The organism is Spiroplasma gladiatoris, from assembly GCF_004379335.1.
Taxonomy (GTDB): Bacteria; Bacillota_I; Bacilli_A; order Mycoplasmatales; family Mycoplasmataceae; genus Spiroplasma_A; species Spiroplasma_A gladiatoris.
The window spans coordinates 288,356-346,026 of the sequence record NZ_CP038013.1; the positions used below are offsets into that span (position 1 = coordinate 288,356).

The following is a 57,671-nucleotide window of genomic DNA, read 5'->3' on the forward strand; positions in this document are numbered from 1 at the left end:
AGATTCAAGAAAAGAATTTATAAGTTTAATAAAAGATATGAAAAAAAATAATAAATCTATTATTATTGCTAGTCACATTTTAGAAGAATTAGAAACAATTATTGATAGAGTGATTATAATTAAAGAAGGTAATATAGTATTAGATGATATTTTTGATAAAAATAAAGACAGTTTAGAATCTTTTTATTTAAAAAGTACAACAATTAAAAAAGAAACTAAAAACTTTAACGATTTAATGAAATGAGAAGAGTAAATATGAAATTTTATATAAGTTTTAAATACTCAATTTTATCAATAATTAAATCAAAGTTAGTTTTAATTATTGGAGTTTCATTTTTATCATTAATATTTTTAACAAACTTAATATTTGGTTTGTGTATTAGATTGCAAAGTTGAGCATCTGTTAACTTATTTATTTTAAACTACATTAATGCAGTTTTTATCTTAGTTTTTTTAACTATTATAGCTATATTGATATCTAATGACTTCTTTTATAGTCAAAAAAAGAAATGGTATAAAAACTATTGAAATTAAAAATGGAATGAAAATTTGAGAAATATTTTTTTCAAAAATTATGGCTATAGTATTAATTATATTCACATTGTCTATATTTTCTTCAACTATTGTTATACTAGAAAATTTAATAATATTTAATGACAATGTTCAAGTTACTAAACTTATATTTTTAAATTTATATCTTATATTTTTAGTCCCTTTATTTGTTTTTGGAATTAATTTGTTAATTGTGTGTCTAAATCTACAAAAAATAAGTTTAATCGCTTCGAGTTTTTTTCTTGGTTTATTAAGTTTATTTTACTTAATAAATGCAGTTCTATATGATTTTGAAAGTTATAATCCAGATTCAAATGGAAGTAATATAGTTTCTGAAAATAACTACAATTATTATTTAAAGTCGTTTATAAAAAATTACAAACAAAACAATAAAGAAGAAAATAAAGTTATAAATGGTCTTATTGAATATAGTGATGATTCTGAAAATATTAATAGATTAGTAAAATTTGATAATTTAGAAGATTTAAAAGACAATGATGATTCTTTAAAAAGTTATTATAATTTTTTTGCAGAATATAACAGGTTTTCAAAAAGTGGTGGGTTATTTTATAACATTGATTTATTTAATAAATTTAATAAACAGTTTTTGATAGATCAAAGTTATTATAAGGAAGCAAAATATGATAATAACTTAATAGAAAAAAATATTTTATTTAAAGAACTTTATAATTTTAAGGATGAAAAAACAAAAAATGATATATTTGAATATAAAAATTGAGATAATAAAAATTTTGTAGAAGTTTCTACTTATTTAAAGGAACTTAATAATTACATTAAAAAATTGAACAACTATTTTAAAAATAATGAAAATTTAAAGACTTATTATAATGATCTTGTATCTATTAACAAACTAATAATAGATATTTATAAAAAAGGTTTTTATTTAAATAATGAAAATTATTTTTTAATAGCAAATGTTGGAACATTATCCATTAATAAAGAAGCAATGCAATATTTTAAATTTCCTTTTTCTGAATATAAAAATTATTCAGAAAAAAGAGAACTTGTGTTTAATATTCAAGAAGTATCAAGTGCTAAATTGCTATATCAAGGAATTTTATTTTATTTAGTAAATAATTGGGATTATAAAAAACAGTTTTATGATGATCTAAATAATCCTGATGATTTTGTGTTAAGTGATTTACAAATGACAAATTATTACACAAGTCCATTTTTATGAATGGAGTTTCTTTATAAATTTGGTTTAGTTAATAAAACTTTTGATAATATTATGATCATTGAAAGTGCAGGTTTCTATCTTGGTAACAACTTATTTAAAATAGATTATTCTAAAAATAATAATTATTATAGTGTAAATGATTACTTATATAAAGGTCCAAACACATACCTTCTAGTCTTTTTAATAATATTCTATAGTTCATTACTGATATTTATTTCATTTTTACTATATAAACGTAATTTTTATAAATAAATTGAAAGAGATCATTAATATTTAATTATATTTGGTCTTTTTTTAGTTTTACATACTTTATAGTATTAATTAACCTAAAGTACAATTATTAATTTATTATTTTCACATATTTACTTGTATATATATCAAATATATAATTAAAATTTCAAAAATACTTGCTAAATTCAAAATAGATAGTATATAATCATTATGTTTAAAAAAGAAGCACATGCTCACCATTACTAATAGGAAATGGTAAAACTTATTTGTATCTATATTTTAGATAAATTAAATAATTTTTGAGTGTGTCGTTAATCTTTTTTAAGGCACACTTTTATTTTGGAGGGACAATGGCAGAAAATAACAAAAGCGCAAAAACAGAATTTGTAAATAAAGAGATTAGAGCAAGACAAGTTCTAATTATTAATGAAGATGGTTCAAAAATAGGGCCAATTAATAAATTTGAAGCAATTAAATTAGCAGAAGAACAAGGATTAGACTTATTTCAAGTTGGTATGCAAGACAACCAAACTGCAATAGCAAAAATATTGGATTTTGGTAAGCATAAATATGAACAAAAAAGAAAAATCAGAGAAAATAAAAAAAATCAAGTAAAAGTTGAAAACAAGGAAATAAGATTAACAGTTGGTATTGGTGACCATGATATGGACACTAAAGCTAGAAAAGCTAGAGAATTTTTACAAGAAGGCGACAGAGTTAAAATATCATTGAAATTCAAAGGAAGAGAAATTGCTTATCAAGAATTTGGTTTAGAAACTTTAAAGAAATTTTATGCAAAAATAGAAGATATTGCAAAAATTGAAAAAGAAGCTAAATTAAACACTAGATTTTTAGATATGTATGTTGTGCCTAAAAAAGCTTAATTAAAGATAGAGGGAGAATGGTTATGCCAAAAATGAAAACAAAAAGCGCTCTTGCAAAGAGAGTGAAAAAAACTGGTACTGGTAAACTAAAAAGAGGTCAAGCTTATAGATCTCACTTAGCACAAAACAAAACAACAAAACAAAAAAGACATCTTAAAAAAGCAACATTTGTATCTGCTGGAGATATGAAACGTTTAAAAGGATTATTACAAAACTAAAAGGTAGGTAGATAAATATGGCAAGAATTAAATTCGGGAAAGTAACTAGAGCAAGAAGAAAACGTTGAATTAAAAGAGCAAAAGGATATTACGGAACTAAAAAAACTAACTTTAAAAAAGCACATGAACAAGTTGTTAGATCAATGCATTATGCATTTGTAGGAAGAAAACTTAAAAAACGTGATTTTAGAAAATTATGAATAGTACGTATTAACGCTGCTGTTAGACCTTTAGGATTGAGTTATTCTAAATTTATGAATGGTGTTAAATTAGCTGGTATTGAAATTAATAGAAAAATGTTATCAGAATTAGCAATTCATGAACCAAAACAATTTGAAAATATTGTAGAAGCATCAAAAAAAGCTTTAAGTGCTAAAAAATAAAATAATAAACAGGTTTTAAGCGCTGAATAAAACCTGTTTTTTTGTATTTAGAAAAGGGATAAGAAAATGGCAAAGTTTGAAAATGGAATAATAGATTTTGATAAAAACGATATTGAAAATGCATGATTAAACTCCCCCGGTTTAGTTAATAGGGATGAAAAAGATTATAAGATGTGTTATATATGTAAATTTCATATGATAAAGACAAACTTTAATAATGCAGAATTAGGATCTTTTGGATGAATTGTAGACTTAATCAATTTGAAAAAATTAGATTTAAACTCAAACAACTTTATAGCTATTCATCCATGATGTATTGAGTATAAAAAGAAAACAGATAACCGCTCAATATTAAAAAAAGTTAAATCTCAGTTGTGAGTATTTAATGAAAATTAATAAAAAAACAAACAAATTCAATTATAATTTGTTTGAGAGGTAAATAAATGGCAAAAAATTTAAATGATTTAGTTGAAATAAAAAATTTAAAAGAACTAGATATTGCACAAATTGTTAATGCTTTGGATGAAGGAAAAACTGTTTTATGATCTGTTCATAAAGGAGAAATGGTAGATAAAGCAATTGCTGAAGGTAGAATAGAATTATTTGACGCAAATTGCGAACTAAAATCAACTATTGAAGATGGAAGTTATTGTGGTTGTGGAAAACCTTCTAATGCTCAATTAATTATTTGAAGAGATTAAAAATAGCCTACAAATTATTTGTAGGCTATTTTCTTTTATAATTTAGTCCAACTAAATTTTTTACTTTATTAATTTTTTTGCTTGCAACAATTTTTGCTTTTTTTGCACCTTTCTCTAAATACTCATCAATCATATTTGAGTTTATAATTTCTTCATATTTTTTTTGTATTGTCATTAATAGATTAACAACTTCATTGCTAACTTCTTCTTTTAAAATACCATAATCTTTACCTAAAAAATGTTGTTCTGTTTGTTCGATACTAATATTTTTTAAGCATGAATAAATAGTTATTAAATTACTAACACCAGGTTTATTTTCTAAATCATATTTTATTAAATTTTCACTATCAGTAACAGCAGATTTAATTTTCTTTTTCACTTCATCAATATTATCAAGTAAAGCAATATAAGATTTAGGATTAGAAGAAGATTTTGACATTTTTTTAGTAGGGTCTTGTAAATCTAATATTTTTGAACCTAATTTAGGAGTGTATTCTTCAGGAATAACAAACATATTTCCGTATTTAGAGTTCATTCGCTCTCCAATACTTCTTGCTAATTCAATATGTTGTTTTTGATCTTTCCCAACAGGTACAAGTTCGGGATCATACAATAAAATATCTGCAGCCATTAAAACAGGATACATTAAAAGACCAGAAGGAATATACTCTGTACCATTATTTGCTTTTACTTTAGATGATTTATCTTTAAATTGTGTCATCCTATTTAACTCTCCAATATTTGTATTACAAGTTAAAATTCAAGCTAATTCACTATGTTCGCTAATATCACTTTGAATAAAAATTGTAGCTTTATTTGGATCTAAACCACAAGCAAAATATAAAGCAATTGATTGTTTTATATTATTTTTCAATACTTCTTTTTCAATTGGTGTTGTAATTCCGTGTAAATTAGCAACAAAAATAAACATTTCATATTCATCTTGAAGTTTTACAAAATTTTTTAAAGCTCCAATATAATTTCCTAAAGTTAATTTTCCAGTTGAAGTTATACCAGAAACCATTCGTTTTTTTTCCATAAATTATTGTCCTTTGCTAAGTTATTTCTTTATTAATTATAATTAAAAAAGGTTTAATTACCAATTATATTAATATATTTATAAAAAATTAAAAATGACTATCTTATTGTTTAAAAACTAATTAAAATATTGTTAAACATAAAGGAGTTAATATGCAAAAATTTACAATAGTGAGTAATGATTATGAAATTACAAAAAAATCTGTAGAAAAACTTAAATCAACTTTAATTGATAAAAAGTATATTCAAGATGACATTAATCCTGAAATTGTTTTTGTAATTGGAGGGGATGGAACTTTTTTAAAGGCGGTACACTTATATCAAAACATTTTAGAAAAAGTTAAGTTAATTCCTTTTAAATTTGGTGGAATAGGCTATTATACAAACAAAAATGAGTTAAAAAATATTGAAAAAATTCTAGAAGCGCTTGAAAAAAACTTATTGTTTGAGAATTCTTATCAACTTTTAGAAGTTATAAATGGATCAAAAACTCATTATATTATTAATGAAATTAGAATATTAAACGAAAGAAAACCTTTATATACAAAGATTTATATAAATGATGAGTATCTTGAAACTTTTCATGGAACAGGTTTAGTGATTTCTACTTCAACTGGAAGTACAGGTTATATAAAATCAGCTGGAGGAAGTGTAATTTTGCCTAAAAACGCTGGATTATTTCAAATTCAAGAATTGGTTCCTGTTAGTACAAATCGTTTTAGAACATTAAATTCTCCCATTATATTAAATGATAAGTATGTAGTTAAGTTAGAGTTTGAAACTAATCAAGATATATTGATTTGTGACACTCAAGAAAGAGAAATGAAAAGTAATTTTTTATCTATTAAAGTTAGTCATAAAAAAGTTAATATTTTAAGTCATAATAATCCAGATTTAATTAGTGAAATAAACATTTTAAGAGAAATATTTATAATCGATAAGAAAGAAGTAAAGTAAATGAACAATAATATCTTATACATTTTATTAGGAATAATTGCAGCAACTTGTATCCTTGCTTTATACATATATTTATCTTTTACAAAAAGAATAAATATAAAGTTTAAAAGACATAAACTTCAAAATGATCCAAAAGCTTTTACTTTTTGAAATATTTTAAAAGGATTAGGTGGAATCGAAAACATTACTTCTGTAGAAGAAAATAAAATATATTTGTTATCATATAGTATTATAAATACAAAATATTTAAAATCACTTGGAGTAAAAGTTATTAATAATAATGATTATGTAATCTTAGAAGTAAAAAACTTTAATATGATTAATTTTTATAAAAAATTAGAAATAGAAATTGAAAAAGATGAAATAAAATAAGTTGGTTATTTAAAAACCAACTTATTTTTTTCTATTATAAGCATAAGCTCCACCAATCAATACTTTTGCATTATAACCTTTTTGTCTCAAAAATTCAGCAGACTCACCACTACGATTACCAGCATTACATACTGTAACAATTAATCTAGATTTATCTTGACCTACAATTTTTTCATAATTTGATATTAATAAACTTATTTCATAGTTAATAGAATTTGGTACTTTTGGTAATGATTTATATTCATAATCTGTTCTAACATCAATTATTAAAATATTAGGATCATTTTCTATTAATCTAAACTCTTCAACACTTATTCCTTGCATATTATCACCAAATTTATTATACACTTGACATTATAGATAAAGATAGTATTAGATACTTCTATAAAATATTAATTTGAGTTTAAAAATAATTTAGTTATTGTGTTATTTTTCCATTTTTTATCTTATAATCAAATAGACTAAATTTGATATAAATCAAATTGAATACTTTACAAAACATTTTTAATTTAAATAATATAGTTGAATAGGAGAACAATTTTATATGGCAGATATTAAGTTTATGGCCCTTGGAGGTCAAGATGAAAGAGGAAAAAACGCCTTTATAGTAAGTGTAGACAATGATTTATTTGTATTTGATGCGGGAATAAAATTTCCTGAACGTAGTATTTTAGGAATTGATGTAATTATTCCAAGTTTTGAGTACTTAATTGCAAATGCAAAAAGAATTAAAGGAATATTTTTATCAAATCCAAGTAGTAATAATGCTGGAGCAATTAGTTATATTTTAAGAGGAATTGATGTTCCGGTTTATTGTAATGAACTTACATCAACATTATTAAAATATCGTAATTTAAAATATCGAATAAAAAATCGTGAAAACAATTTTAAAATTGTTAATGATAAAGATATTATTGAGTTTGGAAAAAACAGTGTAGAAATTTTTAGAACTACATCTAGTTTTCCTGAAACTTTTGGATTCGCCTTACATACTGAAGATGGAACAATTGTTTATGCTGGAGATTATATAATTGATGGAAATGAACAATCATGATTTTCAACTGATATGAACCATCTTTCAACAATTGCTGAAAAAAATGTTTTAGCACTACTTAGTGATTCAGAATATGCTTCAAGAATTGGATATACTGTTCCAAATCACAGAATAGACAAATATATATCTGCTCCAATGAAAGATTTTAAAAGAAGACTTGTATTAGGTTTATTTGAAGAAGATGTTTTTAAATTGTTTGAAATTATTAAACAAGCTAAAGAACAAGGAAGAAAAATGGCTATTTATGGTAAAACAATTTCAAAAATTGTAGAATCAAAAATAATTCAAGACTCATTAAAAATATCAAAACAAGACATTATTTCTTTAGAAGAATATATGAAATCAACAGATGGTATTTTAGTTTTAACTGGAGCAGGTGATTTATTATACTCACGTCTTGCAAAAATAGCTGCAGGAAACGATGAAGTAGTAGAATTTTCTGAACAAGATACAATAATTCTAGCAACACCTCCAGCTGCTGGAGTTGAAAAAAGACATGCCGAAATTTTAGATGAACTTGCTAGAACAAATGCAAATTTAATTGCTTTAAGTGATAAAAATATATGAGCAATGAGAGCAAGTTATGAAGACATTAAATTGATGACAAGAATTATGAAACCAAAAAGTTTTATACCAATTAAAGGGTTGTATAAAGAATTTTTAAGTGCAGAAAGAGCAGCTTTAGAAGCTGGAGTTAAAAAAGAAAATATTCAATTAATTAATAATGGTCAAGTTTTAAAAATTGCAAAAGATGGTAAATTAACAATTGCTTCTGAAATGATTAAAACAAGTGATGTTTATGTTGATGGAATTGGAGTTGGAGATATTGGTGCTGTTGTTTTAAACGAAAGAAAACAACTAGCAACAGATGGTGTTGTAAGTATTGGTGCAAATATTGATGAAAAAACCAAAGAATTAGCTTCATTAATTGATATTCAAATGAGAGGTGTTATTTACATTCAAGAAGATAACCCAATCTTTAAACTTATGCAAAAGCAAATTATTAATATATTAGAAAAACATAAAACTGAATTAAAAACTAATAATATTGCTTTTGATCTAAATAACATTAAAAAAGAAATAGTTTCAAAAATTAGAAGTTCAATTAAACAAGAAACCGGAAAACAACCAATTGTTTTAGTTGTAATTAATGAAATTAATATAAATAGTTTTTATGAACCAAGAAGAAACAATAATAAAAACAATTAAAAATACAAGATATAAAATATTATCTTGTATTTTTTATTATGAAGTACAGGTAAAAATATATCTTAGATATTAATATTTGTTAATTGTAAGCGATTATGTCACAATAAACAAATATTTTAATATATGCTTCTTGTATCTCTTCATTTCTTATTAAAGAAGTATCAATTACTATATTTTTATGGACTTTCCATTTTTGATGGTTTAATAGACTCTAGTTCTTCTTTTTTAATTGTATATTTATTACCGTGAAGTCTATGGTCATCTATTTCTATTAAGTTATATACATCATTACCAATTGAATAATAATATTTATTATCTTGAGTTTTCATAACCATAATTTTTGTTTTAGGTTTTAAATACAGCGGTTCATATCCTGAACAAACAAACCATTTTTTATTCTCATAATTAATACTTGAACCTTTATTGACGTTTCTTGTGGTTCTATATAAAAAAAACAATATTTGGATTTTCTGAAAATTTTCTTACAACTGATTTACAATTATCAATGGAAGTTGAATATTTTTATTATATTCTTTGATCAATGTAGGTAAATAAGCATTCAACTTTTCAATTGTTTTAATATTTTTAATTCGAATTCTTTGAGGTCATATTCTTTGAAGGGTACCAAAAGTTCTCTCAACCAAAACTTTTTCTTGTGGTATAGAGGTAGTTTTTGTTGATACTTTTAAAGAATGAAAAATAAATTGCAATTAAGAACGAGACTCTGAATACCCTTCAGAGTCTCTATTTATTTTAGAGCTAAATACATTTCGATTGTCAGTTACATTCTTAATAGGAATGCCATAATTTACAAATGTTTCTTTATAAACACGATAATAACTCTCTGTTGTTTCTTGCTCGCTAAAATGTCCTGCTAAAATTCTTTTTGTTGACTTATCAATTACAATGTGTAAATGACTTTTTACTCCCTTAATCCACTCGTGATTTGAAGCATCTGCTTCAAAAATTGCCCCAAAGTTTGTTTCTCTTTTTTGGGTTGGGTGAGGGTGTTTTAATAATGGAATTTTATTTTTAATTATAACTAATGGGTCTAAATCATTGTTTAATCGCTTTGTTCTTAATCTAATTTCTTTTTTGGTTTTTCTATGCACACTAAAAACTAACTCATTATTTTCTTTCATTATATTTCTTAATGAAGAATAGCTTATTTTATCTTTTCAACAATTTTCTCAATAATCTAACATACTAAAATCATAATATTTTAATTTATAAAGACTAATTATTTTTTCTTTAATATCATGATCTATTTTATTTCTTGGGATTTTCCCAGTGTTTTTATGAATAAAAGCTTTTGGTCCAATTTTTTTATACTCTTTTAACTTTCTATATGTGTGTCTTTTTGATCAACCAAGAGTTTCTGCGCTTGTGTTTATGTCGTGTATTTTATTAGATAAACCTTTTAAACTCTAATTTAATTTGTTTCATTATGTCTAATTCAATTCCTCTCATAATTTTGCCTCCAAGTATATTGTACTTGTGACATAATCGCTTGTTAATTTTTTGTGACATAATCGCTTGTTATCCATATATAAAAATATATCTTAAATATTAATATTATTTTTTGTTTAATAATTTATGTTAAAATCAAATAAATTATAATAAAATTAATTTATAAGGGCAAAATTAGGGTGAAATTATGGATGATTATGGGCGTAATCATAGCACTTTTGATGGCGGAAACGACAGAACACGTGCTTTAGATATTCAAAGAAAACAAAGAAGACCAGATTCAATATCATGAATTATATCTGCTTTACTATTATTTTTTCTAAATGTTATTGCTTTAGGAAGAATAACTGTAGTAGGTCAATTACTAGATGATATAGTTTTTACTTTTTTGTTTGGTTGATTTAAATATTTCTTGTATTTGTTATTTTTTATTATTGATTTTGCAATTTATTTTGGAATTAAATTTAAACCTAAAAAAAGATTTTTAGCAATGATATTTGTTACTTGAATAATGTTTTGTTGACTAATTTCTACAATTTTATTTATCGTTGCATACAATATTGATTCAACTGATTTTGTTGTACATGATATTTGAAGTAAATCAATATTTACTGATTCAATTAAATCTTATATAGAACAATGAACTGCACACTCATTTTTTGGTTCAACAAAAAACTTGCTTGTATCAAGTAAAGATAGTTATTTTACAACGTTTGCAGGTGGAGGAATGATAGGAGCATTTCTTGCAGGAATATCAAGTTATTTATCAATATATGGTGGATTAGCTTTAACTTTATTTTTATTTTTTATTAATATGATATGAATTTTTACTGGTGATCCTTTTTATTTGTTCAAATCAAAAAGTAAAAGAAAAGGTAAAAGATTAAGAATTTTATCTTTAAAAAGTAAAGAAGCCAAAAAAAATATAAATAAAATAAATAAAAAAAGTAAAATAAATAGTATTTTTAATGTAATTAATTTAGATAATGATAGAACACTTGACGAAAGAGAAATACTTGCTTCTGTTAAAGAATCTGATATGACAATCGAATTACCAAGTTATGTTAAAAATAGTGATAATTATATTTATCGAAATGTCGATAAAAACTTTTACAATGATGAATACATTCCACATTCAGAACCAGTGTATGATCCAATTTATGATATTGAGTTTGAAAATGATTATATAAATAATCAATCAAAAGGATATTTGCCAGTTCAAGAACAACAATTTTATTATAATCAACCTAATACAATGCAAAATCAAAACATGTTAAACCTAAGAAATGAATTTGATAATAATATGTACAATAACAATTACATAAATAATAATCAACCTTTTGACATTAATAGTGAAAATGTAATATTACCAAAAAGAAAAAATTCTTTTTTAAATGAGGTTAAAGTTGATAATCCAATTCAAGAAGCGAGAGAAGATAATCGAAAAGAATTAGAAAAACAAACTAGTATAACTCCTCACGGTTTTAACGGAAGAACTCAAGAATTTTTAAGCTTAAAAAATAACTTAGATCAAAACAGTGATGAAAAACATGTTCAAAGTACACTTGATCAATTTTTAATTAACAAAAATGAGGCATTAAATAAAAATATTATCAAAAAAGATAATGATAATTATATTTCTCCAATGGAAAGTATTGCAAGAGCCACTTTTTTAGAAGATGCTACTTATTCAAGACATAATGATTTTTCAAACACAATTGAATTAAATAGCAATAAGGCAATTGAAAAAAATCAATATGTAAATACAAACTATCAGTTACCATCAATCGATCTTCTAAATGAAGATTTAAGTGGACCCCAACAATACGAAAAATTAAACAGACAAGCAGAATTAAAAGAACAAGCTATTAATAATACCTTTAAACAATTTGGAGTAGATGCAAAAGTCGTAAACAAAAACGTTGGACCTAGTGTTACTAAGTTTGAAGTTCAATCTGGTTTAAAAACAAAAGTAAATAGTATAACTAGTTTAGAAAATGACTTAAAATTATGTCTTGCAAGTCAAAATATAAGAATGGAAGCACCAATTCACGGAAAAGCATTAGTTGGAATCGAAGCTCCTAATGACAGTTTAGTTTCTGTTCCATTAAGAAGTGTTATAGAAAATGTACCTTTAACTAAAATGAATTCAAAATTATTATTCGCAATTGGAAAAACTGTTTCTGGTGAATTACTTTTTGGAGAGTTAGATAAAGCGCCACACTTACTGGTTGCTGGTTCAACTGGTTCAGGTAAATCTGTTATGATAAATGGAATTATTACATCAATTTTATTAAGAGCAAAACCTCATGAAGTAAAATTTTTAATGATAGATCCAAAAAAAGTAGAATTATCAATTTATTCATCAATTCCTCACTTACTAGCACCCGTTATAAGTGATATGAGCCTTGCAAATAATGCTTTAAAAAAAGTTATTAACGAAATGGAAAGAAGATATGCATTAATGCAGTCAACTTCAACTAAAAATATTGAAGGATATAATGCATTGATTAAAGATCCAACTAAAAAACTGCCATTTTATGTAGTTATAATTGATGAATTAGCAGATTTAATGATGACAGCTAATAGAAAAGAAGTAGAAGATTCAATAAAAAGAATTACTCAAATGGCAAGAGCTGCAGGAATTCATTTAATAGTAGCAACTCAAAGACCTTCAACCGATGTATTAACAGGTGTTATTAAATCAAATATTGTAACAAGAATAAGTTTTGCTGTTGCTAGTTCAATAGATTCAAGAACTATTTTAGATTCAACTGGTGCTGAAAAATTAATTGGAAAAGGAGATTTATTATATCATCCTCCAAACGCTAATGTTTTAACAAGAGCACAGGGTTCGTTTATAAGTGACGAAGAAATTATGAAATTAGTTGATTTTTGTTCGAGTCAACAAAAACAAATCTTTGAAGAAGAATTTATTAGAGTTGAAAATGATACTATAGATGGAAATTATAGTTCTGGTCAAAAAGATTCTTTATTTGAAGAAATTAAAAACTATGTAATTCAAGAAAAAAAAGCATCTACGAGTTTAATTCAAAGAAAATTTTCAATCGGTTATAACCGAGCTGCTAAAATTATTGATGAACTTGAAGAAAGTGGAATAATAGGACCTGCTAATGGTTCAAAACCAAGAGAAGTTTTTGTAAAAAACGAAGAGTTTTTTAGTTATTAGTTATTCTAAATCATAAATAAAAATCACTTACTTTATAAAGTAAGTGATTTTTATTTCAAAATATTTATTTTTATAGATTCGTTACAATAAAAAGGATTATTGAAACCTTTGTTTAGATTAACTCAAAAACACATATTTTTTTTATCAACTTTTTCAATTTTTAAAGCTTCTATATGATCGGTAATTGCATTTAATTCTGCAATTGAATTTAACAAACTACTTTCTGTGGGACCAAATAATGTAAATTTTATATTTTCTAATTCTTTTTTTGTTAAAATTTCATTTAAATCTTTTCTTAAAAAAGTTTTAACAATAGCACTTCCAGTTAGAGTAACTTTTTTTAAACTATTTTCTTTTCCGTGTATAACATTTATTTTAATTGCTTTAATTTCATTTTCTAAATTGATATGTTTAATTTCTAAACTTTCATCACTAAAGTATTCAAACTCAAACATCTCAATCAAATCATTTATATCAACAGATACAAAAGCAATTTTTTTAACTCTTCTTATAATATGTTCTGTATAACTTTTTAACACCTCAAATACTAAATTTTGATCTTTGATTTCATTTGGTAATACTGCTAAATAACCTTTTAAAATTGTTTTATTAAATAACTTATAAGCACCTTTTTTATTTATAAATTCTTCTAAACTTTTTAAATCCATTCTTACACCTTCTCTGATTAATATATTATATAATTGATAAAGATAAATATTGTTTTAAATTAAGAATATTATTTTAAGGAGAATATATGAGTGTTGAAAACCAATTAAAGACATTACCTGAAAAACCTGGTTGTTATATGTATTTTAATAAAAATAATAAAGTTATATATGTTGGTAAAGCTAAAAATTTAAAAAAAAGAGTTAGCTCATATTTTAATAAAGCTCATGATGTAAAAACAACAAAATTAGTTAGAGACATTGTTAAACTTGAAACAATAATTACGTTGAATGAAAAAGAATCACTTTTATTAGAACAAAACTTAATAAAAAAATATAAACCAAGATATAATATTGTTTTAAATGATGATAAAAATTATCCTTACATCGCTATAACAAATGAAAAAGATCCAGAATATATTTATATAAGAAACTATAATTCTAAAAATAAAGAATCTTTTGGTCCTTTTCCTGATGGTAGTAGTGCTAGAAAAATATTAAGAACACTTGAAAGGATTTATCCTTTAAGAAGGTGTAAAGGAAACATTGGACATCCTTGTACATATTTTCATATAGAACAATGTAGTGGCGCTTGTTTTCAAGAAGTTGAAAAAAGTTTTTATGATAAACAAATAAAAAAAATTAAGGATTTTTTTGATGGCAAATCTAATGATGTTCAAGAAATTTTAGAAAATAAAATGTATCAAGCAGCTGAAAATTTACAATTTGAAGAAGCGCAGAGAATTAAAGAGATAATAGAACACTTAAAATTTACAACAGAAAAACAAGATGTTGATTTAAGCGATAATATCAACAGAGATGTATTTAATTATTTTGAATTTGAAAATTATATTTGTTTTACAGTTTTATTTTATAGAAGTGGGAAATTATCTTTAAAAAATAATGAAGTTATAAAAAATGAAGGCCAAGATATAAATGATTTGTTTAAAAGTTATATATTACAAATCTATTCAAAAAATTTAGTACCTAATTTTTTAGGTGTGCCAAAAACAATTAATGTTGATGATTTAAAATTATTTTTTCAAAAAACAATTTTAAATGAAGAAGATTTTACAACAAATCGTCTTTTAGATTTAGCAAAAGAAAATGCTAGGGAATATTTATTTCAAAAACTTCATTATTCAGATCAAAATTCAATTACCAAAGAAGAAGTACTTCAAAAATTACAAAGTTTAATTAAACTTGATAAGTTTCCTTATCATATTGAAATGTATGATGTTGCAAATATGTTAAATGAATATGTAACAGGAGCTATGATTGTATTTAAAAATGGAGTAGTTAGTAAAAATGACTTTAGAAAATATAATATTGAAATTGAAGAAAAAGGTGATTTTAATAGAATGGAAGAAATGTTGTATAGAAGATATAAAAAAGATTTAGAATTTCCAGAAAAATGAGCTGATTTAATTATTATGGATGGAGGGATTATTCAAGTTCATGCTGCAAAAAAAGCTTTAGCAAAATTAAGTATTGATATTCCAATTATAGGTTTAGTTAAAAATGATAAACACAAAACAGAATATATTTTAGATACAAATGAAAATAAATTAGATATTGAAAAAAATTTTGAGGTTTTTAAACTATTAGAAAACTTTCAGTTAAGAGTTCATAATTATGCAATTAGTGGTTTTAGAAAAAGACAGTCTAAAGGAATTTTAAAAGAAGAAATCTTGTCTTCTGTAAAAGGGATGGGAGAAATTAAAGTTAAAAATATGTATGAAAAGTTTAAATCAATTGAAAATATGAAAAAATTAAGTATTAAAGAAATTGATGAAGTTGTTAAAAATAAAACAACTTCTCAAGAATTATTTGAGTTTTTAAAAAGTGTAAAATAATTTTTTGAAAAGAGTATAATAATTTTTATTAAAAGAAAGAAAAATTATGAAAGAGAAAAATATAGCGAAAAAAAATCAAAAGTTTGTTATTGAACCTTTTGATAAATTAAAAACACCAGTTTACAAAATAGCTAATCCTAAAGAAATTTTTGGTATGGCTATACCAATATTTATTCAACTTTTATTTACAATTTTAATATCACAAATTAATTTAATAGCAATTAATAATTATATGGGAGGAGCTTATGCAGAAGGAACTTCAAAAGCTATTTTAGCCTATAACACTTTACAATTTGTTCCAAGTTTAATTGCTACTGGTACAATTATTGTTTCAGGAAACTTAATTGGTCAAGGAAGAAAACAAGAAGTTTCAAGAGTAATTGTTACAGGACTTTTTGTTAATTTAGCAATAATGATACCAATTTTTATATTTGTAACAATACTTAGCGATACAATTGTTGGGTGGGTTGGTGCATCAAGTTCAGAACCAATTTTAAGTCTTGATGATAAAAGTGTTTTAGAATCAACAGAATTAAAGTATGTTTCAGATTATTATCGTTATTCAAATATAAATTTATTAATGATGTCTGTTTATCAAGTTTTTGTTTCTGGTTTGCAAGCGTTTAAAAAAAGTAAAGTTGTAACAATAGGGACTATGCTTGCAAACATTATTGATCTTTGTTTAATCTCAATAATGTTATACGCAACAAAAGTTGATCCTGTTTATAGTGCATTTGTTCTTCCTATAACAGGTCTATTTCAAATTATATTTATGATGATAATGTGTTTAAAATTTATCGATTTTAAAGTTAACAAGAAAAAACAATTTAGTTTATCTTATGCAAAAGAAACTTTAAAAACTGGACTACCAATTACTATTGAAATGGGTGTTTGAAACATTTGTAATTTTGGAACCTCAGTAGTAATTGGTCAACTTCACGAAGGAACGGGAAATCATTGAATTATTTTACATAGAAATGCAAATAGTATTGGTCAATACTCTTCTGCATTTATTCAAGCAATTGGAACTGTTACAGCAGTATTTGTTTCAAGAAAAATTGGAGAAAAAGACAAACAAGGTGCTTATGAAATTGCTTTAGAATGTTGAAAAGCAGCAATTTTTGTAACAATTATTTCTAATTTAATAATGATAGCAATAAGCTATCCGTTATTATTAATTTTAAACTCCAAAGATACTGCCATTCCATGAGGAGTTTCGTTACTAACTATTTTTGCCATAAAAATTCTTTTTGATACTGTAAATATGACTTTATTAAGGGCTTTATGAAGTGTTGGAGACTTATGATATCCAATATTAGTATCGTTTATAACTATGGGTTTAGGAATGGTTGCTCTACCCTTCATATTTGTAAAAGGTTTTAAAATAACAGAAGGTCTTGGAATTTTATGTGTTTATGGTGGAGTTATTGTCGACCCATTGCTTAGATCTATTATTTATGTTCATAGATGATTAAAAGGAAAGTGACAAAAATATATTCATATAGTAGAATAAAAATGTATAATTAATTGGAAATATAAAGGGGAACAAACTATGGATAAAGAAATAATGTTAACTGAAGAAGGTCTTGAAGAAGTAAAACAAGAACTTGATCATTTAATAAATAATGTAAGACCTGAGGTTATTGCTGAATTAGTTGAAGCTCGTGCTCAAGGTGACTTGTCAGAAAATGCTGATTATGATGCAGCAAGAAACAGACAAGCAGAAGTAGAAGCAAGAATTAAAGAACTTGAAACAATGATTTCAAGAGCAAAAATTATTACAAGTGATAAAAAAACATCAGAAGTAAAAATTGGAAATACTGTTGTGTTTAAAAATGTTAAAACTAATAAAGAAATGGAAATTAAAATAGTTGGTGCTATAGAAGCAGATCCGTTTGAAGGGAAAGTTTCAAACGAATCACCTTTAGCTAAAGCAATATTAGGAAGAAAAGTAAAAGATATTATGGAAGTTAGGGAATTGAAAGAACCTTATAAAATAGAAATTTTATCTATTAAATAATTTAGAGGTATGAATATGAATGTGGATGGTAAGGAATTTTTAGTAAATAAAACCAATGATATTGTTGATAATAATCCTAAACTTATTTCGATAATTAAAGAAATAAGTAAATATAAAAAATACGCTTTGATTTCTCTTGTTATAGGATTATTTTTTGTCATTTTAGGACCGGTTGCAGCTGTCTATTTTTATTCGACATGACAAGTGTCTAAAAGTTTTCTTTGATTATTGCTTATTGTATTTGCGATTATTATTGTTGTTTTAGGAGTCTGTGCTTTAGCTATATATATGAGTTTTAATAGAAAAGCAAAAAATCAAAAATTAGATCAAGCTGTAACTGATATTTTGTATGAGAATAAATCAATACAAAGTGTTTATGGAGAGTTTTATTACAAATTTATTGATGATGAAAAAACCGATAATTTTGAAATAAAAATTGTTAGAAGAATTCCTAAAGTTGAAGTTTATGAGAGTAGTTATAAAAATTGATTATCTAAAAGAGTTTTAGCTATCAATAACAATACACAAAATTCTTTTCATTTTACTTACAAAGATAAGAAAGTAAGTTTTTTTATTAAAAATCCTAAAAAATTTATTGAATATTATTATTCAACAGATTCAAAAGGAAATACAACTCGTCACGAAAAAATAAATTTTATTTCAAATGCAGCTGTTTTTATGGAAAATACAAAATTTGATGAAAGTTACAATGGATTAAGAGTTGTTCAAGAAAAAGATCCAAAAAAAGGTTTATTTCAAACCGACTCAATTGAATTTAATAAAAGATTTTACATTAATGCAAACGATAACGATTTAAGAGCGGCTAAATTTTTATCTCCAAGGTTGATAGAAAAACTTTCTTCTATTGAAGTACAAAATATTTATTCGGTTGGTATTGAAAATGAAATTTATGCTGATTGATTTCAAGTTAAAAAAAATAGTTATGTTCATGACGTTTGTGCTTTTGACACACACTCAGTTTATAGTATTGCATCATTTAAAAAAATGTTAATTGATAAAATTACACAAGATTTTTACTTATTTGAACATTTATTTAATTGTGTTAGAGCAGTTTACTAAACTTTTTTGTTATAAAACAAAAAAGTTTTTTATTTAAACTAATTTATAATAATAGCAGTGAGGTTAACTATGAACAGTCAAAACCTAATATCAAAAATCAAAAAAATTACAAATAATAATGATGGAACAATAAGATTTATAATCGCTAAATATTTAATAGAAAATCTTGAAATGGTTAACTCTATAAATATTACACAACTTTCAAAAGAATGTAATTGTAGTAAATCAAGTATTGTAAAATTTTGTAAAGAATTAAACCTAACAGGACTTAAAGAACTTATAAGAGTAATTACTTGGGAGTATGAAATATATAAAACTTTTGAAATTAATAAGCAAGAGGTTTTAAAAAATGATTATTCTTACTTTGAACTTATTATAAATAATTTAGAATTTTTAAAAAGTAAAATAAACACCTTTAAAGATGTTGCTAATAAAATAAAAAATACAAAAGGAAAAATATTTTTGTTTGGTAAAGGACCAAATATTCATATTGCTGAAATTTTTAATAATTATTTATTAAAAATTGGCTATAGCTCAATGTCATCAACAGATTTTGATGTACAAGTTTGATTAGCCAAAACCGTTAAAGAAAATGATCTTTGTTTTATTTTTACATATTCTGGTCTAACTCAAGAAATATCAGATATTTTTGACATAATAAAAGCTAATAAAGCAATAACTATTGTTTTAACAGCAAATTCAAATAGTCAAATTTATAATCAAAGTGACTATAAATTTTTAATTAGAAACAATGAAGAAATTTTTAAAAGTCAAAGGAGTTCTTTAATAACTTTTAATTTTATTATTATGCAAATTTTAAATTTATTAAATTTAAACTAGTAAATTAGTTTACTAATCAATAAACCTTTTCAAGCTTTAAGATAAAAATATGGGCATAAACTTTATTCTTTATAATTTATTTAAAGGAGAAAGTTGAATGTCAAAAGAAGCAAATTTTGTTACTAAAAAAGATGTAAGTACTGATAATGATAAAAATGCAAAACAATTTAGAGTTAAATTAAAAAAAGTAATTCAAAAAGCAGGAAGTTTTATGGCTGGAATGGTTATGCCAACAGTAAGTTTACTAATAGCATGAGGCATACTTGCAGCTGCTTTTTTAGGAAAAATGGAAAATGGTGTTTGAGTAAAAACGGGTTGATTTAATTCTCAAGCGGTTGGAGAATTTATTGGTCCTACAATGAAATATTTAATTCCTGTATTAATTGGTTATACAGCAGGAAACATGATTTATAAAGTAAGAGGCGCAATGTTAAGTGCTTTTGTCACATTTGCTTTAATAATTGGAAGTGATTGATTATACAATGGGATTATGAGCGAATGACCTGTTGGAGATGAAATTGCAAGTAAAGTTGGAGCACCAAATCAAATAATAGGAGCTATGATAGTGGCGCCATTGTCTGCTTATTTATATAAAAAATTAGAAATTTTATATATTGATAGAGTAAAACCTGGATATGAAATGCTTGTAAGAAACTTTAGTTTAGCTTTATGAGCGATAGTATTTTCAATGGGGGCATACTTTAGCTGAGGATTTGGAATTTATGGACTTAGTTATGTAATGACAAAGATAATATCATTATTTACAAAACTACCTTGATTATTTCCTTTTATGTCAATTGTAACAGAACCTTTAAGAGCGGTATTTCTAAATAATGCTTTAAACTATGGAGTTATGATTCCGTTAGGTTTAGAGCAAGTTAAAACAAGTACATTTTCAGGATTTTTTATGGTTGGAGGAAATCCAGGTCCAGGGTTTGGATTATTAATTGCATTTACTACTTGAAGAAAAAAACAAAGAGCAGCTGCTGGAGGAAGTAGTATTATTCAATTGATTGGAGGTATACATGAAGTTCATTATGTCTACATTCTTGCAGAACCAATAATGATTTTATCAACAATTTCTGGTGCATTCGCTTCATTAGCAATTGTTGCGTTATTTAATGGAGGAGCAATAGCGCCAATTTCACCAGGTAGTTTAATTTCTGTTATATCAATGTCTGGATCGGGTATGCGTATATTAATTAATATTTGTGCGGTTTTTGCTGGAGCATTAGTTTCATTTGGGGTTGCAAGCTTTATAATGATTTTTAAAAGAAAAAAACATTCAGAAGTACAAGAAATTGTTGTAACTGATGAAGGTATTGATTTTAATGAACAAGTAAAAAAAGATACAAAAGAATTTAACTTTAAAAATGCAAAATTATTGATGGTAGCTTGTGATGCTGGAGTTGGGTCTAGTGCTATGGCAGCAGGAATTTTAAAAAAATGAGTAACTAAAAATAATGTTAATATTGAAGTAAAAAATTGTGCTGTAAAAGATTTAACAACTGATGTAGATATTGTTGTTACTATGATAAATTTTAAAGAAGTTGCTATGGAAAGATCGCCAAATGCCTACATATATACTGTTAAACAATATTTAGGTAAAAATATATTTGATGATTTACAAACTAAATTATTAGAAGCTAAAGAAAAAAAGGATGAGTAAAATGAAATTAAAAGAAGAAAATATATTTTTAAACATTGATTTAAAAAACAAAGAAGAAGTTTTTGAGTTTTTAGAAGAAAAATTAATAAGCTTAAATCTAGGAAATAAAGAATTTATTGAATCGATGAAATCAAGAGATAAAAAAGCAAGTGTTGCTTTGGGAAATTATCTAGCTTTGCCACATTGCGAGTATGAATTTTCTAAAAAGATTAAAAAAAGTAATTTAATTATTATTAAACTAAAAGAAAAACTAATATGAGATGGTAGTGAAATACTATTTGTAATCTGTTTAATATCAAGTAATGATGAACAGATGGATATATTAGCAAATATTGGAATTAGTTTTTCAGATGATGATGAAGTATTGAATTTATTTAATACCGTTAAAGATGCTAAACAAATAATTGAATTTATCGAAGAGGAGGATTAAAAAATGAGTAGTATTGGAGTAATAGGTTTAGGAAAAATGGGTTTAGGATTATTACAAAATTTAAATAGAAATAATCATAAAGCTATCGGATTTGACAATAACAAAAAAACTTTAGAACAAGTTAGTAATATGAATTTAGAAGTTGTAGATTCTTTAAAAGAACTAGTTCAAAAATTACAAAAACCAAGAGTGGTAATTTCAATTATTACTGCAGGTAAGCCTACGAGTGATGTTTTTAACGAAGTAGTTGATTTACTAGAACCAGGAGATTTCTTTGTTGATGCTGCAAACTCTTTTTATAAAGATTCAATAGCAAAATACCAAGTAGCAAAAACAAAAAACATTAATTTTATTGATGCTGGAGTAAGTGGTGGCCCAAAAGGGGCTTTAAACGGTGCTTGTATAATGGCTGGAGGTGATAAAGTTGAAGTCAATTACTTAAAAAGTATGTTTACAGATATATGTGTAGAAAATGGTTTTTTACACACTGGAGATGTGGGAAGTGGGCATTTTGCAAAAATGGTTCACAATGGAATTGAATATGGAATGATGCAAGCGATTGCTGAAGGGTATAATGTATTAGAAAATTCTCAATTTAATTATAATTATAGTGAAATCTCAAAATTGTGAAATAATGGTAGTGTTATTAGAAGCTGATTAGTTGAATTAATGATTGATGTTTTTAGCGAAGATCCTAAACTAGATAATTTTACAGATATAATGAATATGAATGGTGAAGGACTTTGAACTTTAAATGAAGCATTGCAACAAGGAACTCCAGCCCCGGTAATTGCTTTATCTGTTATGATGCGTCAAGCCAGTTTAATTGATAATAGTTTTTCTGGTAAAGTAGTTTCTGCACTACGTAATAAATTCGGTGGACATGAAGTTTCTAAAAAATAATTTTTTGAGTAATCAATAATATTATTGATTATTTTTTTGACTTCTATTATAAAATACTTGTATAAGAAAGATGGGTGAAAAATATGATAACACCAAATATTGAAAATAACATCAATGCTAATGCAAATAAAAAACCACAAAGAAATGCTTTTGGAACATTTATTTGATACGCATCATTTATACTTTTATTACCTGTATTTTTACATATAGGTAACATCAACTCTTTAAGAAGAATAAATGTTAAAGTTAGTGAAGCTGAATCAGGAATTGATGTTCAACTAAAAAGAAGAAGAGATACATTATTAAAACTAATCGATGCAGTTAAAGGAAGTATTAAGTTTGAAAAAGAAGCATTAACAACAGTTACTGCAATGAGAACAGGTATGGGAATTGAAGGTATGATAAAAAGTCAAAAAGCAATGGATACTCTTCAAAAAGGCATAAATATCCAAATGGAAAATTATCCCGACTTAAAATCAACTCAAAGTATAAGAGAATTAATGAGTGCAGCAGCTGATATTGAAGAAGATATTGCAGCACAAAGAAGAATTTATAATCAAAATGTGGGGACTTTTAATCAAGAAATTCAAGTTTATCCAAAAAATCAAGCAGCTGCTGCTTTGAAATATGTAAGTAAGTACTTTTTTGAAATTACAGAAGCTGAAAGAGAAGATGTAGTTATTAATTTTGAATAAAATTAATAACTTTTTTTATTTAGAATATAATATTTGAAAGAAAGAACGATTATAATGATAGCGCAAGATCAAGAACTAAATAATATAAATAATAATGCAAATCAACCAATTAAAGCTAGTTTTATAGGAATGGTTTTTTGAGTATTTTTATGATTTTTAATAATTCCATTAATTGTACACATTGCTTTATTGAATAAAATAAAAAAAGCAAAAGTAAAAACTCAAGAACAAGAAGCTAATATTGATGTATATTTAAAACAACGAAGAGATTTACTTTTAAAATTAATAGAATCAGTTAAAGGAAGTATTAAATTTGAAAAAGAAATTTTAAATACTCTTACTGCAATGAGAACAGGTCAAGGACTTGATCAAATGCAAAAAAAAGCAACTATTTTAAATAGTATAAGTGAAAATATAAAAGTGCAAATTGAAAACTATCCTAATTTAAAATCTACAAGTGCAATTAAGGATTTTATTATAGCAATCGAATCATTAGAAATGGAAATATCTAATGCAAGAGATAATTATAATCAAGCAGTGAGTGAGTATAATCAAATATTATCTAGCTATCCATCAAATGTTGTTGCTAAATTTAATAAAGAAAAATATAGATCATTTTTTGAAGTAGCAGATTGAGATAGAGATGATATAGAAATTAATTTATAATACTATTATTAGGAGAAAAATTTTGAAAATACAAAAAACATTTAAAGACAATTTTCCAATCATTTATATAGTAGGAACTCCTATTGGTAATATAAATGATTTTTCTTTTCGAGCAATAGATATTTTAAATAAAGTTGAAGTAATTTATTGTGAAGATACAAGAACTAGTCATGTTTTATTAAAAAACTATCAAATTCAAAATAATTTATCTTCTCTTCACAAATACAATGAAGTTTTTAAAAGTCAACAAATTGAAAATGATCTAATTAATAATAAAAGCATAGCAATTATAAGTGATGCTGGAGTTCCTTGTATTTCTGACCCTGGTTCAAAACTTTTAAACTCACTTTTAGAAAAAGAAATAAATTTTTCAATATCAGCAATTAACTGTGGTCCTGCTTACATACATGCCTTGGTAATGTCTGGTTTTGAAACTAAAAAAAACATCTTTATAGGATTTTTAGATAAAAGAATTGAAAATATTAAAGCAGAAATAGAAACTATATTTACAAATAATAAAGACACTGTTATATGCTTTTATGAATCAGTACACAGAATAGTAAATACAATAAATGTTTTAAAAAACATACTAGATAAAAATACAAAAATAGTAATAATTAGAGAAATAAGTAAAATTAACGAAGAGATAATTAGAGGAAATATTGAAGAAATATTTTTTTACATAAATAGCAAAGATTTTGTTCAAAAAGGGGAGTTTGTAGTTGTTATTGATAAAAATAGTTTTAAAAAAGCTGAAAAATTAAATTCAAATGAATTGGTTACAAAAGTTAAAGAATTAATTAATGAAGGGATTTCAAAAAAAGAGGCTATTAAAATTATTGCAAAAAATCAAGGAGTAAATAAGACAGATTTATACTCAATAATTCATAAAAAAAATAAATAATTGTTAAATAATTGTTAAATAATTGTTAAATATTTGTTTAATCTATCGATTTAATTATTGGGAGGATATGCCATATGAGAGAATTAACAGAAGCCGAAAAACATGAAATAATAGGAGGTGCGGGAGTAACTGGAGCTTTATTTACAGGGATTTCAAGTATTATAAAAGGTATTGGAAGTTTTATTTCAGATTTAGTAAACACAGGAGTTACTGCTGGATTAGCATATAAATTTGCAGATAAAGCAAATGAATTTGAATATAAAAACGGAAGTAGCTCTTTTAAGTTTAGCAATAAAGCATCTGTCACTGCTCAAAACGAGTTAGATAAAAAAGTGGCAGATGCTAAAGCTAAAGCTCAACAAGCAGCGCTACCTGTAGCGCCAACTGTCTCTTTTTACTAAAAAACATTTAAAATACAAAGTCTAGGTTTTGTATTTTTTAATAATATTTTTTAAATTTATCTGTCTTATTTTTAAATAAAATTAAATATTATTGATTTTTACTTATTAATTAGTATAAAATTATCTAGGTTGCTAGTTTCAACCGCTCTTTTGTATGTTATAAGAAGCTTAGCTCACATACAAGGCGAGTCTAGACTGGAGGAATTTAAATGTTCGCAATTATAAAAACAGGTGGAAAACAATTAACTGTTAAACCAGGAGATGAAATTTATATCGAAAAAATAAATATCGAAGAAGGAAATACTGTAACTTTTGATCAAGTACTTGCTACAGAATCAAAAATTGGTACTCCTTTAGTTGATGGTGTTGTTGTTGTAGGAACTGTTGTTAAACAAGGAAAAGAAAAAAAACTACGTGTAGTTAGATATCATCCTAAGAAAAATGTTAACAAAGTTTATGGGCACAGACAACCTTTTACAAAGGTTAAAATCGATAGTATTTCAGAAAATGGCGTAGTTTCAAAACCAGCTGCACCAAAAGCTACAACTGATAAACCAGCTGCAACAAAAAAACCAGCTGCACCAAAAGCTACAACTGATAAACCAGCTGCAACAAAAAAACCAGCTGCACCAAAAGCTACAACTGATAAACCAGCTGCACCAAAAAAACCAGCTGCACCAAAAGCTACAACTGATAAACCAGCTTCAACAAAAAAACCTGAGGATAAATAGTGATAGTAGCTAAATTTGACATTAAAGAAGACTTAATAAAAGAAGTGAAAGTTTATGGCCATTCTAATTCAAATGAATATGGTAAAGACTTGGTTTGTGCTGGAGTTACTGCTATTATGTCTGGGACATTAAATGGTTTAGATCAAATCTATAAAAATAATGTAAATTTAATTGTTGAAGAAAATGAAATAAAAATAATTGTTCTTAAAAATACAAACGATTTACAAAAAATATTAAGATTTTTATTAATTCAATTAGAAACTATATCAATACAATATCCAAATAATTTTAAAATAGAGGGGGTGCTTTAAAATGCGTTTTTTATTAGGTTTACAATATTTTGCTTCTAAAAAAGGGGTAGGTTCAACTAAAAATGGTAGAGATTCAGAATCAAAACGTTTAGGAGCTAAAAAAGCTGATGGACAATTTGCTAATGCAGGATCAATTATTTTTAGACAAAGAGGAACAAAAATACATCCAGGAACAAATGTCGGACGTGGTGGAGATGACACTCTATTCGCTTTAGTTTCAGGAATCGTAAAATTTGAAAGATTTGGAAAAAATAGAACAAGAGCAATAGTTGTTCCACAACAAAGTAAATAATCATTAAACTTCTTTTAGAAGTTTTTTTTATTTTTAATTTAATAAGTTTTATAATTTAAACAAAGTAAAAGGAGAATATTATGAAAGTTAATATAGATGATTTATTAAATAATTATTTTACACACGCACTAGAACATACGAAAAATATAATTGCTATTCCAAGTTATAGACGAAACACTGAAAAAGGTAGTGAATTGCACAATGACACAAAAGAAGTTTTAAAATATTGTATTAATCTGTGTAAAGACTGAGGTATGAAAACTTTTATATCAAAAGATTTTAAATATGGATATGCAGATTTTGGGAATAAAGATAAATTATTTGGAATTTTGTGTCACTTAGATGTAGTTCCTCCAGGAAATTTAAGTGAGTGAAACAATCCACCATTTGAACCAATAATTAAAGATGGAAAATTATATGGAAGAGGATCTTTTGATGATAAAGGTCCAACAATGATGAATTTATTCGCATTAAAGTATTTAATTGATAATAATTTTAATCCAGATTACACAATAAGATTTATTTTTGGAACTAGTGAAGAAACAACTTGAGAATGTATGGAATCATATGTAGAAAATGAAAAACTATGTGATTTAGGCTATGTTCCTGACGGGCATTTTCCAGTAGTTTATGCAGAGAAATGAATTAGTGATGTTGATTTATATGGAGATTATAAATGCAACTTTGAAATTAAAGGTGGACAAGTTTATAATGCTGTTAATGACTTAGTCTACTATAAAGGTCCTAATATAGAAAAAATAAAACTAGAACTTGAAAAAATTAATGTAAATAGTTACATTGAAAACGATAAATTATTTGTTAAGGGTAAATCAGCACACGGAAGTTTACCATTTAAAGGTGTATCTGCAAGTAACTCTTTATTGTATGTTTTAGATTTACTTGATTTCAAACATCCAATAATTCAATTTGTTGCTAAAAATATATATTTTGACTATCAAATGAAAAATATTTTTGGTGACTTAAGTGATGAAACTGGTGAATTAACTTCATGTAATGGAATTATTGATATAAATAATAAAAATTTCAAATATTGTTTAAATTTAAGAGTCCCATGTACAAGAGATTTGAATAGAGATATTAATCAAAAATTAGATATTTTTTTAAAACCAATTAATATAAATTATAAAGTTATTAAAACTGAAGACAGAGTGTTTTTCTCTCAAAATAGTGAGTTAGTTATAAAAATAATGGATGTTTATAAAGAAGTTACTGGCGATTTCAACGCTAAACCAATAGCAATTGGAGGAGGAACATTTGCCAAATCAATGCCAAACATAATTGCATTTGGAGCAGAATTTGATTTAAATGATTCAACAATGCATGCAGATAACGAATATGTAAAAATTGATGATTTAAAAAAAATGATTGAAATTTATACAAAATCAATAATAAAATTAACAAAAATTTAACTCATATTTTTTGTGATATATTTATAAATGAAAGGAGGAAAATATGGAAAAAATCATACATAATAACTTACAACAATATATTGAAGAACATGCAAAAATGCAGTTTATTTGTTATAACTTAAGTCAAAATTGTAGTGATCTTGGTTATCCTGGGTTTACACATTTCTTTCAAGTTCAAGCACAAGATGAATTTGTACATCAAAGAAGAATAATGAATTATATGTCAGATAGAAATATTAGATTCATAGCTCCAAATGTACAAGTTGAAAATAAAAGCCATGCTGATATTGTTGAAATTTTAAAAGCTTATGTAGAATATCGTACTCATTTTGCAAATTTAACTGATGAATTTTCAAAAAACGCAAAAGAAGTTAATGATTATACTACTTTTAAATTCTATGAATGATTTGCAATTGATTTTTATGAAGAAATTTCAGAAACAAATGATTTAATTGATTGATTTAATATGAAAAACTCAAATCATTATGAAATTGATAAAAAAGCATTAGAACGTGAAAATCCTGATACATTATCAGTTGTAGATCCATTCGCACCACACAATTAAAATATAATTAAGTATTTACTTTATTATATTTTTTTTTTTTTTTTGTATAATTTAATTTTTAAGTTTATAAAAATTGATTTGTATTTTATAAAGGACTTGATATTAACTTGCTTTTTATTTATACTCATTATGTTGTATATAACTTTACTCTAAATATGCAATCACAATTGGGAATTTATTTACCTAGTGCCTATTATTTTAATTATTTATAGGTGGTAAGTTTTAGAACCATTTGGAAGTTTAACGAATAAAAATAGAAGGCAGGATAAAAATGGCAAAAGACTTAACAAGAGATCAGCTTTGAGATGCAGGTGCACATTTTGGTCACCAAACAAAGCGTTGAAATCCTAAAATGAAACCATATATTTATGGAGAAAAAAATAAAAATCATGTTATTGATTTACAAAAAACTTTAAGAAAATTAGAGGATGTAAAAAAACTAGTTACATCAATTGGGACTAAAAAAGAAAAAATAATTTTTGTAGGAACAAAAAAAACTGCAAGAAACGCAGTTAAAGAAGCGGCTTTAAGAAGTGGAAACTTCTTTGTAAACTCTAGATGATTGGGTGGAACATTAACAAATATGAAAACTATTTCATTGAGAATTAAAGCTCTATGAGATATTGAAAATGAAGAAAAAACTGGGAAAATTAATTTAAGACCAAAAAAAGAACAAATTTTAATAAAAAAAGAAAAAGCTAAATTAGAAAAAACTTTAGGTGGAATCAAACAAATGCACAAACTACCTGCTGCAATGTTTGTAATTGATCCTAAAAATGATGAAATTGCAGTTAAAGAAGCAAGAAAATTAAGAATTCCAATTATTGGAATTTGTGATACAAATGTTGATCCAGACTTAGTGGATTTTGTAATTCCTGCAAATGACGATATTCAAGAATCAATCAACATAATTATTAATTATGTTGTTGATGTATATGGTGATGCAGCTGGATTAAAATTACAACCAAGTAGTTTAAAAGTTGTTGCTCAAAAAAGAGAAGAAAATCAACAAAATCAAAGATATGGTGATTCAAGACCTCAAAGAAGATTTGATGATGATCATGATGCATCAAAAAAAGCAGCAGCATTAGAAGATTCTAAAAAATCTGAAGCTTCAAAAAAAGAAAGTGAATAAGGAGGTAAATTTATGGCAGTAAACCCACAACAAATAAAAGAATTAAGAGAATTAACATCAGCTGGAATGATGGATTGTAAAAAAGCTCTTGAAGCAACTAATGGTGTAATCGATGAAGCAATTGTTTGATTAAGAGAAAACGGCTTAGTTAAAGCAGCTAAAAAATCAGATCGCGTTGCAGCTGAAGGTGTTGCTTTTGCAAAAACTAATGGTAAAAGAGGAATAGTTTTTGAAGTTAATTCCGAAACTGATTTCGTTTCAAAAAATGAAAAATTTATGAACCTTATTAAAGAAATGGGAGAAGCGCTAATTACTTCTGAAGCTAATTCTCTAGAAGAAGCTTTAGAAGTTAAGATTAGCAATGGGACTATTAAAGAAGCTTGCTTAAATGCAACAGCAACAATTGGTGAAAAAATTGAACTAAGAAGATTTGCTGCAGTTAACGATGGAACAACGGCTGTTTATAATCATGCAAATAGTCGTATATCAGTATTGCTTCAGTTTGAGGGAGATATTTCTTCAGAAGATGCTTATGATGTATGTATGCATGTTGCTGCAATGGCTCCAAAATACTTATCAAAAGATGAAGTTCCACAGGACTTTAAAGATGTAGAGATGCATATAATTAAAGAAAACACAGATTTAACTGGAAAAGATGAAAAAATAGCAAAAGGAATTTTAGAAGGTAAGTTAAATAAAAAGCTTGCAGAAGTTACATTACTTGAACAAAGTTTTGTAAAAGATGAAAAACAATCAGTAGGAAACTTTATCAAATCCAAAAAAGCAACTTTAAAAACTATGTATAGATTTGAAGTTGGAGAAGGAATTGAAAAAGTAGTTACTGATTTTGCAGCAGAAGTTGCAGCACAATTGAAAGGTTAAGTGAGTAAAAAATGTTATTAGCAGATAGTAGATGAGTTGGAATTGGAGAATTAGATAAAAAAAATATTTTATTAATTCTAATTGTTCAATTAGCAGTTGTTATAATACCAACAATATATACATTATTTATATTATTTAAATTTAAAAAAATAGAAGATAAAAGAAAAAAAGTTAGCAAATCATGAATTTCAATAATTCTTTCATTACAAGGAGTCACTTTAATCCCCACAATCGCTGGTTGATTAATGTACTTTGGAAAGTCAATGTTAGCAGATAATTATGATCTTGCATTAACATTAGCTTGAGTATTTATTGGATTATGCTTTGCGCTGATTATTACTTGATTTACTTTATTATTCTTTTTACCTCAAAGAGTTTGAGTATTCTTCACAGAGGATAAATTGTATATTTTTGATAAAGGTATTAAAAAACAAAAAATTATTAACATTGTAAATGATATGTCAAAAGGAAATATTTATATAAATTACACTGAGGGAAAAACAAGTCTTAAAAAAATTGCTATTCCTGCTTTATCATCTACAGGTACATTTATATTCGCTAACGCTCCTATTGAAGGTATAGAAGTTGTTGAAGGAAGTCAAGCTGATTTCTTTAAAGCAAAAAGTATCGAATTGAAAATGGGAGGTTCATTAGACGAAGTTCAAGAACCTATTCAAGCAGATTCAAATACAATTGTTGAAGAAAACTCAAATACAATTGTTGAAGATAATAATCTTGAACAAGTCGATAATGGTGCAACTGATTTAAAAGATAATGAAAAATCTATTTTTAAAGATGACGAGTTCGAAGACTAATAACTTTTAAAAAAACCTATTATAGGTTTTTTTTGTTATAAAATTAAGTTGAAAAAGGCAGAGGTAACTATAAAGTTTGAGAAATACTCTTTGAACCTGATCTAGTTAATACTAGCGTAGGAAGTCCTTGATTTTTTAATCTGCTTTTTTCATGGAGGAGTTCATGGAAAAAAATAAAAAAATAGCTAATATTATTTTGACAGTGCTTACAAGCATTAAAACAATTTTACTAATAGGTTTGTTAATTTATTATATGATTAAAGTTTTAGACGCTAGTCAATATGATGATGAAGGTAATATCATTGCTTTAAATAATAGTCAAAAAGGACTAATATATTTTGCTTTTATTTCAATAATTGTAACTTTTATATTATTAGCAATATCTTTTTTGATTTATTTTATATATGATTATGAAAATAAAAATAAGCTAATACTATTTTCATTTTTAACATTTAGTATTGAAGGATTAATTTTTTCTTTATATTTAATAACAAAAACAGGATATCAAAAATTAAAAATTGATTTCAAATTTTTTAAAAAGTGAAAAATTATAGACATAACATTGATAGCTCTGCTGCTTTGTTTATATTTATTAATTAGTTTTATAACTGGATTTATTCCACAGATGCCATTTTGAATTACAATTTCAATTAAATATATTATATTGTATTTTGGAGCATATATATTATCACTATCTGCTTCGTTTACACTTTGCTTGTTAGCAGCTTGTTTAACTACAATTATGCCTGGTACAGCAATTCATACTTTTGTTCAATACTTATTTGATTATTTCATACCAATTGTTGGTTTTTTTGTAGCAGGTTTTTTTGTTCCGAAAAATGAAATAAAAAATAAATATTATCAAATATTTAGTTGATTGATATTTGTAATATCACCGATATTTGTTCTCTATGGTAGTAGAGTGTTATCTGGAGTTTTATATTGATTAAATCCAGCTGCGCTTGGAGATGATGTATATTATTCATTTTTATGAGAAGGAAGATGAGGATATTCTGCAATTTACAACTCATTTAACACAATTACAGATTATGTTACTTTACAAATACTTGTTCCTGTTATATGTAAAACATTAACTTATATAAAAAACAAAGTGGAGTTAAAAAAACTAAATAGTTATAATTAGTTTATATTTTTTTAGAGGTTTTAAAATGAAAGAAAAAATAAAAGAAATTAAAAAAGAACTTGATAAAACTATACCATTGATAAAATTAACAAATGTAACTAAAAAATATAAAAATAAGGTTGCATTAAAAAATATTAATTTTGAAATAAATTATGGCGATAGAATTGGAATAATTGGAGCCAATGGTGGAGGAAAGCCCACTTTAAGTGAAATACTTGGAAACATAAGAAAACCAACAAATGGTAAAATTTTCAGGCAAGATAACATAATAATTGGATTGCAGTTTCAAGAATCTAAATATCCTGCAGGAATAACTGTTTTTGATATGATCAAATATTATTTAGAAACATTTGATATTGAAATGAGTGAATCAGAGTTAGATAAAATTTTAAATATATATCAGATCAGTGCTTTTAAAAATAAATTTTTAGCAAATTTAAGCGGTGGACAACAACAAAGAGTTAACATTCTATTAAGTTTAATTCATAATTCAGATGTTGTATTTTAGATGAAATTTCAACAGGTCTTGATATTGAAGTTAGAAGTGAAATTTTTGATTACATTAAAGAAAAAGTTGTTAATGAAAATAAAGCTATGGTCCTTGTTACGTACATGATGAGTGAAATTGAAGAGTTGTGTAATAAATTTATTTATATTCATAATGGTGAAATAAAAGACTATGGAAATGTAAGTGATCTTGTAAAAGAATATAAATTTGTTCACAATTACACTTGAAAAAATTTCAAAGAACAAAAAGCAAAAGATTATGAATTGTCAAAATTAAAAGAACAAAAAAATAATACAAAAAATAATAAAAATAAGTTTGATAAAATAATCAATAAAGCAAATAATAAAGGTAAAAACTTACCCTTAATTAATTTACTCATAAAATACTATTTTAAGAGTATTGTACAACCATTCTTTTTATTTGGTTTTCCAATAATTATGTTGTTTATAGAAGGATTTGTTTTTAAAGGTAAGATGTTAAGTAACAACCTAGGAGACACAGAATATAGTTTATTGCATAATATAATTGGGTCAATATCAATAACACAAATTATTGCAACAGGAATTTTTGTAATTCCCCAAACAATCATAGAATTTAAAAATAGTGTTTTATTAAAACGAATAGGAGCAACAAATATTAAACCATTATTTTTTGTATTAACAGTAATTACGATAGGAACAATATTTATGGTTATAACTTTTTTTTGAACATTACTATGAGCTGGAATAATGTTTGGCTCTAGTTATGGTTGAAAAGAAATAGCAACACCTTATCAAACTCCTTATGCTTTAATATTTTTATTAATAATTTTGTTGGGATCAATATCTTTAGGGATGTTATTATCAAGTTTATTTAAATCAACAACTGATTATGTTGCTGTTGCAAATATTTTATATTTACCAATTGCCTTTCTAGGAGGGTCTTTTTTACCTATTGATTTTATTTTGTCGAGTGATGTTTTAAAATACGCAACATATTTAAATCCGTTTAAATATTGCATGGAACCTTTTAATGAAGCTTGAGCTGGAAAATTAACTTTTGATTATAAGATTTTTATGTGTTTCGTGTTTAATTATAATTATATTTATAACAATTACTTCTAAAAAACTAAAATGAGAGTCTTAATCAATATAAAAAAAATAAGTTTATAAACTTATTTTTTTAGCATTTATTTATTTTTTAATTTAAAAAATACAATTTTGTTATAATCTTTTTAGTGAGGTAGATATGGCATTAAAATTTAAACGTGTATTATTAAAAATTTCAGGAGAAGCATTAAAGGGAAGCTCAGAAGAAATTTATGCTAAAGAAAAATTAGAAGACATCGCAAGACAAGTAATAGATTTAACAAGAGAAGGCTTACAAGTTGGAGTTGTTGTTGGAGGAGGAAATATTTGAAGAGGAAAATTAGCTGGGACATTAGAACTTCAAAGAATTGATGCTGACTATATGGGAATGTTTGCAACTATTATGAACGCTTTAGCATTTGAAGCAACTATAAAAAAAATGGGGTTTGAAAAAGTTAAAGTTTATTCTTCTTTAGAAATTAGAACTGTAACAAGTAATTATAATTATCGTAACGCAAGAGAAAAGTTAGATGAAGGATATATTGTAATATTTGCAGGGGGAACTGGATTTAGTTATTTTACAACAGACACAGGAGCTTGCATTAGAGGTATAGAAATTAAAGCTGATGCTTTATTGATGGCAAAAAATGGTACAAAAGGAGTTTATGATTCAGATCCAAATACTAACCCTGATGCAAAATTTTTACCAGATTTATCATTTCATGATTTAGTGGTTAAAAACTTACAAGTTATGGATTCAACAGCTGCAAGTTTAGCAAAAGATGGAAAATTAGAAATTGTTGTTTTTGATATGAATGGACAAGACAATATTAAAAAAATTGCCCATGGTCAATTAGAAGCAACATATATTAAATAAGAGGGGAATAAAATATGTTAAAAAATATATTAGAAAATACACAATTGGAAATGGAAGAAGTTATTGATTCATTTCAAAATTATTTATCAAAAGTTAGAACGGGAAGAGCTAATGCTGGAATGTTAAAAAGTGTTATAGTTGATTTTTATGGATCACCAACTCCTATTGATCAAACTAGTCAAATTACATCTCCTGAACCACAACAATTAATTGTTAAACCTTATGATAGAGGACAACTTCCAAATGTGGTTGCGGCAATTAATAAAGCCGATCTTGGTTTAAATCCAATGAGTGAAGGGGATTTAATTAGAATTATAATTCCTCAATTAACTGAAGAAGTAAGAAAAGATTTAGTAAAAAAAGTTCACAAAGAATTAGAAACTTTTAAAATTAGAATTAGAAACTCTAGAAGAGATGCAAATGATAAAATAAAAAAATCTGAATTAAATGAAGATGATAAATCTTATGGTGAACAAGAAGTTCAAAAATTAACAGATAAATACATTTTAAATTTAGATAATATTTTCAAAGAAAAAGAAAAAGATTTAATGACATTATAACTATATAAACAACAAAAAAAGTAAGTCACTTTAAGAAATCAAAGATTTTTTAAAGTGACTTACTTTTTTAACTTTTTTTATAAACTAATTCAAACTCTTCAAACACTATTATTAATTCATCATTAAATTCAAAATTATTTTCTTTTGCAATTCGCTTTAAAAATAGCTCGTGATTATAATTTCAAGATTCTAAATTTTTATCTTCACCTTCTAATTTACAAATTTCAAAAGTCATATTTTTGTATTTTATAAGTCTAACGTTTGTTGTTCTAATTACACATCTTGGATTATTGTAATAATCAGTAACAATAGAATATTCTCCTATTTCTGGTAGACTTTCTTTTTCAATTTCAAACTGTTTTAAAACTGATGAAGTTGCTTTTTTCTTACCTGACAAAACAAGTTCTAATAAATTATTTGCTAATTCTTCTGTATGACCAAAATAAAAGTACTCACTATATTTTATAATTTTTTCTAAATTATTTTTGTCAATAAATTCTAATCAAAAATCTTCTATTTTTTTATTCATTCCTTACTTCCTTTTTAAATATAACAAACTTATATATTAATTATTTCTAATTGTAATAAGTGTATAACAATAATTCAAACTTATTACAAAGAAAATAACTTAAAAATTTATTTTCTATACTTAAAAAAACATAATTTTTAATTTTACTTTACAATTAAGTAAAATTAGTTAATAATAATATTGATATTTAAAAAATAAAAGATAGAGGTGCTAATTATGGGCTATAAATTAGGGGCATTAGTATCTTATAATGATGAAAATTGAGTAATTATAGACATTAAAACTAAAGAAATATCAGAAGGGCAACTGACTTTTCTAAAAATTAAAAACGTTTTAAGTCAAGAAATTATTAATGTTAATTCAAATATTGTAAGAGAAGTTGAAATAAAACCTATAAAAGATGATAAAAAAGAAACTTTAGAAGATACACAATATATTCAATCTTTATTTAAAAGTGTTGGAGATGATGACTCTGATGAATTTTTTGATTTTGGTGAAGAAGATTCTTTATTTGACATTGAAGAAATAGAAATTGATAACTCATTAAAAAGTATTGAAGAATATGATTCGATAAAAGAAAATAATCAAGAAAATAATTTTGTAAGAGAACAAGAAATTTTTCAACCTCCTGAAACTAATGTGCATATAACAAATAAAAGTTTAAACGAAAACACTATGGCATTTGTAAATTCAAATCCAGTTGACGACACTTTAAGTAACATGCAACCAATTGGAATTTTGAAAAAAGAAAGAAGAAATGACAATAATGATTTAAACAACCTATATGAAGGTCCAAAAATCATGCCCTCTAGAGTAAGAAATAACAATAATAATGTAAATGTTTTAAATGATTACAAAAATACGAGCCAGATTGAAAATCAAAATATTAATGAAAATATTTTAAAAAGTGAAGAAATTCAATTTAATAATAATTTCACTCAAAATGATAGTATTAAAATTAATAATGCTTTGCAAAATAATCAAACTCAGACAAAAATAAATAATGTTAATCTAAATTACATTAACCAACAAATTAATGACGAAATTATTAAACCAAACATAACAGAGGTTAATGAAAAATTAAGTTTATTAAATAATAACGGTTTACAAAATAGTACTGATAATGTATTTACTAAAAAAGAAAATACGTATGATTCACCTGTTTTTTATAAAAAAAGTTTTGAAAGTTTAAGAGATGGTAATAAAAGTACTTTAAATAGCTTATATTCTACTACGTCTAAAAATAATCTTGAAAACAAAAAAATAGAACCAATAAATTTCAAAAAAACTATGGCAGACCCAAACATTTATGATTACTCAAAAAATGTTCAAAAACCTGAAGTTCCTTTTGAAGAATCTTTAGAAACTGCTGAACTAGATACTAAAACAGATAAATTGATATTAGAAGGACTTGTAGGAAAAGCAAAAAAACACAAAGAAAAACACTTTGACGCTTTAACAACAGGACCTTTAAATACCAAAAAATTACTAGAAAGTTTTAATAAACAACAAAAAATATCTGAAAACATTAAAAATAACTTTAAAACAAATCAAGAGAAAAATGAAAATACAATTTTTGGTTTAAATTCAAAACAAAACAAAAATTTATTAAAGGAATCTAAAACTTATAAAAAGTTTAAATTGATGACAGGTTTTTTAATAGCTATTTTTACAATTTCTTTTATATTACCAATTATTGGGATTTTTATGAAATCAAGTTTTGCTTATTTAGAATTAAAAGAGTTTAACTTTAATTCTATATTAGAAAAAGTTTTACACCTTTACATTTTAGATCAAAATTCTTTTATAGAGCAAAAAGTATATTTTGTTGCTGATTTATTTTTAATAATTCTAACACCAATTTGATTTTTAACTTTAATGATTTATGCATTGGTTTATCTAATCAGCATAAGTGATAAACAATACAAAAAAATAGCTTATTATAATTTTGAGTTACAAAATAAAATGGAAATAATTGAGCAGATTCAAGAATACAATAATGAATCAAGTACTTATATTATAAAAATTCATAATGATATTAAAAGACTAAAAAAAGACTTAAATTATTCAAAAAGTAGCAGTAATAAAGAAGAAAAAGAGCAAACAATTAATATCCCGCATTAAATTGGGGGTATTTTTTTATCTTTTGTATTAAAATAAAATAAGATTTTTTAAAGGAGAAAATATGCAAAATTGAGATTTGATAATAATGATGCCAATTTTTTTGATTGCAAGCTTTTTTATAGTTGGTTTTGTGATTTATAAAGAAAAAATTAAAAAAAGAACATACTTATTTTTAATTGAAATAACGATTTTTTGATTTGCAGTTTCTGTTATTGGATATCAACTTACCAATTATGCAGCTAGTTCATTTCAAAGCTTAAGCTCAATTAGCTATATATTGATGATATTGTTTGGTTCAAGTTTTTTTGTGTTAATTTTTAAACCATTGGCAACATTTTTAACTGGTTTTATAAAACTAAGAAAATTATGAACAACAATTTCATATAGTTTGCTAATATTAATAGGAATTTTATTAAGTTCCATACAAATTGACAAAGTCTTTATCATTTTTTTATCAATTATTTATGCGATTTTGTTGTCAACATCTACAATTCATAATTTAATTTTAAATGAGCAACATTATTATCGAATTAACACATTACCAGTAACTTGGATTTGTTACATTTTTATTGGAGTCGGAAGTATTTTAGGAATTTATTTTTGTAGCTTAGAAACAGAAGTTTTAAAGTTGAATAACTATTTATTTTTTAATATATTTGTTATTTTAGCAGGGCTTTTTGTTTTAATATTTAGTTTAACTTATTTTAAAGAAAATAAAAATTTATCTGGATCATTTGATCAAGAAGTAATAATTCAACTTCCTAAAAAAAATAATTGAAACTTTTTAATTATTTATTTTTTAACATTATTAATTTCATTAACATATTCTCTATCTAATTCTTTAACTACAAAAACATTTATGAGTTTAAAACTACTAGAGAGTGGTTATTTAAAAGAAGAAATTCAAACTTTAATAAGGGTTTTTGATTATGCTTCTGTTATCCCTTCTTTATTGGTCTCATACTTTATCTTTAAGTATCTTTTAAAATATTTTGGTCAAAGATATTTTCTAATGATTAATTTATTTGGTTTAGCAATTATGTATTCTATACTAGCTTTTACAAGTAATCCCTATATTTTTATAGTATTAAATATTTTTATTGGAATATTTTACAATCAAATTATTTATACATTATTTTCATTTTGTATGTTTTGAAATTATAGAGCGCCTTCAAATCCAGTAACGGGTTTCTTTGGAACTGCGTTATTTTTAGGAAAAGTAATTATTGAAACAACAGAAGGAGCATTAATTAAAGATCATACTTCAATATTTAAAAGTTTAGATGATATTTTTGATATTAATAATCATGAAACTCTTAGAGAAAATTTGACAGGTTATGGAAATATATTATCAATAACTTTTTCTATTTGTGCTGTAATAGTATTTATAATGATATTAATTTATTATTATACAAGTAAAAAATTAATTGCTGATTTTGTTAATTATAGATTAGCAACTCAAAATTTAAAAAGTATTTTGAAAAAGCGAGTTATTCAAAAAACTAAAACTCAAATTGATGTAACAAAATTAAAAATTAAAAATTAAAAAATCAGCAATTAACTTTGCTGATTTTTTCAACTATCGTAGTATTCAAGTATTAGTTCTTTTAATTCAGGAACAAGTTTTTCTTGTTCTACTGTTTTAAAAATTTTTCCTTTTTTAAAAATTATTCCACCATTTCTTCCTCCGGCAATACCAATATCTGCTTGACTAGCTTCGCCAGGGCCATTAACCACACATCCTAAAATCGCAATTTTTAATGGAAACTTTAATTCTTCAACAAATTCTTCAACTTCATTAACAACATCTTTTAATCCAAATTCTAACCTTCCGCAAGTTGGACAAGCAATAACTTCTACAATATTTTCATACAAGCCCATTGAATTTAGTAATTTTTTTGCCACTTTAATTTCCATAATTGGGTCTTCGCTTAAACTAATTCTTATAGTAGAACCAATTCCGCTATATAATAGATATCCAATTCCAAAACTTGATTTAATTGCTCCGTTTAATAAACTTCCAGCTTCTGTTATACCGATGTGAGCGGGATAATTTCAAATTTCACTTGCCAAACTATAAGCTTCAATAGCCATAAGTGGATCTGTCGCTTTTAATGAGTATATAATGTCATAAAATTCTAGTTTTTCTAAAATTTCAATATGTTCTCTTAGCGCTTCAACCATACACTTTGAAGTTCAACCATATTTTTCAACTAATTTTTTTGGTAAACTCCCTGAATTTATACCAATTCTTATAGGAATTTTTTTTTCTTTGCATTTATTTACAACTGCAATTGTATTTTCTTCAATTCCAATGTTTCCAGGATTTATTCTAATTTTTGCACAACCAGCATCTGCAGCTATTAAAGCAAATTTATAATTAAAATGAATATCAGCAACAACGGGAATAGGACTTTTTTTAACAATTTCTGCTAAACAATTGGCATCGTTAATTCCTAATACAGCTACTCTTACAATTTCGCATCCTTCATTATATAATTGATTAATTTGTTTGATTGTTTCTTCTACATTATGTGTTTTTGAAGTTGTCATTGACTGGATAACAACTTTGTTGTTTCCACCAATTTGAACATTTCCAACAAAAACCTTTTTTGTATTTTCTCTATTTATCATGTTTATTAATCTTTCTAAAACTCCTATTAAAAATAATACCATACAAGAAAAGAAACAAATATTTAATATATAATAAAAAAAGTGGGGTGTAATTATGGCGGATAAAATAACATTAAAAGATATTGTTGAAATTAATAAAATATTATCTAAAAAATCATACACTTCATTTAAAGAATTTGAAACCTATTTAGATGTAATTGGTGAATATATTGATGATACATTTTTTAAACAAGACATAATTGCTGAAAAGTTAATTAGAAATCAAGAAAAAAGCTCTAGATTCATTGATTTAAAAATAACAAAGCCAGAAATTGATTTATCACAAAAAAACTTACATGATTATTTATCTAATTGTAAAAGAGCAATCGAAAAAGCATTATATAGCGATTCTGGAACTTTTGACTTGTCAATATTTATAGAAATTAAAAGTACGGTAAGATATATATTGGAAAAAACTTATAAAATTGAAAGCTTAAGTGATTATCAAAATTTATATGGAATTAATACAATAGAATTCCATCAACAAAATGAAACTTTTAAATATCTTTATAGTGTTTTTGATAAATTTACATATATAGCAAGACACTTAAACGAAAGATATTTACAACACAATAAAGTTGATGTGAGTGAAATGTCATTAAAATTTTTTAAAGACTTTCCAAAAGATATATCTTTTTTATGTAAGAATACAATGGCTTACCAAAATTTAAATGATACAATTGAGCTAATTACTTATTCTAAGGCGTGACATTTTGTTAGAAAACTAAGAAACACCTTAGAACATGATTTTGCAGACCCAACAGAAAAATATAACATTACGTTTTTAATAGAACTTTTATTTATAATAATTGGAAGAATAATGTTAGTTTTAAATAAAACTATTCAAACAGAATCAGAAATAAGAAATACCTTAGAAAACTTAGAAAAAAAAGAAAGGGTGGAATAGTTGAAAGAACGTTTTAACCAAATTGAACTTGATAATTTTACAGGTCCACTTGATCTTTTATTGCATATGGTAAAAGAAAAAAAAATTAGTATTTTAGAAATAAATTTATTAGATTTATCAAATCAATATGTAGAATATATAAAAAAATTTGTTAATCAAGATATAGAAATAGCTAGTGAATATTTAGTTATGGCAGCTTATTTAATTGAGTTAAAATCTAAATTTTTAATTCCAAAAGAAGAAATAAATATTGACTCAAGTTATGAAGAAGACAAAAGAGATGAACTTCTTTCTAGACTTTTAGAATATCATAAAATTAAAGAAGTTACTGATTTTTTTAAACAACAACAAAGTCACGGTTTAAAAGCTTTGAGCAAATCAAAAAGTATAATTAAAATTACAAAAATTGACGATGATAAATTACCGCTGGCTCCTAATAATATTGATCTTGATAAATTTTCAAAAATATTTTTAAAAGCAATTGAAAAATCAAAATTTAGAACATTAGAAACAAATACATTAACAACAACTGAAATTTCTCCTGAAGAAATAGCAGCAGAAATTAAAAAATATTTATTAAAACATCAAATTGAAAAAATAAAGTTAGAAGATTTAATCGAAAAAAAAGATTTTTCACTAAGAATGTTAGTCGCAACTTTCATGGCTGTACTTGATCTAGCATCTAAAAAAGTTATTTACATTCATCAAGAAGGTGAAGAAATAATTATTGAAAATATTTGAGAAGGAGAATAAAATGGATTTAAAAAAAGAGATGTCTATAGTAGAAGGACTACTTTTTATAAATGGTGATGAAGGTGCAAGTCTTGATGATATTAAATTAATTTTAGAAATAAATGATAGTAATTTAGTAGAACAAATTATTACACAGCTAATTGAAAAATATCAAAATGATATGTCATCTGGTCTTGATATTCAAAGATTTGCAAAAGTCAAATATCGAATGATAACTAAAAAAGAAAATGTAGATTATTTCATAAAGTTATCTAACATTAAGACTGAAACTAAACTTTCTACAGCAAGTATAGAAACTCTATCAATAATTGCTTACAAAGGACCGATTACAAGAGCTGATGTAGAAAATATTAGAGGGGTAAACTCAGATTCTATTTTTTATAAACTTAAATTAAGAGGTATGATTAGTGAGGCCGGGAAAAGTAACGAAGTTGGAAAACCAACTTTATATAAAGTTACAGACAATTTTTTAAAATATTTTAATTTAAATAGTTTAGATGATTTACCAAAACTAAAAGAACAAAACGAAAAAGAACAAGACATATTTGGAAGGTAAAAAATGGAAAGATTACAAAAAATAATAGCATCAAGAGGATATTGTTCAAGAAGGCAAGCTGAATATTTAATTTCACAAGGAAGAGTAAAAGTTAACGGAGTTTTAATAAATGAACTAGGAAAATCTTTTGAAAATAATGTAGAGATTATAATCGATAATAAAATAGTCAAAAAAGAAGTAGACAAAGTATATTATTTATTTAATAAACCAAGATTAGTTTTAACTACAATGAAAGATCCAAAAGGAAGACCAACCGTTGCAGATTATTTTAAAAACACTAAGGAAAGAGTTTTTCCTGTAGGAAGATTAGATTATGATGTAAGCGGTGCTTTATTAATGACTAATGATGGGGAATTTGCTAATTTTGTAATGCATCCAAGATATGAATTTAGAAAAACTTATCAAGCTTTATGTAAAGGTTCTGTTTCTAAAACTCAAGTTAAAGAACTTATTAAAGGAGTAATAATTGATGATGATTATAAAACTAAAGCAATTTATGCAAATTTAATAAAATATGATCCTAAATTTGATGAATCAATAATTGAATTAACAATAGCAGAAGGGAAAAAACATCATGTTAAAAAAATGTTAATTGCAGCAGACATTTATTTAAAAAAATTAAAAAGAACACAAATTGAATTTTTAGAAGTAAATGACTTAGAAGTTGGAAGTTTTAGAACTCTAAAACCTCATGAAGTAAAACAATTTTATGGACTATATAATTCAACTTCTAAAAAGCGTTCATAGTTATGAGGATTGCTTTTTTTGGAACGGTTGGTTCTGGCAAAACAACTTTAATACAAAGATTTGCAAAAACTATAAATCATTCAATAGTTTTAGAACCAATTTATGATTGCCCATATTTTGAAAAGCATTATGAAGATATGAAAAATCAAGCTTTTAAAATTCAAATTTATATGTTATCTGCAAGAGCAAAACAATTAATTGAAACAAAAAACAATTTCAATATTATATTTGATAGAACAATCTTAGAAGATTTAGTATTTACAAAAACAAAATTGGATATGAATTATATGAACAAAGTTGATTATCAAACATATTTAGATTTGTTTAATACTATTGTTCTACCAAATTTAGCTCAAACTACAAACTTTGATTTAGTTATTTATTTAAAAGTTAGTGATCAAAAGTCACTAGAAAGAATTAAAGCTAGAGGCAGAAAAGAAGAAATTGAAATTAACGAAAAATATTGAGAAACATTAAATAAAAACTATGAACACTTTTTTGGTTATTTTAAAAAAAACTTTAATTTTTTTGTTATCAATGGTAATGATGACAATTTAGAAAATAAATTAAATAAATTAGAAAAAAAAGTTTCACAAATGTTAAAAGATAACAATTAATAGTTTAATTAAATTTTAAAATGTTGTAAAATGTTAAATATTAGTAAAGAGGATTTTTATGGGAAGAGCGCACGAAGTTAGAAAACAAAGCATGGAAAAAACCGCTGCTATGAAGTCAGCGATTTATGGAAGAGCAGCAAAAGAAATTTATATGGCAGCAAAATCTGGTAGTACAGATCCAGATTCTAATTTAGCATTAAGAAGTGCTATTGATAAAGCAAAATCAAAACAAGTTCCAGCAGATGTCATTCAAAGAGCAATCAAAAGAGCAGCTGGTGGAGATGCAGAAAGTTATACATCAAATCGTTATGAAGGTTATGGTCCTGGTAATTCAATGATAATAGTTGATTCTTTGACTACAAATGTTAACAGAGCTATTGCAGAAATTAGAGATGCATTTAACAAAAATGGTGGAAAACTTGCAAATGCAGGTGCTGTATCGCACTCATTTCAAACAACAAGTGTATTTGCTTTTGAAGGTAAAAACGTAGAAGAAGTTTTAGAATTACTTATGGAAATTGAATGTGAAGTAAATGATGTTGTTGATGAAGAAGGTTTAACAGTTGTTTATGCTCCTTTTAATGCTTTTAACAATGTGAAGCAAGCATTAGATAATGCTAATATAAAAGAATATAAAATGGCAGAAATAACTATGTTAGCAGACGAAAATATAAAAATTAGCGATCAAGAAGAAGCTGTAAAATTTGAAAAACTAATTAATAAATTAAACGAACTAGAAGATGTTCAAAACGTTTATCACAATGTTGAAGACTAGACTATGTTAAAAACATAGTTTTTATTTTGCTATAATAAAATCATTGGAGAAATAAAGATGAATAGAGATATTATTTTATTGAGAGCTGTTGAAGTAGCTGCGCTTGCAACACACAAATATATTGGTAAAAAAGATAAAAATTTAATAGATCAAGCAGCTGTTGAAGCACTCGAAGTGATTCTTAAAAATGAAAAAGATTTTAGACTAAAAGTTGTTAACGGTGAAGGGGAATTGGATGAAGCACCAATGCTTTATGTTGGCCAAATTTTAGGTGACTTACAAAATCCTGATGCAAAAATTTATGATATGTCAGTTGATCCTGTTGAAGGAACTTATCCTGCAGCATATAATTTTGCAGGAAGTGTTGCTGCTATTGCTATATCAAGAGAAAATACACAACTTCAATTACCAGAGATGTATATGGAAAAATTATTTGTAAGTGATGAGTTTAGAGATTTAATTAACCTTAACAAAGGAATAGTTGAAGTTGTAAAAGATATGCAAATTTTTTCAGGAAGAAGAGATTTAAAATGCATCATTTTAGATAAACCAAGACATAATAATATAATAGAAAAATTAAGCGAGATGGGTGTGATTGTTAGAATGATTCAGGACGGAGATGTTCTTGCAGCAATAGATGTTGTTAATGGCGAAGCTGATTTTGTATATGGGATTGGTGGTGCGCCAGAAGGAGTTTTAATGGCAGCTCTTTCAATTGCATCTGGATGTAAAATGCAATCAAAGTTAGTGCACTATAAAACAATATGAGAAAATGAAAAAGAAACTGAATTAAGAAGTCAAATTGAAAATGCTTGACTAGAAAAACATAACATTGACGAAAATACTATACTTGATGATTTGGATTTAATTTCAGACCCAAGAGCTAGATTTTTTGCAGCAGGTATCACTGCTGGTGGTTCTTTAAAACCAATTGATTATAAAAACGGAAAGTTTTATGTTAATGCATTTATGGCTAGTCATGGTATTGCAAGAAATATTAAATCTGTATATGACATAAAAAAAGTAAATGCTTTAAAACCGGGTATTAAATCAATATTTGATAAATACAAAAGATAATATATAATGTTGATTTGTTATAATATAAAAAGTAAAAAGGAGTAGATTGCTATCGATATATTAATATATGTTGCAAGTGCATTGACAATCGCTTGTTTAATAACAATAAAAATTTTTGACACATTTATATATTCAAATGCAAAGATTATAAATATTAACTCTGCTGATATAAATATATCTACTTCAAAAATTAATGAAATTATTTCAAAATTTTTAGAGCATTTAAAAATAGATGATCTAAAAGTAATTTATGGAGATCATAATTCTTATATAAGAGTTACAAAAATGTTGAATAAAAATAAAAAACAAATTGATATTCCTAAATGGATTATGCCAAGTGTTGGATATGAATTAGATTATTTACTTGGAAGTATTTGATATAGTTCAAAAATTTATCAAAAAGATAAATATGTAAAAAGATTTAACTTAATAGCTCAAGTTTTGCCAACATTTTTTATATTTGCATATTTATTGTTTTTTGTTTTAAATATTATTTTAATTATTTTAAATAAATATGTTTTATCGTCAGCTGATTATTATGGAAGCATTTTTGAATTTTTAGGTAAATACTTTATCCTAGATATGTTTGTAATAATATTATTTATTTTTTACATTTCATCTTTATATTTTGCAACAAAACAAAAAATAAATATTGAAACATTATACGAAAGAGATATTGTAAAATTTGTTGATGAAAACTGTGTAGGTTATAAGTCAGATATTGGCGCTGCAAGAGTTCATTCTATAAAAATTGATAAACTATTTTTTAATACTTTTATGTTTAATAAAAAAACTTCAAATATGAAATTTTTAGGACCATTCACATTATTATAAAAAAATACTCAAATATAAAACTATAGAATTTATTTTCTAAGTTTATATATTTGAGTATTTTTTAACCTTGACCTAAACCTTTTTCTTTTCATTCGGCAAGAATTTCTTCTTTACCTCCCGGTTTAGAATATCTTTCTTTATATTCTTGATATCTTTCTTTACATTCTTTAATTTCGTTGATAGCATGATCTAAATCACCTCAACCATTTATTTTCACTTCTTTTTTTTGTAATGCTTTATATTGCAAGAAGAAATTTTCTATTTCGTCTTTTAAATGTTGAGGCACGTCTCTTAATGTTTGATAGGCATTAAATCTAGGATCATCATTAAATACTCCAAATAATTTAGTATCAATTTCTCCTGCATCTATCATTTTTATAGAACCTAAAATACGAATGTTAACTTTAACACCTGGCATAGTAGGGTATGTTACTAAGCTTATTACATCAAGAGGATCTCCGTCTCAATCTAAAGTTTCATCAATAAATCCATATTCACCTGGATAAAAGTTTGCCCCGTATAATACTCTATCAAGACTTATTGATTTAGTGTTTATATCATATTCATATTTATTAGAACTACCTTTTGGAATTTCCACTATCATTTCTATAATATTATTTTTCATTTTATTTCTCCTTTTACATATTCATTTTATAGTAAAATGTTTGTATATTTATAATAAAAAAAAGGAAAATAGAAATGAAAAATAATAATAAAGTAAGTAATGTTGATAAAAAAATTATTGAGGAAATTGAACTAGGTACATTTCAAACAAGAAACTGAAAAACTTATTTTAAATTGACCCCATATAAAGTTTCAATTCTTGGGGTTATAGTTGCTTTGAATATTTTATTATCTCTAATTAGCGTTTATGCTTTAGCTCCATTTACAATGGCTGGATTTTTAAGAGTTGAAATAAGTTTTTTAACTTATTTAATAGCTTGAAAACTTGTTAATGGTTTTTATGCGTTACTAATTATAACTCCAACTACTTGATTACGCTATGCAGGGATTGATCCAAATGCAGAACCAATAGGTATGACATCGATGAATCTAAGTGATTTATTTGCATTAGCAACATTTATTGGTCTTAGTTTTATTTTTCAATTAAAAAACGACGAAGTAGGAAAAATGAAATTTCATATTAAGTTTATTTTTGTAGCAATATTAGTATCGCTTTTAACAGGTGTATGAAATATATTTTTAAACTTTAGTTTTATTTTAGATTTATATAGTACATATTTTGGAGTTGAAGCAATTCAAAATCTTAAAAATTGAGCTTTTGCAGGACTTTTAATATTTTTTAATTTAATTAAATATGTTGTTAACTTCTGATTGTTTTTAACTTTCTATGAAACTATTAAAATAATTTACAAAAAAAGAGTTTTTTCTTAATTATAAATGTTATAATTTAGATGTTATTATAGAAGGAACTTATTTATGGAAAAAAAAGATTTAAACCATGAGATTCCTGAGCATAACAAAGATGATGTTAAAGGTGATCATTATCACGACCAACACCACTTTGATGCAAAAGGAAATCATGACGATATTACAGAAGAAGAATTTAAATTTAAAAACAGTATTTATTCTTCTAAGAAAAATTTAATTTATAGAATAACAGCTTCAGGAATGTTTTTAGCATTAGCTTGTATCGGAAGTGCTATTGATATGTTTGGAGAAAGAATTTTCAAATTACCATTAAACGAAATAATATTATCAATTAGATACTTTGATATATTAATAATTTGTTTATCAATTTCATGTATTGGACCTGTGTTTGCAAGTTTATTAGCTTTCATTACACCATGAATTCATATGTTAATGGATGGAGATCATCCGCCATTAACTCACTTAGTAGATTCATTTGGATACTTTTCAGTTGTTTGAATTTTATGATTATTCTTTTATGTAATTTTTAGAAACTCATATATACATAAAGATCCAAAAAAAGGAATTTTTAAAAGATATATGTCTTTATTAGGGTTCATACCTGTATCAGTTATTATCTACACATTGTTTACAATTTTAATTATTTATGTTTCAGATCAAAGTGCAAGTCACGAACATCACGATCATGATGATGAAAATATTATAAATAAATTAATTGATCATCATGAAGGTCACGATCATGAAGCTCATGGTGACGAATGAGATTTATTTAAAGAAAAATTATGAACTTATAGCGCTATTATTTTTGGATTTGAACTAGTAAGATTTACAGCTTGTGGATTAGCATTTGTGTTACTTGAACCTCAAATTAAAAAAATTAATCACAGATACAGATAAAATTATAAAACTTGTTTTTTTAGGAAAAATAATAAAGACAAGTTTTTTTTGATAAAATGAGAGTGTAGTTAAATTTCTTTATTAATTACGATGAAATTGGAGGATATTATTCATGGCAAAGAAACCATTATATGTATCATTAGATTTAGGAACAGCATATACACTTGTTTATATTTCTGGACAAGGTATTGTATATAACGAACCTTCAATTGTAGCATATAAAATTAAAGAAAATAAAATAGTGGCTGTAGGGGATGAAGCTTATAAAATGATTGGTAAAGGGAACAAAAATCTTAGAATTGTTCGTCCTATGGTTGATGGTGTTATTACAGATATCAAAGCAACTCAAGCACAATTAAATTATATTTTTAACAGATTAAGATTAGATAAAACTTTACAAGGTTCAGTTATGTTGTTGGCTTGTCCATCAGTTATTACAGAACTTGAAAAAAGTGCGCTAAAAAAAATAGCAACTAATTTAGGAGCAACTCATGTATTTGTTGAAGAAGAAGTTAAAATGGCTGCTCTTGGTGGTGGTGTAAATATTGAAGCGCCAACAGGACAATTAGTTATTGATATGGGTGGAGGAACAACTGATGTTGCTGTAATTGCTTCAGGAGATATTGTTTCATCTAAATCAATTAAAATTGCTGGTAACACTTTAAATGAAGAAATTTTAAAATTTATTAGATCACAATATGGAATGGAAGTTGGAATTAAGACTGCTGAAACTGTAAAAATTCAAATGGGTTCATTAGCTAAATATCCTGATGAAAAATCTATGAAGGTTTATGGACGTGACGTAGTTTCTGGATTGCCTAGAGAAATAGAAATTACTCCTCCTGAAATAAGAGAAGTTTTAAAAATTTCACTTTCAAAAATTATTGATTTAACTGTTAGAGTGTTAGAAGAAACTCCACCAGAATTAGCAGGAGACATTTTCAGAAATGGATTAACTCTTTGTGGTGGTACTGCTTTAATAAAAGGTATTGATAAATATTTTGGAGATACTTTACAATTACCAGCAAAAGTTGGTCAACAACCTCTATTAGCTGTTATAAATGGTACAAAAAAATATGAAGAAAATATCTATGATGAATTAAGACAAATTTTAAGAAAATAAAAAATAATTTTCAAGTCACTTAAATAAAATTGGCTTGATTTTTTTTGTGTTTTTTAATTATGTTTTCCTTTAGAAAAGAAGATATAATAACACTAGGTGTTAATATGTCAAAAAATAAAAACGATAAAATTTATAAATCACTTTTAATATATAGCATAATAGCAACAATTCTTCAAATGTTGACTATTTTTGGTTTAATATATTTTTTTGTAATCTTTTTTAGTATGGAGAAATTTTCTTCAATTAATAGTAATGGCAAAATAGCTATAACAGTTATTACATTAAGCTTTCAATTTATTGGTGTAGGTTTTTTAATTTTATATATGTTATTAACTATTTTAGATTTTTGAGGAAAAATCCAAGCAAATATAATTTTAATCTTTTTTTTAATATCTACATTTGCTATTGGAGCAATATTATTTATTCCTTGTTATATTTTAGGTATTATTTATTATTCAAGAAGTAAACAAAACGACATTATTAATATTGCTGATGACTTAACAAAAGCTTTTAAAGAAAAATTTAGTCAATCATTTAATAAATAAAAAAATAATTAGCTTCCTAATTATTCTTTATCTCCAATTTTGATCGCTCCGGTCGGACATACCATTTGACAAGTTTTTAATTCTTTATTATTTTCTTTTGCTTCTGCCAAACCATCTTCGTCCATAAATAAAACATCATCTTCATCAACGCTAACGCAAGCTTCACATCCAATGCAAAGACCTTTATCTACTCAAGTTTTTTTCATAAATTTTTCTCCTATTTATAATATAATAACAAAAATTTTAAATTCTAATGAAATAATTTATAATATTAAAAGATTAAGAGGTGAAATTAGTGGCTGAACTTTCAAGAATGGAAAGAAATAAAAAACTACACATTCAAATAAGAAATGAAATTGTTTATAAAAAACAACAACAAGATGAGAAGTCATTAATTTATTCTACTTTTGAAAGATTAAAACTAATCGATTTAAATTTTTTTAAAGAAAAATTAGATGAGTTTGACAAAAACCATCAAATGGAAAAGCCTTTTTTAGATAAAGATAAATCAAATAGTTTAATATCTGAAGAAATTAGATTTGAAATAAAACAAGAAATTGCAAATTTAAAAAAAATTAAACAAACAGTAAATAAAAAACCGCTTGTCAATATTAACGACTATGAAGAATTTCAAGTTAAATCTCCAAAATATTTAAGTTATTGTGAAGGATTAAAGCAAAATGAAAACATCTTTATGCTAAATATTGATAAGTTTAAAGAAAAGCAAAGAAACTTAAAAGACCCTGCTCATGACATTTCTATGTCAACAGTTCAACAAGTTAGAAATGCAGATACTAGACCAACATTACAAATGATAAGATCTGTTGAAGAAAGACTTGAAATTGGTCAAAAAAGAGTTAATAAAGCTTGAGTGACATATAGCAAAAAAAGAAGATTTAAAAAAATAATTTGAGCATTTGTAGTATTTTTTCTATTAATGATAATAGTATTAATAATTCCATTTTTTGTTTAAGGAGTAACTAAGTAGTGAAATCAAAAATTAATATTGCAGTTGATGGAACTGCGAGTAGTGGAAAAAGCTCTGTATTAATGAAAGTAGCAGAGCAATTAGGTTTACATTTTATTGATACAGGACTAATGTATAGAGCGTTTACAAAATTATGTTTAGAAAACAATGTAGATTTTTTTAACGAAAAACAAATTGTAAATCAATTACAAAACTTTAATTGTGAATATAAATTAAATAACGACGTATTTATTAATAATAAAAACTATACAAGTTTTTTATCTGACTATGATGTTGCAGAAAATATAAAATATATAGCAAAAATTGATAAAGTCCGTGAAAAAATGGTAAATTTACAAAGAAAAATGGCAGAAGATGGTGGAAAAGTTATGGTTGGTAGAGATATAACAACTGTTGTTTTACCAAATGCTGATTTAAAAATTTATCTAGATTGTTCTGCAGAAAAGCGTGCCGAAAGAAGATTTTTGCAAAATAAAAAAAACAATATAACTCCTAATGATTATGAAGATATTTTAAGACAAATAAACCAAAGAGATGAATGAGATAAAAACCGAAAAAATAGTCCTTTACTTATAGCAAAAGATGCATGAGTAATTGATACAAGTAATTTAGAAATTGATCAAGTTGTAGAATTAATAAAAAATAAAATAGAAACTATAATTTAATAGGAGGTATTATATGTCAAGAAAAGGTGTTGTTGCAATTGTTGGAAGGCCAAATGTTGGTAAGTCGACTCTTTTTAATAGAATAATAAAAGAAAAAAAAGCAATTGTAGAAGATAAACCCGGAGTTACTAGAGATAGAATGTATGGTAATGCTGAGTGATTAACAAGACCTTTTATTGTAGTTGATACTGGTGGTATAACACTTCAAGATAGTGCGTTTGCAAAAGAAATCAAGATGCAAGCAGAAATAGCTATGAAAGAAGCGGATGTAATAGTGTTTACATTAAATTTTAAAGAAGGAATTACTTTAGAAGATGAAGCAGTGGCAAAAATACTTTATAAAACAAAAAAACCAATAATCTTAGCTATAAACAAATATGATAAAAAAGAAACTTTTGATGAAGCATATAATTATATGTCGTTTGGTTTTGGCGAACCATATTTAATATCTTCTTCTCACGGTATTGGGATTGGTGATTTACTAGATTGTATAATTGAAAAATTACCTAGTTTTAATGATAACGATTTAGAAAATAACACTAAACTAGCAATTGTTGGAAGACCAAATGTTGGAAAATCAAGTTTAGTAAACTCATTGGTTGGAGAAACTAGAATGATAGTTTCAGATATTCCCGGAACAACTGTTGATAGTGTGGACTCTTTAATTAAAGTAAATGGTCAAAACTATACAATTATTGATACAGCAGGAATGAGAAAAAAAGGGAAAATTTATGAAAATTTAGAAAAATATAGTTATTTAAGGTCTCTAACATCAATTAATAAATCAGATATAGTTTTACTTATGCTTGACTCTAGTGTTCCCATAAGTGATCATGACACTAATATTGGAGGATTTGCTTTTGATGAAAGTAAACCTATAATAATAATTGGTAATAAATGAGATTTAGTTGAAAAAAACACAAACACAATGTTTAAAAAAGAAGAAGAAATAAAAGCCTACTTTAAATATTTAAATTATGCAAGCGTTTTATTTGTTTCTGCAAAAGAAAACAAAAGAGTTAATAAAATATTTGATGCGATTGAATTAATTAAAAAGAATCTAAAAAAACGAATTAGAACTAGTATCTTAAATGAAGTTTTTAATAAGGCACAATTAATTAATCCTGCTCCAAATCATAATGGTGGAAGACTTAAAATTTATTACTCTTCACAAGTTGAAGCTTATTTGCCAACATTTGTATTATTTGTAAATAACCCAAGTTATGTACATTTCTCATATAAAAGATTTTTAGAAAATCAAATAAGATCACAATTTGATTTTAGCGGTGTTCCTATAAAAATAATATTTAGAGAAAGGAAATAAAGATGAAAAAAACAAAAGTAACAATTATTGGTACAGGTGCATATGGTACAGTTCTTGCCAATGTATTAGCTGATAATGGACATGAAGTTATTATGTATGGTATTGACAATATGCAAGTTCACGATATAAATACAAATCATTTAAACACAAGATTTTTTCAAGACTTATTAATTAACAATAACATTAGAGCAACAACAGATATTGAATTGGCAATGAAAGAAGCGCAAGTTGTAATTTTATCAACTCCAACTTTTGCTATTGATGATGCTGTTGATAAAATTATAAAATTTGGTAAAAGAGAAATGCATATAATAAATGTTGCAAAGGGTTTAGATGAAAACAGTTTAGATGTACTTAGCAAACATATTATCAATAAATTAAAATATAGCAATATAATGAAATCTTTTGGTGCAATTTATGGTCCTTCTGTTGCAATTGAAGTTATTATGAGAAAACCAACTTGTGTTATGAGTTGTAATAGTGATCTAGAAACTGCAAATTATATTGCTGAATTATTTACAAATAATTACTTTATTGTAAAATCAACTACTGACTTAGTTGGTTGTGAAATAGCTGCAGCTTTAAAAAATACTGTAGCAATAGCTAGTGGCATATTACATGGATTTGGTGCTGCAGATAATGCAAAAGCATCACTAATAACAATTGGAAATGCTGAAATATTTAACATAGCTAAATCTTATGGAGCTAAATTAGAAACTTTTATGAATTTTGCAACTTTAGGAGATTTAATTTTAACAGCAAGTTCTCAAAAATCTAGAAACTTTTCATTAGGTGTTCAAATAGCTCAAAAAGACGATGCAGCTGCCGTTTTAAGATATCATAAAAATACAGTTGAAGGCGTTAAAACTTGTGAAATCGCGTTTAAGATAGTTAAAAAACTAAAAATTTCATCACCATTATTTGAAATAATGTATAAAATACTATACAATAAGGGTAAGCCTAGTGTGTTAATCAATGATTTTTTTAAATACGCAAAGGTAGTATAGATATAAGGGGTAGATACAAGATGACAAAAAAAGAATTGTCTGATAAATTAGCTTCAGAATTTAACCAATCAAAAGCTGATGGTGAAAAAATGGTTAACTTCATTTTTGATGCTATTGCAAGTAGTTTAGTTAATGGTGAAGAAGTTGCTATTGCCGGATTTGGAAAATTCGCTACTGCAGACCGTGCTGCAAGAGAAGGTGTTAATCCTTCAACAGGGGAAAAAATTAAAATTGAAGCAACAACAGTTGCTAAGTTTAAAGTTGCAAAACAACTTAAAGAAGCAGTAGCTAAAAAATAATTAGTTACAATTTAAATAAGAGTTGCTTAGCAGCTCTTATTTTTTTTGTTTAGGAGGATAAATGTTTGATTTATTAAAAAATGGTGTCATTAACAAAAAAAGTCTACTTATATTAAACTACTCAAAACTAGAAATTAACGAAAATCAATTAGCCATCTTATTAATAATAATGGAATTGTCAAATGAAGAACAAAAAAACTTTACACCCTCACAAATTGCAAAGTATATGTATTTAGATAAAGATCAAATAGAACAAGAAATTAGTAATCTTTTAATAAAAGAATTGATAAGAATTGAGCAAAAAGGAAAAAAAGCCGTACTAGATTTAACACCTTTATTTAATAAAATAATTGTTAATTTAGAAGAACAAAATTCAAACCTAGCTAATGATATAAAATACTCATTTATTGAGCAAATGTTAAATATTAAACTTTCTCAAGAAGATATAGATGTAATTATCGAATATATCAACCAAGGTCTTTCTAAACCAAAAATATTATCAATTATTACTGAAAATAAAATTGATAATTTTGAAGCCTTAAAAGATCATTTAGATGAATATGTAAAAAAATCAAAAACGTTAAAAATAACTAGATATAACTGATTAAATGATTAAGATAGCTAATTAAATCTAGAACTAAATTTTTTCTTTGCAATTCATAACAATTATTTATAAATCAATCATATTCAATTTTCTTTTTCCTAAATTTTTTTATATATGAATAATTTAAACAAAAATATTTATCATACATGTGAAAGTAAATGAGAATAAACGTTAAACCTTTTAATTTCATAATAAGATCAAGTTTGTCAACTTGATTTTTTTTTAAATTATTAAGATCAAAATAATTTTTACTAGTTTCTTTTGCTTCGAATTCTAAATAAAAACCTTTATAGATTCCATTATAGTCGCAAAATTGGTTCTTATCTAATTTAGCTTTAATTATATTATTTTCAATACTTATTAGTTTGTTATTGACAGGCATTTTTTGAACAAGTAAACCCAAACTTATTCAAAACTCTAAACAATTATTTATTATCGTTTCTAAATACATTCCTTTATTTGCAAGTATCATTTTTAATCCTCCAATAATTAAATCGTAAAATAAAATTATAATTTAACATTTTTTTAATAAATAATTAAAATCTTATACAATATTTAAAAGGAGATTTCAGTATGGCTAATATTAATGCAAAACTTAGTAAAAAAGAAATTTTAGAAAAAGAATTTGAAGTCGAATATAAAGGATATAAAGTTGAAGAAGTAGATGCTTTTTTAGATATTGTTAGTGAAGATTATAAATACTATGAAGATATGGAAATTAAAAAAGATAAAATAATTATGGACTTATCAAAAAAATTAGATGATTTAACTGAAGAATTGAATCAAACTATGGCAACTTTAAAATTAACAGAACAACAACAAGAAGAATTAGCGAGAAAAGGTTTAAACTCTTCTGCACTTATCAAACGTATATCTGCTCTTGAAAAAACAAATTTTAATAAAGATTAATTTATAGTGTAGAATATAAATGTGAAATAATTTTTTGAATCAACTGCTATATTTGAAAAATAATATAGAGGAAACTCCACGCTTGCACATTCTGTGATGAATGTAGTGTTTGTGCTAAAGGAAAAAATAACTTTAGGCATCTTTTTTTGGTGACGACTTGAATTAACCTAAGTGCTATGCATATGGTGATTTCTTTAAAGTGCCACAGAGACGAATAGCTAGAAATAGTGAAATGGAACGGGTAAACTCCACAAGCAAGAAACTCAAATTATGGTAGAGGAGCTAAAAGATTGAGAAACGAATCAATCTTTTGGATCACTTTTTAAAGTGATAGATAGATAGTTGATGCGCTTTTGCGTACAGAACGTGGGTTATGATAAAAATTATATTCACTATTTTTTTTAAGGATTTGTTAAAATG

66 protein-coding genes, 1 other RNA gene, 2 pseudogenes, 1 riboswitch and 1 other annotated feature (2 of these 71 running past the window's edge) are annotated in these 57,671 nt (G+C 25.1%); of the genes and pseudogenes, 60 read left to right on the forward strand and 9 right to left on the reverse strand.

The features are described from left to right. From SGLAD_RS01290 to SGLAD_RS01325, 8 genes are all read left to right on the forward strand, one after another. Positions 1-253 carry the end of an ABC transporter ATP-binding protein gene (locus SGLAD_RS01290; RefSeq protein ID WP_134297234.1) on the forward strand. 476 nt of this gene lie to the left of the window's left edge, so the window shows 253 of its 729 coding nt (coding positions 477-729); the start codon falls outside the window, past its left edge; the stop codon is at positions 251-253. 2 nt (positions 254-255) lie between these two features. Further along, positions 256-534 (forward strand): hypothetical protein, encoded by a 279-nt coding sequence (locus tag SGLAD_RS01295; RefSeq protein ID WP_134297235.1) that lies wholly within the window; start codon positions 256-258, stop codon positions 532-534. 7 nt (positions 535-541) lie between these two features. Then, entirely contained in the window at positions 542-2,005 is a 1,464-nt protein-coding gene (locus SGLAD_RS01300; RefSeq protein WP_134297236.1) for a hypothetical protein, read from the forward strand. A 329-nt stretch (positions 2,006-2,334) separates the two neighbouring features. Continuing rightward, positions 2,335-2,868 (forward strand): translation initiation factor IF-3, encoded by a 534-nt coding sequence (infC, locus tag SGLAD_RS01305; protein WP_134297237.1) that lies wholly within the window; start codon positions 2,335-2,337, stop codon positions 2,866-2,868. A gap of 23 nt (positions 2,869-2,891) precedes the next feature. Continuing rightward, the gene (rpmI, locus tag SGLAD_RS01310; protein ID WP_134297238.1) at positions 2,892-3,086 is read left to right on the forward strand and encodes a 50S ribosomal protein L35; all 195 of its coding nucleotides are present in this window, start codon (positions 2,892-2,894) and stop codon (positions 3,084-3,086) included. Positions 3,087-3,103: 17 nt separating this feature from the next. Further along, a complete protein-coding gene (rplT, locus tag SGLAD_RS01315) occupies positions 3,104-3,469 on the forward strand; it encodes a 50S ribosomal protein L20 (protein WP_134297239.1) in 366 nt (121 codons plus the stop codon). 66 nt (positions 3,470-3,535) lie between these two features. Then, complete coding sequence (locus tag SGLAD_RS01320; RefSeq protein WP_134297240.1) at positions 3,536-3,865, forward strand: hypothetical protein; 330 nt, start codon at positions 3,536-3,538, stop codon at positions 3,863-3,865. A 47-nt stretch (positions 3,866-3,912) separates the two neighbouring features. Beyond that, on the forward strand, positions 3,913-4,170 hold the full coding sequence (locus tag SGLAD_RS01325) for a hypothetical protein (RefSeq protein WP_134297241.1): 258 nt from the start codon (positions 3,913-3,915) through the stop codon (positions 4,168-4,170). A 25-nt stretch (positions 4,171-4,195) separates the two neighbouring features. Here the strand turns inward: SGLAD_RS01325 and trpS are convergent, their stop codons facing one another. Beyond that, positions 4,196-5,209, reverse strand: a complete 1,014-nt coding sequence (gene trpS, locus SGLAD_RS01330) for a tryptophan--tRNA ligase (protein ID WP_134297242.1) — start codon at positions 5,207-5,209, stop codon at positions 4,196-4,198. A gap of 152 nt (positions 5,210-5,361) precedes the next feature. Between trpS and SGLAD_RS01335 the strand changes: the two genes are divergently transcribed. After that, complete coding sequence (locus SGLAD_RS01335; protein WP_134297243.1) at positions 5,362-6,165, forward strand: NAD(+)/NADH kinase; 804 nt, start codon at positions 5,362-5,364, stop codon at positions 6,163-6,165. After that, positions 6,166-6,537 carry a hypothetical protein gene (locus SGLAD_RS01340; RefSeq protein WP_134297244.1) on the forward strand — a complete coding sequence of 124 codons (372 nt, stop codon included), beginning with the start codon at positions 6,166-6,168 and terminating at the stop codon, positions 6,535-6,537. 21 nt (positions 6,538-6,558) lie between these two features. Here SGLAD_RS01340 and SGLAD_RS01345 read toward each other — a convergent pair whose 3' ends face one another. Then, on the reverse strand, positions 6,559-6,861 hold the full coding sequence (locus SGLAD_RS01345; RefSeq protein WP_134297245.1) for a rhodanese-like domain-containing protein: 303 nt from the start codon (positions 6,859-6,861) through the stop codon (positions 6,559-6,561). 220 nt (positions 6,862-7,081) lie between these two features. On the opposite strand from SGLAD_RS01345, the gene SGLAD_RS01350 reads away from it, so the two are divergent. Next, positions 7,082-8,800 (forward strand): ribonuclease J, encoded by a 1,719-nt coding sequence (locus SGLAD_RS01350; RefSeq protein ID WP_134297246.1) that lies wholly within the window; start codon positions 7,082-7,084, stop codon positions 8,798-8,800. 176 nt (positions 8,801-8,976) lie between these two features. On the opposite strand, the pseudogene SGLAD_RS05525 reads toward SGLAD_RS01350, so the two are convergent. Then, positions 8,977-10,270 (reverse strand): annotated as a pseudogene (locus SGLAD_RS05525) (transposase family protein). Positions 10,271-10,457: 187 nt separating this feature from the next. Here SGLAD_RS05525 and SGLAD_RS01365 point away from each other — a divergent pair. Further along, positions 10,458-13,460 (forward strand): DNA translocase FtsK, encoded by a 3,003-nt coding sequence (locus SGLAD_RS01365; protein WP_134297249.1) that lies wholly within the window; start codon positions 10,458-10,460, stop codon positions 13,458-13,460. A 50-nt stretch (positions 13,461-13,510) separates the two neighbouring features. Here the strand turns inward: SGLAD_RS01365 and SGLAD_RS01370 are convergent, their stop codons facing one another. Next, positions 13,511-14,128, reverse strand: coding sequence for a hypothetical protein (locus SGLAD_RS01370; protein WP_134297250.1), 618 nt, complete (start codon positions 14,126-14,128; stop codon positions 13,511-13,513). An 86-nt stretch (positions 14,129-14,214) separates the two neighbouring features. Between SGLAD_RS01370 and uvrC the strand changes: the two genes are divergently transcribed. The 25 genes and pseudogenes from uvrC (at position 14,215) to frr (ending at position 35,906) form a co-directional block, all read left to right on the forward strand. Beyond that, positions 14,215-15,981 (forward strand): excinuclease ABC subunit UvrC, encoded by a 1,767-nt coding sequence (gene uvrC / locus SGLAD_RS01375; protein ID WP_134297251.1) that lies wholly within the window; start codon positions 14,215-14,217, stop codon positions 15,979-15,981. A gap of 46 nt (positions 15,982-16,027) precedes the next feature. Then, on the forward strand, positions 16,028-17,494 hold the full coding sequence (locus SGLAD_RS01380; RefSeq protein WP_134297252.1) for an MATE family efflux transporter: 1,467 nt from the start codon (positions 16,028-16,030) through the stop codon (positions 17,492-17,494). A 39-nt stretch (positions 17,495-17,533) separates the two neighbouring features. Further along, positions 17,534-18,001 (forward strand): transcription elongation factor GreA, encoded by a 468-nt coding sequence (gene greA / locus SGLAD_RS01385; RefSeq protein WP_134297253.1) that lies wholly within the window; start codon positions 17,534-17,536, stop codon positions 17,999-18,001. 15 nt (positions 18,002-18,016) lie between these two features. Then, on the forward strand, positions 18,017-19,081 hold the full coding sequence (locus SGLAD_RS01390; protein WP_134297254.1) for a DUF308 domain-containing protein: 1,065 nt from the start codon (positions 18,017-18,019) through the stop codon (positions 19,079-19,081). A 69-nt stretch (positions 19,082-19,150) separates the two neighbouring features. Further along, a complete protein-coding gene (locus tag SGLAD_RS01395) occupies positions 19,151-19,921 on the forward strand; it encodes a MurR/RpiR family transcriptional regulator (protein WP_134297255.1) in 771 nt (256 codons plus the stop codon). Positions 19,922-20,018: 97 nt separating this feature from the next. Then, positions 20,019-21,590, forward strand: a complete 1,572-nt coding sequence (locus SGLAD_RS01400; RefSeq protein ID WP_134297256.1) for a PTS sugar transporter subunit IIBC family protein — start codon at positions 20,019-20,021, stop codon at positions 21,588-21,590. 1 nt (position 21,591) lies between these two features. Further along, positions 21,592-22,020 carry a PTS mannitol transporter subunit IIA gene (locus tag SGLAD_RS01405; RefSeq protein WP_166739150.1) on the forward strand — a complete coding sequence of 143 codons (429 nt, stop codon included), beginning with the start codon at positions 21,592-21,594 and terminating at the stop codon, positions 22,018-22,020. A gap of 3 nt (positions 22,021-22,023) precedes the next feature. Next, the gene (gnd, locus tag SGLAD_RS01410; protein WP_134297258.1) at positions 22,024-22,923 is read left to right on the forward strand and encodes a phosphogluconate dehydrogenase (NAD(+)-dependent, decarboxylating); all 900 of its coding nucleotides are present in this window, start codon (positions 22,024-22,026) and stop codon (positions 22,921-22,923) included. An 83-nt stretch (positions 22,924-23,006) separates the two neighbouring features. Beyond that, entirely contained in the window at positions 23,007-23,618 is a 612-nt protein-coding gene (locus SGLAD_RS01415; RefSeq protein WP_134297259.1) for a LemA family protein, read from the forward strand. A 54-nt stretch (positions 23,619-23,672) separates the two neighbouring features. After that, positions 23,673-24,284, forward strand: coding sequence for a LemA family protein (locus tag SGLAD_RS01420; RefSeq protein ID WP_134297260.1), 612 nt, complete (start codon positions 23,673-23,675; stop codon positions 24,282-24,284). Between the two features lie 22 nt (positions 24,285-24,306). Then, positions 24,307-25,188 (forward strand): 16S rRNA (cytidine(1402)-2'-O)-methyltransferase, encoded by an 882-nt coding sequence (gene rsmI, locus SGLAD_RS01425; protein WP_134297261.1) that lies wholly within the window; start codon positions 24,307-24,309, stop codon positions 25,186-25,188. Between the two features lie 74 nt (positions 25,189-25,262). After that, positions 25,263-25,589 (forward strand): hypothetical protein, encoded by a 327-nt coding sequence (locus SGLAD_RS01430; RefSeq protein WP_134297262.1) that lies wholly within the window; start codon positions 25,263-25,265, stop codon positions 25,587-25,589. A gap of 130 nt (positions 25,590-25,719) precedes the next feature. After that, positions 25,720-25,791 (forward strand) — a sequence feature (ribosomal protein L21 leader region). Between the two features lie 7 nt (positions 25,792-25,798). Further along, a pseudogene (rplU, locus tag SGLAD_RS05395) lies at positions 25,799-26,092 on the forward strand (50S ribosomal protein L21); the annotation flags it as partial. 227 nt (positions 26,093-26,319) lie between these two features. After that, the gene (locus tag SGLAD_RS01440; RefSeq protein WP_134297264.1) at positions 26,320-26,631 is read left to right on the forward strand and encodes a ribosomal-processing cysteine protease Prp; all 312 of its coding nucleotides are present in this window, start codon (positions 26,320-26,322) and stop codon (positions 26,629-26,631) included. Position 26,632: 1 nt separating this feature from the next. Then, a complete protein-coding gene (gene rpmA / locus SGLAD_RS01445) occupies positions 26,633-26,923 on the forward strand; it encodes a 50S ribosomal protein L27 (protein ID WP_134297265.1) in 291 nt (96 codons plus the stop codon). An 80-nt stretch (positions 26,924-27,003) separates the two neighbouring features. Beyond that, positions 27,004-28,353 (forward strand): Sapep family Mn(2+)-dependent dipeptidase, encoded by a 1,350-nt coding sequence (locus tag SGLAD_RS01450; RefSeq protein WP_134297266.1) that lies wholly within the window; start codon positions 27,004-27,006, stop codon positions 28,351-28,353. Between the two features lie 43 nt (positions 28,354-28,396). Further along, positions 28,397-28,918, forward strand: a complete 522-nt coding sequence (locus SGLAD_RS01455; protein ID WP_134297267.1) for a ferritin-like domain-containing protein — start codon at positions 28,397-28,399, stop codon at positions 28,916-28,918. A 271-nt stretch (positions 28,919-29,189) separates the two neighbouring features. Then, the gene (gene rpsB / locus SGLAD_RS01460; protein WP_134297268.1) at positions 29,190-30,053 is read left to right on the forward strand and encodes a 30S ribosomal protein S2; all 864 of its coding nucleotides are present in this window, start codon (positions 29,190-29,192) and stop codon (positions 30,051-30,053) included. 12 nt (positions 30,054-30,065) lie between these two features. Then, complete coding sequence (tsf, locus tag SGLAD_RS01465) at positions 30,066-30,935, forward strand: translation elongation factor Ts (protein WP_134297269.1); 870 nt, start codon at positions 30,066-30,068, stop codon at positions 30,933-30,935. Positions 30,936-30,946: 11 nt separating this feature from the next. Further along, complete coding sequence (locus SGLAD_RS01470) at positions 30,947-31,750, forward strand: hypothetical protein (RefSeq protein ID WP_134297270.1); 804 nt, start codon at positions 30,947-30,949, stop codon at positions 31,748-31,750. A gap of 49 nt (positions 31,751-31,799) precedes the next feature. Beyond that, positions 31,800-31,890: riboswitch (TPP riboswitch) on the forward strand. Between the two features lie 23 nt (positions 31,891-31,913). Then, the gene (locus SGLAD_RS01475) at positions 31,914-32,894 is read left to right on the forward strand and encodes an energy-coupled thiamine transporter ThiT (protein ID WP_166739151.1); all 981 of its coding nucleotides are present in this window, start codon (positions 31,914-31,916) and stop codon (positions 32,892-32,894) included. Positions 32,895-32,919: 25 nt separating this feature from the next. Then, on the forward strand, positions 32,920-33,402 hold the full coding sequence (locus SGLAD_RS01480) for an ATP-binding cassette domain-containing protein (protein WP_134297272.1): 483 nt from the start codon (positions 32,920-32,922) through the stop codon (positions 33,400-33,402). A gap of 86 nt (positions 33,403-33,488) precedes the next feature. Then, a complete protein-coding gene (locus SGLAD_RS01485; RefSeq protein WP_134297273.1) occupies positions 33,489-34,505 on the forward strand; it encodes an ABC transporter permease in 1,017 nt (338 codons plus the stop codon). Positions 34,506-34,629: 124 nt separating this feature from the next. Beyond that, positions 34,630-35,346, forward strand: coding sequence for a UMP kinase (pyrH, locus tag SGLAD_RS01490; RefSeq protein WP_134297274.1), 717 nt, complete (start codon positions 34,630-34,632; stop codon positions 35,344-35,346). Positions 35,347-35,360: 14 nt separating this feature from the next. Then, positions 35,361-35,906 carry a ribosome recycling factor gene (gene frr, locus SGLAD_RS01495; protein WP_134297275.1) on the forward strand — a complete coding sequence of 182 codons (546 nt, stop codon included), beginning with the start codon at positions 35,361-35,363 and terminating at the stop codon, positions 35,904-35,906. 67 nt (positions 35,907-35,973) lie between these two features. Here the strand turns inward: frr and SGLAD_RS01500 are convergent, their stop codons facing one another. Next, positions 35,974-36,435, reverse strand: a complete 462-nt coding sequence (locus SGLAD_RS01500) for an ASCH domain-containing protein (protein WP_134297276.1) — start codon at positions 36,433-36,435, stop codon at positions 35,974-35,976. A gap of 216 nt (positions 36,436-36,651) precedes the next feature. Between SGLAD_RS01500 and SGLAD_RS01505 the strand changes: the two genes are divergently transcribed. After that, positions 36,652-38,559 carry a hypothetical protein gene (locus SGLAD_RS01505; RefSeq protein WP_134297277.1) on the forward strand — a complete coding sequence of 636 codons (1,908 nt, stop codon included), beginning with the start codon at positions 36,652-36,654 and terminating at the stop codon, positions 38,557-38,559. A gap of 61 nt (positions 38,560-38,620) precedes the next feature. Next, positions 38,621-40,105, forward strand: a complete 1,485-nt coding sequence (locus SGLAD_RS01510) for an MFS transporter (RefSeq protein WP_134297278.1) — start codon at positions 38,621-38,623, stop codon at positions 40,103-40,105. An 11-nt stretch (positions 40,106-40,116) separates the two neighbouring features. Here the strand turns inward: SGLAD_RS01510 and ispG are convergent, their stop codons facing one another. After that, positions 40,117-41,193, reverse strand: a complete 1,077-nt coding sequence (gene ispG, locus SGLAD_RS01515) for a flavodoxin-dependent (E)-4-hydroxy-3-methylbut-2-enyl-diphosphate synthase (RefSeq protein ID WP_134297279.1) — start codon at positions 41,191-41,193, stop codon at positions 40,117-40,119. Between the two features lie 94 nt (positions 41,194-41,287). On the opposite strand from ispG, the gene SGLAD_RS01520 reads away from it, so the two are divergent. The 8 genes from SGLAD_RS01520 (at position 41,288) to SGLAD_RS01555 (ending at position 47,498) form a co-directional block, all read left to right on the forward strand. Beyond that, positions 41,288-42,139, forward strand: coding sequence for a hypothetical protein (locus SGLAD_RS01520; RefSeq protein ID WP_134297280.1), 852 nt, complete (start codon positions 41,288-41,290; stop codon positions 42,137-42,139). Further along, entirely contained in the window at positions 42,140-42,892 is a 753-nt protein-coding gene (locus SGLAD_RS01525) for a segregation and condensation protein A (protein ID WP_134297281.1), read from the forward strand. It begins immediately after the preceding gene. A 1-nt stretch (position 42,893) separates the two neighbouring features. Continuing rightward, positions 42,894-43,448: an SMC-Scp complex subunit ScpB gene (scpB, locus tag SGLAD_RS01530; RefSeq protein ID WP_134297282.1), complete on the forward strand. Its 555-nt coding sequence runs from the start codon at positions 42,894-42,896 to the stop codon at positions 43,446-43,448. A 3-nt stretch (positions 43,449-43,451) separates the two neighbouring features. Further along, positions 43,452-44,195 carry a pseudouridine synthase gene (locus SGLAD_RS01535; RefSeq protein WP_134297283.1) on the forward strand — a complete coding sequence of 248 codons (744 nt, stop codon included), beginning with the start codon at positions 43,452-43,454 and terminating at the stop codon, positions 44,193-44,195. Positions 44,196-44,197: 2 nt separating this feature from the next. Then, positions 44,198-44,812: a deoxynucleoside kinase gene (locus SGLAD_RS01540; RefSeq protein ID WP_134297284.1), complete on the forward strand. Its 615-nt coding sequence runs from the start codon at positions 44,198-44,200 to the stop codon at positions 44,810-44,812. Positions 44,813-44,870: 58 nt separating this feature from the next. After that, positions 44,871-45,587: a YebC/PmpR family DNA-binding transcriptional regulator gene (locus SGLAD_RS01545; protein WP_134297285.1), complete on the forward strand. Its 717-nt coding sequence runs from the start codon at positions 44,871-44,873 to the stop codon at positions 45,585-45,587. Between the two features lie 57 nt (positions 45,588-45,644). Beyond that, positions 45,645-46,664: a fructose-bisphosphatase class II gene (locus SGLAD_RS01550; RefSeq protein WP_134297286.1), complete on the forward strand. Its 1,020-nt coding sequence runs from the start codon at positions 45,645-45,647 to the stop codon at positions 46,662-46,664. Positions 46,665-46,745: 81 nt separating this feature from the next. Next, positions 46,746-47,498 carry a hypothetical protein gene (locus SGLAD_RS01555; RefSeq protein WP_134297287.1) on the forward strand — a complete coding sequence of 251 codons (753 nt, stop codon included), beginning with the start codon at positions 46,746-46,748 and terminating at the stop codon, positions 47,496-47,498. Between the two features lie 61 nt (positions 47,499-47,559). Here the strand turns inward: SGLAD_RS01555 and SGLAD_RS01560 are convergent, their stop codons facing one another. Next, positions 47,560-48,123, reverse strand: coding sequence for an inorganic diphosphatase (locus SGLAD_RS01560; protein WP_134297288.1), 564 nt, complete (start codon positions 48,121-48,123; stop codon positions 47,560-47,562). Positions 48,124-48,197: 74 nt separating this feature from the next. On the opposite strand from SGLAD_RS01560, the gene SGLAD_RS01565 reads away from it, so the two are divergent. From SGLAD_RS01565 to SGLAD_RS01580, 4 genes are all read left to right on the forward strand, one after another. Further along, the gene (locus SGLAD_RS01565) at positions 48,198-48,893 is read left to right on the forward strand and encodes a hypothetical protein (protein WP_134297289.1); all 696 of its coding nucleotides are present in this window, start codon (positions 48,198-48,200) and stop codon (positions 48,891-48,893) included. A 45-nt stretch (positions 48,894-48,938) separates the two neighbouring features. Next, on the forward strand, positions 48,939-49,787 hold the full coding sequence (locus SGLAD_RS01570; protein WP_134297290.1) for an ECF transporter S component: 849 nt from the start codon (positions 48,939-48,941) through the stop codon (positions 49,785-49,787). A gap of 112 nt (positions 49,788-49,899) precedes the next feature. Next, complete coding sequence (gene mreB, locus SGLAD_RS01575; RefSeq protein ID WP_134297291.1) at positions 49,900-50,910, forward strand: rod shape-determining protein; 1,011 nt, start codon at positions 49,900-49,902, stop codon at positions 50,908-50,910. 104 nt (positions 50,911-51,014) lie between these two features. Beyond that, positions 51,015-51,455, forward strand: coding sequence for a hypothetical protein (locus SGLAD_RS01580; protein ID WP_134297292.1), 441 nt, complete (start codon positions 51,015-51,017; stop codon positions 51,453-51,455). A gap of 20 nt (positions 51,456-51,475) precedes the next feature. Here SGLAD_RS01580 and SGLAD_RS01585 read toward each other — a convergent pair whose 3' ends face one another. Then, positions 51,476-51,661: a ferredoxin gene (locus tag SGLAD_RS01585; RefSeq protein WP_134297293.1), complete on the reverse strand. Its 186-nt coding sequence runs from the start codon at positions 51,659-51,661 to the stop codon at positions 51,476-51,478. Between the two features lie 89 nt (positions 51,662-51,750). Here SGLAD_RS01585 and SGLAD_RS01590 point away from each other — a divergent pair, with 89 nt between their 5' ends. From SGLAD_RS01590 to SGLAD_RS01615, 6 genes are all read left to right on the forward strand, one after another. Next, complete coding sequence (locus tag SGLAD_RS01590; RefSeq protein WP_134297294.1) at positions 51,751-52,428, forward strand: hypothetical protein; 678 nt, start codon at positions 51,751-51,753, stop codon at positions 52,426-52,428. Between the two features lie 14 nt (positions 52,429-52,442). Then, positions 52,443-53,108 carry a (d)CMP kinase gene (cmk, locus tag SGLAD_RS01595; RefSeq protein ID WP_134297295.1) on the forward strand — a complete coding sequence of 222 codons (666 nt, stop codon included), beginning with the start codon at positions 52,443-52,445 and terminating at the stop codon, positions 53,106-53,108. Positions 53,109-53,121: 13 nt separating this feature from the next. After that, positions 53,122-54,432, forward strand: a complete 1,311-nt coding sequence (der, locus tag SGLAD_RS01600) for a ribosome biogenesis GTPase Der (RefSeq protein WP_134297296.1) — start codon at positions 53,122-53,124, stop codon at positions 54,430-54,432. A 2-nt stretch (positions 54,433-54,434) separates the two neighbouring features. Beyond that, entirely contained in the window at positions 54,435-55,439 is a 1,005-nt protein-coding gene (locus tag SGLAD_RS01605; protein ID WP_134297297.1) for an NAD(P)H-dependent glycerol-3-phosphate dehydrogenase, read from the forward strand. A gap of 20 nt (positions 55,440-55,459) precedes the next feature. Beyond that, entirely contained in the window at positions 55,460-55,738 is a 279-nt protein-coding gene (locus SGLAD_RS01610) for an HU family DNA-binding protein (RefSeq protein ID WP_134297298.1), read from the forward strand. A gap of 61 nt (positions 55,739-55,799) precedes the next feature. Beyond that, positions 55,800-56,354: a DnaD family protein gene (locus SGLAD_RS01615; RefSeq protein WP_134297299.1), complete on the forward strand. Its 555-nt coding sequence runs from the start codon at positions 55,800-55,802 to the stop codon at positions 56,352-56,354. Here SGLAD_RS01615 and SGLAD_RS01620 read toward each other — a convergent pair. After that, positions 56,329-56,814, reverse strand: coding sequence for a Holliday junction resolvase RecU (locus SGLAD_RS01620; protein WP_134297300.1), 486 nt, complete (start codon positions 56,812-56,814; stop codon positions 56,329-56,331). The two genes, SGLAD_RS01615 and SGLAD_RS01620, sit on opposite strands and share 26 nt — an antisense overlap. Before the next feature lie 101 nt (positions 56,815-56,915). On the opposite strand from SGLAD_RS01620, the gene SGLAD_RS01625 reads away from it, so the two are divergent. The 3 genes from SGLAD_RS01625 to SGLAD_RS01635 all read left to right on the forward strand — a co-directional run. After that, entirely contained in the window at positions 56,916-57,251 is a 336-nt protein-coding gene (locus SGLAD_RS01625; protein WP_134297301.1) for a DivIVA domain-containing protein, read from the forward strand. Between the two features lie 31 nt (positions 57,252-57,282). Next, an RNA gene (gene rnpB, locus SGLAD_RS01630) (RNase P RNA component class B) lies at positions 57,283-57,630 on the forward strand. Between the two features lie 38 nt (positions 57,631-57,668). Then, positions 57,669-57,671, forward strand: the 5' end (the start) of a protein-coding gene (locus tag SGLAD_RS01635) for a CinA family protein (protein WP_134297302.1). Its footprint extends 453 nt past the window's final position; the window shows 3 of its 456 coding nt (coding positions 1-3); the start codon lies at positions 57,669-57,671; its stop codon lies off the right edge, out of view.